A 51,214-nucleotide genomic window follows, 5' to 3' on the forward strand; every position below is an offset into this window, starting at 1 on the left:
CAACTGTGTCATCACCTGTAGTGATCAGTGTAATTGTGAAAGAAGAGCTACCTACTGAAAATCCTAATGAGGTGCTAATTCCAGAAATATTTCTTGTTACTCCTGTAAACAATCAAGAATTCGATAAGGGCCAAAGCATTGAACTAATAGTCATGTTTCAAGGGTCTGACAAATTCGTTAAAAATGTAGAATATTATAGTGGTGACCAACTCATAGGTTTTTCAAATGTTAGTCCATTTAGCTTTAAATGGCAAACACCAACTTCAACTAAACATAATATAACTGCAAAAGCAATTGGAGAAGACACAAGCAATTTTAAAATATCAGAATCTGTTTCAATACTAGTAAAAGAAAAAATTGAGAAAATCTTCGAAATTATAGATCCAATCAAAGACGCTGAATTCAATGCTGGGGAAAGCATCTTAATACAAGTGCAAATTCCAGAAAACGTCAATCCTATTAACAGAGTTGAGTATTACCGGGAGAGAATTTCAATTGGATCTTCAACATCTCCATATAGTGATTTTAAATGGAAAAATGCTCCTTGGGGAAATCACAACTTATCAGCTAAACTGGTTTTTGCAGATGGAACCGAAATCCTATCCGAGACAGTACCTATCAAAGTTTTAAAAAGAAATCAAGCGTCAGTAAAACTACTGTCATCCAGCAATCAAAAGGAAATTACATCAGGAGAAAACTTGGATCTTAATGTAGAACTTAACGAGTTCGAAGCAAAAGTTGAATTTGTAGAATATTTTCTAAATGGTGAAAAATTGGGAAGCTCAGTAATACAGCCCTATAGTTATGAATGGAAGAATATTCCTGACGGAGAACATCAGCTAGTTGCTAGAGCAGTTGACATCAAAGGCTCATCGATCTATTCGGCGCCTATGATTTTAAGTGCTCGGAAAGACATCAACACTCTTCAACTTGAATATGTAATTGGTCCAAATCCAACTACAGATGTTCTGAATGTAATCTTTACAAACTTAGATGGTTTTTATGATTTTGAATTTAAAGTCATATCCATGAATGGTATCGTGAAACGTTCATTCAAGGCAAAACCTGAAGAGTCAACGGTAACAATTAATGTTTCCAATCTAATCAATGGCGTTTATATATTGCAGGTATATGGAAATGGAAATAATATTTCAAGTAAAAAGTTTATAATCAAAAAATAAAAGTAGTGATAAAATAAATGAATTATATAATACATATTCTATACTGTGTTATGAACATAGATAGTATGCAAGTAATACAACTTTAGAGTGAAATTTAACACCTAGAACATTAAGAGCTTCCTTAAGAAAGGAGGCTCTTTTTATTCCAATAAATAGTATGATTTGAAACTAAAATTAAAAGATAAAATCATATATTACAAGGATTGAGGCAATCTAGCCTCGGAATGAGGAAAGAGAAAAAATAGTCAATTTATTTTAGATGATTTAATTTTCTTAGCGACGTTTATTGGTTGATTATCCCAAAGATCTTAATAAAGATGCATTTAGATAAAATACAAATTTATATAGCTGTAATGCGAATTTATATAGCTATAAAGCTAATCAAACATTCTCTTTGCCTATGTAGATGGTGTTCTGAATCCTTACAATTTCCAAAATAAATTTTCAAATTTAGGTTTGGCATAGTTTTAAATGATATTCATGGAACTTACACCAAGAACTAATAGAAATATTGATAGTCTCACAATCTGGGAGAAAAAAGATTGTTTTGAAAACTAAATTTCAATCTTTAAAATTAAAAAATAACTAAAAAGCATAAACTAAAAAAAACCATAGCCACCAAACCTATGGATTTCAATCAGTTAGCTTGCCAACATAGTAAAATCTATAGAAATGTATGATATCGGCGACAAAGCACTACAAAGCAGTTACATCCAAGCGCCCTATTAATTCCGTATTTAACTAAAGCAAATAAACTTACAGTGAATTATACATGACATGTAAGATGTAAATCAAATAATTCGGATTTAAAATTATCAATACATATATATCTAGAATTTAAGAGATTAAATCCTGCAGAAGTTAGTTAAGATCAAAGTTAGTCGTATGTAAAATATGTAACAGTATAAAAATTAAAGCTCAAATTTACAGGATTGATATCCTGCCCTTATCTCCAGCTTTAATGTCAAATTATCCTTTTGAATAAAAAAGTATAAAAAAAATATAATATCATACTAGTAATATTTGAAAATTTCAATTAAAAGATATTTAACAGAAAAAATACATCAAACACATGGCATATTTAAAGTCAAATTGATTTATTATTTTATTTTATATAACGTCACTTTCAACAAATCATATCTATAATCACCACTATATCCACATTTTATGGAAAAAAATAATTTCAAGAGCTTAGAATTACTAATATTACAATTTGGTAAAAATATCAAGTTTGTGATTTTCCCAATGTTAATATTTTCATTAAATTCGTGCATTGATGAAAGAATCACCGAATGTGATCCTTGCTCAAGCCCTATCTCATATGAGGGTTATAGTAATGTATTTACAGAGGAATTTAATTCAGCCAGTTTTGATGAAGATTGGAACTTTATACAAGGAAATGGATGCCCAGAGGCATGTGGATGGGGAAGTGGAGAACTTCAATCGCACAATAAAGATAATGTTGAAATATTAAATGGTAATTTGATAATCACCGCAAAGAAAGAAACAATAGGTGATTCACAGTATACATCTGGAAGAATTAGTACTCTTGATACTTTTTCACTTACTTTTGGAAGAATAGATGTCAGAGCTAAATTACCAAAGGGACAGGGATTATGGGCTGGAGTTTGGTTATTAGGAGATAAAATTAAAGAAGTAAGCTGGCCAACTCCCGGTCACATTAGTCTTTTGGAAATGAGAGGTGGAGAAATTGATGGAAGGAATAATACTCTTGTAGGTAAAATAATTTATGGAACACCTAAAAATGTTCAAACCTTTAGCAATTTTACTTCCTTAGAAAATGGAATTTTCAATGATAAATTTCATGTTTTTTCTATAATTTGGGAGCCTAATAAAATTCAGTGGCTACTGAATGATAAAGTTTACTTTGAAAAAATCATCGATGCTTCTATGATAGACACATTTACAAAGCCATTTCATTTGAATATTAATTTGGCAGTAGGTGGACAATTTCCAGGAAACCCTAATACCAGCACTGTATTTCCACAAGAATTGGTTATAGATTATATTAGGGTATTTCAAAAATAAGTTCTCAAATCTCAATTGTAATCTAAACAAAATTACAAGTTTAGATTACAATAGAGTCTCAAAAAATTATTCACGTCTAATACATAAATTTACTACACACCTAATACAAAAAAAATATATTTTCTTATATTTTAATTACTAATGACAATTATGAAAAAAATATCTTGCAAATGGAAAAAACAAAATTAGACTATTTTTTCGTATTTTTTTTCATATTGATTGCCGCAAAAACATCCTTTGTTTATGAATATGATGTATTTTGGTTTATATTTTCAATATCTTGTTTTAGCTATGGTCTTTATAAAAAAAGAATATATGAAAGTGATCTCTATACATTTGCAATATTTACTGCTATATTTATTTTATTTATAATATTTAGGAATTTATTTTTTAATAAGCTTGGAGTTATGTTTTTAGTAAGTGATGTATTTTTTTTATTAAAATACATCCTAATATCTTATATATTTTGCGTGGTATTTAAAAAAAATGCTACTATATTAATTTCAGAGGTAATTATATTTTTAGCTAAAATATCATTAGCACTTTATGTTTTTCAATTAGTAGGTGGAGGAGGAATTTTGTTTAAAATTGGGGAAACATTTCATAACAGTACTATACCATATTCTGGTATAAGTGCAACCTACTCCAATTTCATATTTTTCACTTATGATAAATTACATCATTTTAGAAACTCAGGATTTGTCTGGGAACCAGGAGCTTATGGTTGCTTTTTAGTTATTGCTCTTTTGTTTCATTTTATGAACAATTACTTTGTGATGGATAGGAATGCAATAATCTTAATTATTGCTACGATTACAACCATATCAACTACAGCTTATTTAGCTCTTGGCATCCTAATGGTGCTCTATTATAGATTCAATGAAGGGATAATAAGTTGGAAAATGATACTTCTATCTATTGTAGGTTTAATATTATTTTTCAACTTACCTTTCTTAGGAGAAAAAATAACAAATATTTATGAAGAAGATATAAAGATTTTACAAAATTATGAAGAAATAACTAACCAATTAGCATTCTACGAAGAATTTGGGGGTGAAGTAAAATTAAATAGATTCTCTAGTATAATTTTTTTATATCAAAATTTTGGTTATCAGTTAATATTTGGTGTTAGTAACGCGTATATTAATCTTAATAGTCCAATATTTGGTGTAGAAATAAGTAAATTCAATATCTCCAATGGAACTATTGATTTTATAGCTAAATTTGGGCTTGTAGGATTTGCCTTTTTACTTTTCCGAATGGGTAAATTTATTTATCTCCATTATCAAAAGTTCGAATATTCTTTATATATGATCTTGATGATTTTGGTGATGAATTTTGGAGAACCTCTTCTCATATTACCGATTACATTAATCTTTCTTTTTCTTCCAAAATTTTCATTAATCGACTATGATTTTGAGGAAGAAAATGACGAAATTCACGAGTTAAGTGAAGTTAATTAATTAAATTAAATAAATTTTAATGTTTAAAATCAAGGGATCAACGAAGTAGATCTAATCTTTATACTTGAATTTTTTAAAAAGCTAAAAAGTAAAATAAATAATCATGAAAATTTTAATGGTAAATGACTACCCCCTGGATCGTTATTATAACCAGTGGCAAGCCGGATTAACTCCAAGTCAACAGCTATGGGGAAAAATTGAGTTGGATAAAGAAGATGGGATTGAAATCATTATTCTACCTCACCAGAAATATAAGTTTCTGGATAAAATTGGAAATAAAATTCGAATAGAACATTTAGACCAGCAAATAAGGGCACTGTTTATTAAAAATGATATCGATATAATTTATGCTCCCTTCGCTGCCGCAACGACTAAATTATTGTTGATATTAAAGCTTTTCGGAATAATCAAGACTCCTATAGTAGCTATGATTCATTACCCCCTTTTAGGAAGTAGCTCTAAAAATAGATTAGTGAAATCTTTAGGTAAAAAACTAATGATGGGTTTCGACAGGATGCTTTTCGTAAGTGAGAATATTAAATCGGAAAATATTAAGTCATTTGAATTATCTCCTAAAGATTATGAAAATAGATTTGTGCATTTAAGTTGGGGAGCAGAAACAAATTTCTATGATAGATCCAATACTTTAACTAATTCTACCAAAGAAGAATATTTTGTGAGTTCCGGACAAACTGATCGGGATTTCGACACATTAATAGAGGCATTTCGCTATTTAGATTTTAAACTTAAAATTTACGCAAAACCTAATTATAAGCCTATATCAACAGATATTCCTGATAATGTTGAGATTAATACTAAGTCAATTAGTTCTAGGGAGATTATTGATTTATATAAAAATTCATTGGCGGTATTAATTTGTTTTAAAATGACTCAATCTTCAACATTGGGCCTGACTGTTCTATTAGATGCAATGGCTATTGGAAAACCTGTCATTATGACCTCAAATCCTTTTATTGACGTTGACATCGAAAAGGAAGGAATTGGTTATTGGATTCAAGAAGGTGATGTTCAGTCCTGGGTTTCTAAACTTAAAAAATTGATTGATAACCCTGAATTAAGTAATGAAATGGGACGAAAAGCTTTTGAGTTACATAAGACTAAATATAACATGGACTATTTTGGAAAGTCGCTTAAGAAGGTATTTCAAAATCTTTCAGAAGAAACAGTAAAATAGTTTTCCTAAATATTTACTGGGTTCAAGTTGCCTCATTCGATTGGACAAAAAGTTTAGCTCTCCTATCTTAGAATGAATTATAGACCATGAAGGGCATTCGGCAACGCATTCTAATTGATGGTAATTGAACAATATAAAAGCGGCAAATCCTGTAATGAGATAGCATGGATAAGGTAATCTCGGTTACTGGGTCAGGCGATAAAGGCGGGAATACCAGTATAGGCCTATTAATTTATTGGGACTGATCTTACATTCTGACCGGGGAGTACAGTTTGCCTGTGAAGAATTCCGAAACCTGCTGGATAGTATGGACAATACTCACCCCAATTCCGATCATATTGATCCAAAATGAGTTTGGTACTTTAATCTGTTAGCCTTTCATTTTTGCATTTTTTTTCTGAGACTTTCTTCTATTAGCTCAATTCTTTAACATGAGTGGACCAACCTGTCAAGAACAGCGTCAGCAACGATTTCTTCGCCAATGATATCGTTCCAACTCGAAACGGGCAGTTGACTGACAATTATCATAGATTTCTTTACGTGCCTGTCCTCTATCATTTCCATGAAATCTATCCTCTCCTCGTCGATAGGTATAGTTACGTATAATAGAGTATGTATAATTAAGGATAAAATAAGTAGTTATAGACTTGCTATATTCTGTTCAACAGGTATCGATTTGCGAGTTCGTTATGGTCCTTGCACAATTCTTTTCTTAATTCCAAAAAACAATTTATTTACTCTATCATGTTACTTATTTTTCATTCTCTAAGCAACCTCTATCTAGAACCTCTATTTTTTAAAACAAAGCACATCTGATTTAGGGTTATTCAAAACATAGTTGTTCTATAAGATCGACATTTTCCCAACTATCAATAATTTTTGAATAATCCTGCAAAAACATTGGATGTACCATTATCTCTATCTTTTTTGCCCTTAACATCTGCTTTCTGGAATTCCAAGAATTTAATGATTCAAAAGAGTCTGAAAATGCTAGTCTATTGGATTTGATGATTTGATTAATACCAACTCTATAATAATATTTGAAATAGCTATTCTCATAATAACTTTGGCAAAGTCTTAATTTTATTTTAAATTTTAAGGCAACTTTTAAGAAAACAGGAAACAAAAATGGAGTAGTATGAATATGATGATGTGAATTAATGTGATTTGGAAATAATATAGAGTCTGCCATCTTTTCTAACTGAAAGACTATTTCCGCTTCAAATTTCTTGGATATTTCTTTTTTCAAGAGATTAGGACTCCAAACTTTATTAGGATCCCAATCTCCATTTTCTTGTAAAAAGCAGTCTGCCTCAAAGGTACTCAATGGTTTCCCTTCAGTTAGATTCACATGAAGACCTATATTCTTATATCCGAAATTATTTATGGAACTTATCGCCTCTTGAAATCCAGGCTCACCCACCATTAGAGATGTACTGTTTATTAGATTATTGTTTAAACAGTAAACAATAGCCTCGTTTATGAGTTTATCTTTGCCAAAATCATCTGCGTTAATTATCAAATTATTATTTTCTATAAAATTTGCATTCAGGTTGTTTGTTTTTATTTCATTCATATGATTTATAGTTATCGTAAAGTGGGGTTTAGATTTAAATAAAATTTGGTTTGAGCGGATATTAAAATGATGTTTAGAAAAATTTTTTAGGGATGAAGCATATATGCTATTATCCTCTAATTACTCCTTTCAGTCAGTATACTCTGATGCTTATATTCCTACTTCCAAATAGGCCTTCCCTCTACGATTTCTGCTTCTATTTATAAGCTAAAAAACTGGGAGTGAATAGAATTTTTAATTGGCAATCCTTCTAGAATAAAATCTTACCTTGATCGCTGTATTTTTACAGGGATCCTTTTCAGATCGTCTTTCAATTAATGTGAATTGTTTAAATAAATTAATACTACGAAACTAGTGGAACAGACAAAAAATCAGACCACCTCTAAAATTGCTCTTATAGAACGCGGACATTCAGCCTTAAAAATGCTCTTGGCAGTTTATCCTTTTATACTTAATACGATATTAGTTATTTACTTATCGGTCGAACCGTACTTTTAATTTACAAATAATTTGAATAAGTAAGGTAATTATTGAAAGTTTCAATGAATACCAGTTGATGATGTCCTTTAAAAATTTTAAGTGGAAAACTTAACTAGATACTCCAGAATTGCTTTCCCTCACTCCTAATCTCTGAGGTCTCATATTGTAAAGAATTTACTACCTCATAATCACTCAATATCTGGACTGAAATGTTTTCTAAGGGAAGCTTGTATAGACTTAGATTTAGTGGGGATAGTTAAATGAAATACATCATACTTTAATCATTACGGATTTATTGATTTCAAGCTGTTCTAACATTAATTCATCTATTAGCCTTCCATCAGGGATTTGTACATCAGAGTAATGCACTACCTCATCCTTTGGAATAAATTTGTTTATCACACATCCTTCTGATATCCCCATTGGCAATAAATTCTCAGTTACTACCTGATCATGGTTTTCACAAAGGCCATATGTCTTGAATCCACCAATACCATCCAATAAATCTCCCGGATGTAAATCTCTTTTGGCAACTGTGATTACATCTACTACAGGCCCATTAATGGGTACTAAAACACCGTCATCAAAATCCATTAGTCTACATATAGAACTTGCAATATCAAAAAACAATAAATGATAAGGTTGATAAAAGCTATACAGAGGGCCATCCCCTAGTTTCCCATACTTCAAGTATTTTTTAGAAAATTCATCATCAGTGGTAGCATAGACAAAAACACCAGGAGATGGCTGAGCTCCTACAATGTAATCAACAATTCCTCCTAATTCCTTGAGTCTTTCTACATCAAATAAATGAGTCAGTTTATCTACATGTTCAGTAGATTCAAATCCCAACATCCCTCTTTGGGCTACCTTCATTCCTGTTCCATTCGCAATACACGACTGCTCAAAGGAAATTTTGGTGCCATCAGCAAAATTTGTCGCCATGACTGGATTCATGCCCCAAGAAGCTGCAAATGCTTTTTGTGTATCCGGAGTTCTATACCGATCCTGCATTCCTTTTATGTTACCGCAAACCAGTGGAGTAAAACCCATTGACTTCACATATCGGTACAAATTCATAGTCACACCAGGCTGATCCCCATCTCCCAAGGCATACTTGACCCCATACTCTTTTGCCTTTTTATACAATATTGGACCCAAAGTTGAATCTAATTCTGCATTGAAGGATAACACATGTTTTCCATTTTTAAATGCTTTTAACAGGGTTTCCGCGCCGAATTCAATAGCTCCAGTAGATTCTACGAGGATTTCAATAGATTGTAAGGCACACATCATGTCAATATCCTCTGTTATAACATAAAGTCCTTGGGCAATAGCTGTCTCAGCAGCCTCCAACTCGTTAGTAAGTAAGTATTGAGTCAAGCCTAAAGAATCGAAAACACTTTTAACTTTATCTGCACTGCGCCCATAAGTACATGCAACTGTCATCCCAGGCGTATGATTAATAATTTGGTTGATCATACCCTTTGCCATTTCTCCAGACCCTATCATACCTACCTTAAGGATATTTCCAGAATCTGCTCTCTGTTTAAGTCTAGTATCTACAAGTATCATATAGTTGGTTGAAATTTAAATGGAGAATCAAAGTTTTCGAGTTCAGGAAGATATTTATCTTTCTTTGAAATAATTGGATTAGTAGTAGGCCACTCTATCCCACAGCTGTCCCAATGAATTCCCCCGTCGTGAGAATTGCTATACATGGTAGAAGTTCGGTTTAAGAAAATCGATTTAGTCGAAAGCGTAAAGAAACCATGCGCACAACCTTCAGGTACATATAGCATATTAGCTTTTTCGGAATTTAATTCGATCATTAAGTGATCTCCGTAAGTTGGAGATCCTATTCTTAAGTCAACAACAACATCTAGAATACGTCCTTCTAGACAAGAAACAAGTTTGATATGATGTTGGCTTGGAACCTGAAAGTGAAGGCCTCTAAGAACATTTTTTTTAGATACAGAATAATAATGTTCAGGAAAGTCTGTCATTAATCCCAATTTTTCAAAAGAGGTCTTATGAAAGTTTTTGACCAATCTTCCTCTTCCGTCTTCACGGATAATTATCTCTATTTCAAAACAACCTTCTATTTTTGTGGGCTTTACTTTCATTCTAAAAACTAATGAATATTATTGATAATACATAAGAGGCGCATCATAATCAGGATAGTTTAGATCCTTTTCTGTAATTATCTGGATAGGTATAGGCCATTGCACATCCTTCAAAATAGTATCATTATATCTTAAGCCCTTTTCTAATTCTGGACTATACATAGCAGATACTAGATAATTTATCTCAGAATCTGCCTCTAAAGTCAAAAATCCATGGGCACATCCAGGTGGAACGTAAATTTCCTTATGATTAAATTCAGACAATTCGTTCAAATCATACTGAAGAAAAGTGACTGAATTTGGCCTCAAATCTATGACTACATCAAAAATAACTCCACGTGTACATCTGACAACCTTTGCCTCTTTACAGTCACTTTGATAATGCAGTCCACGTAATGTGCCTTTTTGTTTACTATATGACATATTGGACTGCACTACAGTAAAGTCTATACCTTGGTCACGAAACTCATTGATACAGAAATTCCGAGCAAAAAAACCCCTTGTATCCACACGCTCTTCTAGGTCGAGTAGATACATACCATCAATACTTGTTTTTCTAAATTTCATTCAAACTTGAATACAATAGGTTTGTCTAAATATCACTTGACCAAGCTATTTTTTTAACCGATGCTTTCTTTTCGTAATCAGAAATCTGTTGCATGGTAAAGGCACGAACATCCTTAGCATTATTGTAATACCTGTAGTACCAGTCTCCCGTATATTGTATCAACTCAGTAATATTAAGTGTGGGTTGCCATTTAAAGTCAAACAAAGCTTTATCACAATTTAGTTTAAGCAAGCCTGCTTCTGAAAACTTAAGTTCACCAGTCTGAGTATAGGTATCTTCTGCTTTTTCAAATCCCCAACTTTTTCCTAATTTTTCAAGTAATTCCATTACTGTAATATTATTTTCAGAGGGCGGTCCAAAATTATAGCTTTCACCATTGAAATCTCCTCCGTTCCACAACTCTGCAGCTATATTCAGGTAGCCACTGAGAGGTTCCAGCACATGCTGCCATGGTCTTGTGGCACCTGGATTTCTAATTTCTACCTTATCATTCTGACTCCAGGATTTCATACAATCTGGAACAATCCTATCCGCTGCCCAATCACCCCCTCCTATTACATTACCAGCTCTTACAGATGCCATTTTAATATGAGGCATTTTCTTGATAAATGAGTGGTAGTAAGAATGAATTATGATTTCTGCTGCTGCTTTGGAACCACTGTATATATCCTTGCCTCCCAGCATATCAGTTTCCTTATAGCCCCAAACCCATTCTACATTCTCATAGCACTTGTCTGAGGTAATGAATATGACCACACATTTTTGATCCAAATCCCTTATTGCTTCCAACACATTGGCTGTACCTATAGCGTTGGTGGTAAAGGTTTCTATAGGATCAGAATACGATAATGAAACAATAGGCTGAGCCGCCATGTGGAAAATAAAATCAGGTGCAATTCTCTTAACCTCTTTTTTAAAAGAAGAAAGATCTCTGATGTCCATTATAATGTGTTCCATCCCTTGCTCCAGTTCCAACGCTTCAAACAAAGATGGTTGAGTTGGAATATCTTTGGAAATCCCGTATAGTTTGGCTCCTTTCTGCTTTAGCCATAATGACAACCACGAACCCTTGAAACCTGTATGACCGGTGATAAGGATTTTTTTACCTGAAAAAACTTGTAACATCTGATGAACTTGCGGTATTAGTTAAAATGTGTAATTGATTACCAAATTTTCCAAGGAGCTTTCCCTGCATCCCAGAGATCTTCCAGTAAATGCTTATCCCTAAGCGTATCCATAGGCTGCCAAAATCCAGTATGCTTATAGGCAGAAAGCTGGTTATTCTTAGCCAATTCTTCTAGTGGTCCTTTTTCCCAAACTGTACTATCATCTGAAATAAAATTTAAAGCAGATGGCTCTACTATAAAAAACCCACCATTTATCCATGCATTACTTCTTCCGTCTCCTAAAGGTTTTTCTCTAAAATTTTCAATTCTAGAATCTTCATCATTCAGTGTAAACGCACCAAATCTTCCAGGCTGTCTAACTGCAGTGAGCGTGACGGTTGCATTTTGAGATTTATGAAATGCGATGGAAGAATTGATATCTATATCACAAACTCCATCGCCGTATGTTAAACAAAATGCCTCATCTTTGATGTACTCAGCCACTCTTTTAATTCTTCCACCCGTCATTACATTTTCGCCTGTGTCTATCAATGTTACTTTCCACGGCTCTGATTTCTTGCGGTGAACTTCCATTGAATTATTAGCCAAATCAAAAGTAACATCTGCCATATGTAAAAAATAATTAGCAAAATACTCTTTAATCATATAACCCTTATAGCCGCAACAAATAACAAAATCATTAATCCCGTGAGAGGAATATATTTTCATGATGTGCCAAAGAATTGGTTTGCCACCAATTTCCACCATTGGCTTTGGTCTGACCCCACTTTCTTCACTAATTCGGGTTCCAAATCCACCCGCCAAAATCACTGCTTTCATATGGTTAAAATTAAAAATTTATAATGCAGAATAGTGTATTCAAAAACACCAAGACCTCAAAGGTAAATAAAAATTTTGGAGTCAAAAATTAAAAGTATAATTTTAAAATAAAGAAACTGAGCATTTCATAAATTAATTTTTTTGACAATATCATTGGATTTTATCCCTCCTATATGTATTAGGACCATCAAAGTCCATAATTGAAATTTTAAGCCCTGCTCATATAATTTTGAACATGTTGACCTAAGAAACTCCTTAAGTTGTACCCAGATTTAGTCTCATTAGGAATTCTTATTGGGCAAGCCCAATTCTTTGGGGTCAAGAAAAACTTTCAATAATCATTTTTAATTGAATGAATTAATTGTCGATTTTTAAAATTAGGATTCTTGATCAATTTTCACTTCCTGTCTCTCAACTTTATATTTATCGTAAATAAATGGAAAAAGAGTTTTTACCCAAAACTTTATAAACATTGATGGAATTTCCCTAGGAAAATGCGTTTTAAGAAAAAACATGTATTCTTTATACTGTAAGCCTTTTGGACTATATAAAAATTCAATTCTTTCTGATAGTTTAGAATCCATAGACTTCCAGTTTCTTACCTGATCATAATTACAATAACCCAATACGCCAGGTGCAACCCATACATCGAATCCAGCTTTTTTTGCCTGTAATGTGTAATCAAAATCAGCTATCCCATGGATATATTCCTCATTCAAAATGCCTATTTTGCTAGTAATTTCATAAGGGACCAGCATAATATTGGCACAACCAAAATCACAATCAAGCTCCTGGGACACACTATTGACTAAGATATGTTTGAGTCTATTTTTAGAGTATAGTTTGAATCCTCCGTAAGTAAATTTGCCATCTGTAAAATCCGTCGTTGTACCAATGGTTATGTTTGAGATTTGATTAGAAAGTTTCATTTTCTGATTACTATTAATCAACTTTTCTAACGTATCCTCAAAAATTTGAGTATCGTCATTTAAAAGTAAAAAATAATCAAAGATAACACCGGTATTAAGAGCTAACCTCCATGAATTACGCATTCCTCCTGCCCAAAAAAGATTTCCGTTTCCATATGACACATAAACCTCAGGATATTTTTCTTTTACGGCTATACCTGTGCCGTCTTTAGAATTATCATCAGTTAAAAAAACTTGCAATTCAAATTTTTCAATAGATTTTTGAGAATACAATTTCTCCAAACATTGTAAAGTTTTCTCCTTCCGATTAAAACACGTTAGCAAAACTGCAATTTTCATTATCAATAATTTTAAAGAACCAAAACAAAATTTTATAGCTTATATCACTTATCCCAAAATCCAATAGCTTTTTTATTAACTATTTTTTGAACTTGTAAATATGTAATCAATCCGAGAAATGTAAAGACAATAATATTAGAATAAACCACACCAGGAAGACCATACAGATTACCTAAATAAATAGAGAAAGGGACATTAATTGATGCTGCTATTACAATGGTTACCACTTGAAGATAAAGTTTTCCAACACCATATATAAAGGTGACATGTATATTGTACCAGAAAAAAGCAATAAAATACACTCCCAATGACCAAGTAACTGCAAATGGAACTGTCAAGGAATCACCAAGCCAAAAGTTAAATACATATGGAGAAATAATAACACAGATCACATTAAGCACAAAAAATAATACGAATATTTTTCGAAGATTTTTTAAACTTTTCTTCATCCATACGTAATCTTTCAATTCATATGCATCTGCAAATGCACTCCAATAAGGATTTAAGATTACAGTGATTATCATGAATAATGCTGTGAAATATTTATATACCACATTATAAACGGAGACATCTTCTAATCCTAAAACTTTAGCAATAATAATATTACTAGTTTGGTAAAGGACCAGACTTCCTAATTGAACTATGAAAAATAACCAACCAACACTAAATAAACCTTTCGATTTTTTAAAATCAATACTCTTGGTATCAGGAGTAAAATCTGAAAGATCATGTGTAAAATAATAAATAGTGTAGATGATTAAAGATGCTACAGGAGAAAATGCTAATACCAGAACCAAATAAATCAAATTCCCTTCCATGAAATAGGTTAAGAAGAGAACTCCCACTAAAGAAATAACCAATGCGATGGTTTGAATAATATTTGATTTATAAGCTAAATGAACAGCTGTTAACAAAACAGAAATGATTTGGAGAACAAACTGGGCGCAAAAGCAAACTAATACAATCACAACAATTAAATCAACTGAATTTGCCAACTCAAGTGGAGTATTGAAAAATTCTGTCCAATCAACAAAAAAATGAATAATTAAAAAAAACACAAAAAATACAACAGCTATAAGAGATAAAACAGCATAAGTTGTACTTACATAAATTTTTCCATCTACATATCTTTTTTGAGCATACTCGGAAGTGATTTTATTACGCAAACCATTTCCCATACCAAAGTCGAACTGATTCATCCAGCCTACAACAGAACTGATGGTGAGCCATATACCATAATTTACTGCTCCCACGAAATTTATAGAGAGTGGTATCAGAATCAAAGAGATTAGTATTCCAACTCCTTTTATTCCAATTGAATTTATGATATTTTTAATAACTAACGAAGATCTATCACCATCCTTGAAAGCCGATGTGAGCCTGTCTACGACCAATTTAATACTAGGAATCCTAGAGAAAAAATTTAAAATTATATTAACCATTTAAACTTAGTAGAAATGTGATTGCATTATGCCCTAGTTGAAACTACATCCGTGTCTTTTCCAGAGTAATATCCATAGCCAAATTTACTTCCGGAATACTCATTTGAATCATTTAAAACAACAAAATTTTGTTTAAAAATATTCTCATCAATTATCTCAGCTAGTGCATGCAAATTATCTACTCTAGTATAATTCATCCTTACTACATAGACTACTAAGTCAACAATTTCGCTTAAGGAATACGCATCTGCAACCAGACCAATGGGCGACGTATCAATTATTATATGGTCATAAGAGCTTTTTAAGGAATTAATAAGTTTAATTATCTTTTGTGAAGTAATTATTTCAGAAGCATTTTCAATAGATTTATTTAAACCAATAATATCCATATTGCTATTGATCCCAGAGGGTGTTATAATTTCCTTGAGGTCCTTTATATCATGATTTAAATAATCAAATAGAGAATGCTTAGACTTAATGTTTAAAGATTTAAATATACTAGGTCTTCTAAGATCCAAATCAACTACTACTACCTTTTTATCAACGATACTAAGTGTGGCTGCCAAATTGAGGCAAAAGAATGTTTTTCCTTCACCTGACATCGATGATGATACCAGTATAACCTTATTATTATCACCAGATTGGAATTTCAAGTTGCTGCGTATCATCCTAAGTTGTTCTGCCGCAGGAGATATACTTTTAGGGCTTATTGCTATAACACCATTTTGATCATTTTTTGCAATCTCCCCCAATATCTGAGCATTCAGTATTTTTTCTATTACCCTTTTCGAAGTTACTTTTGAAGTAACTAAATAATTTACTAAAATTAAACCAAGCGGTAAGCTTAATCCCAGCCCTAAAGCTGCAGCCATAATCATTAATTTATTAGGCTTTACAGGTTTTAAACTTGCTATAGGGGGGTCAACCATTTGTGCACTACTCACCCCTGTGACTTCCAAGGTAAGAACAGCTTCATCTCGCTTCCGTAGCAAATACTGATATTGTTCCTGCTTAAGATCCGTATTCCTACTTATCTCTACTAATTCTCGCTCTATGCCAGGTATGCTTTGGGCCTTATAACTGTTCTCATTTAACGTTGTCTCAAAATTTCTCTTACTGATAAGGAGATTTGATTTAATACTACTAATATTAGCCAAAATATTAGACTTAACATTTACTATTTGATCATTAAGGCTTAGCAACTGTGGGTTATTTGGTTGAACAATTCTTATTATACGTTGTTTGTCCCGTTGCAAAGTATTGTATTGAGTTAATAAACCAGATAGAGAAGGATCAAGATCGGCTAAACCTCCAGGAATGAGATCAAATTGTCCGCTCTGATTATTCATGGTTAATTCGATCGATTCGAGTATATCAATTTTACCGCTAACTTCGGCCACTTGTTTACGCGTCTCAGCTGTGTTTTCAAGATAAATTTTTGAATTCATGCTGATGTCCGTAATATTATTTCGAGTTTTAAAATTTTCACCCGATTTTTCAAATTCTTCTAAATCATTCTTTACAATACCCAATCTTTCATTTATGAAGTTTATGGTTTTTAGTGCTGTTTCATTCTTCTGATTTATTATTCTTTGATTATATCCTTCAATTACCGAAGACATAATTTGTTTGCCCATTTCAGGAGATGTATCGTACAACCTAATGTATAGAGTACTAGATTTGACAGAAGGATTCTGAAACTCTAATACTCTGGAATAATTCTCAGCAGCTACTTGTGGATTTACTAACTCCACCAATACATTTCCCATCTCAGTAGCAAAATCATCACTTGCAGGTTTCTTTTGAATAGAAATTATTCCAAATGAAAATTTAATTTTTTGTCCATATTCAAATTCTTTTTGCTTATCCTCATCAAGTATCAAAAGAAATTTAGTTTCTGAAATAGGTTGAATTTCGAATGATTCGGATGGTGATATAAAACTTTTACTAATCGAATCTACAGTAATATCAATTGAAGATTGAAATGGATCAATTTTCGTCTTAAAAAAATCTTCGGCATTATAATAATTAATGAAACCTTTATTCTTAATAACTGCATCCATTAATAGAGACTTAGACTTGAGCTTTTCGAGCTCATTTTCTACTGTAATAGTAGATTTCATATTCTCAAGATCGCTCACAATGGAATTTTCGGTGACGTTATTATTTCTTTCACCTTCTTTGATAATAATCACACTTGATATCAAATACTCAGGTGTAATTGTCTTAATATAGTAATATGCAACCCCACAGAAAAGTAAAATAAAAATTGGAAAGAGATACCAACTTTTTAATATCGTTCTTAGAATAAGCTTTATATTAATAGGCTCCTCATTTGAGTTAACCTTTTTATTAATTTTTCTCATATTAATTTAACAGAATATATATCAGGGATCTATTTCACTTTGCAAAAATTGCCTGCCAGCTAAATAAAATAGGCACTACCAAAGCGACTGCTAAGGATAAAAAAACCATGCCTCTTTCGTTAGTACTTACTTTTACAGACTTCATTTTATCAGGCTGAACATATATAATATCATTTTGTTTAAGTATATAATACGGTGATTTTAAGAGATCTTTATCATTAAGATCTAAGGTAGTTACGGACCTGATGCCATCTGATTCTCGAATCAAACGAACATCTTCTCTATGACCAAACTCTGTCATATCCCCGGCTAAACCAAGTGCCTCGAAAATATTTAAATTCTCCGATGGCACATAAAACGTTGATGGGTTTTTAACTTCTCCTATGACAGTGATCTTAAAATTAGCAAACTGAATTGTCACCACCGGATCCACGATATATTCCTCAATGCCCTTCTCAATTAACAGAGTCGCCTGCGATTTAGAAAGTCCGTCTAATTTTAACTTCCCTACCACTGGAATATTAATCTGGCCTGTTTCATCTACTAAAAAACCTTCAGCATTAATGCTATTAATAACACTTCTATTGAAGTCAAGGTCGGTTGACGGATCATTAAACATTGCATTCATTTCTGGCTGCAGACTACTCAAACTAATCCTTAATAAGTCCCCTGATTGAATTTTCACTTGTCGATCTTGTTCTATTGCGGTTTGAAAATTTTCATCAATATCCAAATTACTCATGTATGTGAGATTTCTATTGGCGCAGGACGAGAAAATAATTGACAGGAACAGAAAAAACAAAAACTGATTTCCTGAAAAATTGCTATTACTAATCATTTATTATTATAATTAAATTTTTAAATGTTTAAATTGTCTTTATACTATAGCACTTCCTTCTTTTTTCCACAATCTATAAAACCTTACAACAATCCAAAAGGAAGTGAATTATTTTACTTTGTGTTAAAATACCAAAATTATCTATTGAATAATAGTGGATTAAAAGCAAAGCCATGCCTTTTAATAATTATTTGGACGCGACCTTTACTTCTAAAACTGTCCAAATATCCATTTTTATGATGACAAGCCCAAGAAATCTTTATCTACAGATTTCCTTATAATTGAGTTTTTAGGAATTGGGTACAACCAGAAATGGAAACGTCCTTAACTCAACTACTTCCGTGCCGATCAATTTGGGAAAACAACAATAAAAACGGGCATATGAAAATTAATAGCCCAAATACCAGGAGGATTTTAAGTTTTATAGTATTACAATTTTTAAATTTCCGTTGCTTGATTCACCAACTCATAAGAAAAAAAATAATACAACTATCGCATAATCAGTTGTCTAAGTAATCCTGAAAGTTTCATTGGGATGGTCTATGTGTAGGAACAACAACTTTTTCTACAAAGTGAGATAGATTAAATCTGTAGTTCCTCTTTTCACATTTTGCACTACTCTGTGATTCATAGATTTAGTAGAAAGAATTAGTATTGTATGTCAGTAAATTTAATTTTGACTCAACCCTCAATCTCCTTTAATAGATCCGCATACCATTCCGGACCATATTTTCGAGTAAGAGCATCTTTCAAAAATTTGTAGATGGGCACTTTAAGACTATTACCAAGCTGACATGCGGGATCACAGATATGCCAGCGATCATAATTCAAAGCATCAAACTGATCGTATTTGGTCACACGAATCGGGTACATATGACAACTGATAGGTTTTTTCCAAGTGATCTTTCCATCTAGGTATGCCTGCTCTATACCGCATTTTAAAATACCTCGATCATCCTTTAAGGCATAAGCACATTCTCTATTGTCTCCAATGGTAGGTGTACCCTTATCACCATCCTTATCAAACACCCAAGTTCCTTGCTTTGCGATTGCTTGACGGCCTTCTTCTGTGATATAATCTTTCACAATAGGGTAAATATCCTCAATGATGTGAGTCTCATCATCCTCTAATGGAGCACCAGCATCGCCTTCCACACAACACGCGCCCTTACAAGCCTCTAAATCACAGACAAAAAAATTCTCTTTTATATCATCCGAAAGGACAGTATTCCCTACTAGTATCATGGTATTCCTTGTTAGTAAGCAAAGTTAAGCAATCGAATGCTAGGCATTCGGCTTCGCAGGCTCTTTTCTTCGGACATAAATGCCTTTCTGCAATTTTGCAATCACTTTGCCCTCCCCGTCTCTTACTTCGCAGGGAAATTCGAAAACTCCTTTTCCATCCCGATCAACAGCCATTTTTACCTCAGTAATTTGACTAGGTGATACTTTGAATTCCGCATAAACATTCCCTTTTCCAGGTTTCACAAACTCTATATTCGCTGTCTTATCCCAAACAATGTATTCTTCTCCCAACTGAATGAGGAGGATAAACATAAAAAACGGATCACACATGGAGTAGAGAGAACCTCCATAAGCAGTTCCAAGCAGATTACGATTGTACCATGTGAGCTTGAGTCGCGTGCGAAAGCTGGAGAAATCATCGGCATAGTCTATTACTTTGATTCCCGCAAATAGATAAGGCGGATACCAATTAATTAATCGAATAAGCCGGCGAAATTTTTTAGTATTCTTTTTATCCATAGGAAAAAGGTAAGGCAAAAGACACAGAAATAGAACGACTTACAAAATCACTTCTAAAGCTATCTCCTTCCTTCCACATATTTCTAAAACTGAGAGCAAGAAATTGCCGTACTTTGTAGCGTGCAAGTCGTCTTGTCATCTTTCTCTCCTGATAGCTATCGGGATGGAAAGGAGGAAAGTCCGGGCAACATAGAGCGCCATACTTCTTAACGGGAAGGGGACTGACTGGTGACGGTCAGTTTACAGCTAGTGCAACAGAGAATATACCGCTCTAAGACTTCGGGGTTTGCCCTGAGCATGTCTAAGAGTAAGGGTGAAAAGGTGGAGTAAGAGCCCACCGGTCTGGCAGTGATGTCAGGGGCATGGCAAACCTTATGGGTTGAAAGATCAAATAGGTTCCGCGTCGGATTCAGTTCCGAGAAAAGTTGCTCGCTTTTATGCGGAACGGGTAGATCGATGGACCCCGATTGTGAAGTCGGGGCTAGATAAATGACAAGAAACCAATTCTGAAAATAGAAGAGGAAACAGAACCCGGCTTATAGACTTGCACTTTTTTATTTTATATTGAAACTATGTCAAAAATACTGATCATCGATGACGAAAAAGTCATCCGCGCTACATTACGCGAAATTCTAGAATACGAGAAGTACATTGTAAGCGAAGCTCAAGATGGCGTAGAAGGCTTGGCCAAGTTGCAAGAAGATGATTATGATCTTGTGCTCTGCGATGTTAAAATGCCTAAAATGGATGGTATAGAAGTGCTGGAGAAAGCTAAGGAATTAGATAAATCTCCGCAATTTATCATGATCTCTGCACATGGAAGCATTGAAACCGCAGTGGAAGCAACTAAGAAAGGTGCTTTCGACTTCATCCCAAAACCACCGGACCTCAATAGGCTTTTACTTACTGTGAGAAACGCCTTGGACAAAAAGGAGCTTGTGACTGAGACGAAAGTTCTGAAAAAGAAACTGTCAAAGAAACTGGATATGGTGGGTGAATCTGCTCCTATTCAACATGTGAAAGAAACCATTGAAAAAGTAGCTCCTACAGATGCCCGCGTGCTGATCACAGGTCCAAATGGAACTGGCAAGGAGCTGGTAGCCCATTGGGTGCATGCAAAGAGTAATAGAGCGTCTCAGCCTTTTGTCGCAGTAAACTGTGCTGCCATTCCTTCAGAATTAATAGAAAGTGAACTATTTGGGCATGAAAAAGGTGCTTTTACCTCTGCGCATAAACTCCGTCAAGGGAAATTTGAGCAAGCACAGGGTGGCACTTTATTCTTAGATGAGATTGGCGACATGTCGCTTTCTGCACAGTCAAAAGTACTTCGAGCACTTCAGGAAAATCTAATCAACCGAGTTGGTTCTGACAAAGACATTAAAGTGGATGTTCGAGTATTGGCTGCTACGAATAAAGACCTGAAAAAAGAGATAGAAGAAAATAGATTCCGTGAGGATTTGTACCACAGACTAAGTGTGATATTAATTCAAGTGCCAGCGCTGAAAGATAGGAAAGATGATATTCCACTATTGGTCAATAAGTTTTTGGAAGACCTCTCACAGGAAAATGGCGATGCAAAGAAAAGTATCAGCAAAGCTGCGATGGCAAAATTGCAGGAATTCCCATGGACTGGAAACATCCGAGAACTGCGAAATGTAGTAGAAAGATTAGTAATTTTAGGAGAACCTGAAATTAGCTTAGATGACATAAAAAAATACGCTGACTATTAAGTCTTTTACTGGTTTGTCGAGCGTATGAATCAGACTCGCATTTATTCAAGTGCTTCCGTTATTGACATCACAGTAGCATTTATATAAACCAGTTAAATGAAAATTTAATATGTGATTTTCTAGTGCATCCAAGTTTAGCAACTAGACTGAAAAATGGTTCACTAGTAAATGTCTTAAATCATCACCTCAGATAAAGATGTCATCTTAGGCAATTTAGGTAGTCGTTGAAATGCGATTTTTGGATAAATATCTATCCTATTAATTAAAGCTTTTCAAATAATACTTTGGTAATAATTCCACTTTCCTCCGTTTTCAAGAAATCTTAGTAGCGCTCTTCAAATCTAGAGAATCTCAACATCCATAATGACGAAAGCCAGTTCGTCATTAATATTTTCATACATCCAGATGTCCCCATCTTTAGCAAAATATTTTACTGGAAGCTTAGCCAGTTCTGATATTTCAGCTTCAACGATTAGATTGAATTCTTTATCAAAAATACTTAGAAATACATCGGACCCAGTCGATATATAGTGTCCGTAACCATTGAGTTCTTCTCCAAAATGCATTTTTTCTGAAAACCTGAAAAAACGTTCATTTTTTTCATCCCAAAAAAAAGATCTGTAATTAATATCTTCCTCAGTTTTTTTAATAATTTCCTTCAATTGACCAGAGGTTCTTTCAACTTCTTTTGGAGGAACATAACTTTTCTTATCGGCCAATAAATGGGTATTCCAACTTTTAATATGGAGACTGTCTTTTTCCAGATCAAAAATCAACATTTCATTAAAGGCAGTATTACTAATAATAATTTGCCCATTGACATTTATAGCAGAGGCACTTGGCCCATAGCTTCCTGCTGGAGATCCTTCAAACAAAAGCTTAACATTAAAATCCTTTAGTTTTTCTAATTCTGGCAACTCTAACTTTTCAAAAGTTTGATCTTTCAAATCAAAATCGAGTATCATGCGGGATTCACTCTTCTGGTGAAAAATAAATACAATAAGCCTATCTGAATTATTTTCAACTTGAAAAAATGCTCCTGCATAGTATTCATCAGTTCCAAGGAATTCAGGGGCGATTTTATCAAGCGCCAAATCCCTGACTAAATCTCCATTTTGATCAAAAATCCTATATAAAAAATAATCCCAGAAAAGTATATTTCCATCTGACAAAAGAGCGAAGTGTGAAACATAATTAACCACGTTAAGTACGCCATTAGGACCTTCTTTTTCGAATTGAACCTTTTCTAAAAGTCTAAGTTCATCTAAATCAATCTTCTCTGTAGTATAATCTTGTCTATTGAAATTGATCAGATAGCTTTTATCATTTGATAGACCAGAATAATAAAGGTGATCCTGTAAATAAAGAAACTCATCACCTGAATCCACACGTACAGTATCTAAGGAAACCCTGATTTGATCCGAAACAGTATGCTTTTTTTCTGCTTTTGAAGCACAAGCACTAACTGCTAAAAATAAAGCAACAGCCATTAACAATCTCATAAAATGCTATTTTAGAATTCAATTAAACTTATCTCGAATTAAAAGTTAATTAAATCCAATTTGTCTTTGATCTTAGTCGCTTATAAAAAATGTTAAGCTGGAAAAAGTATCTCTACAGAATGCCCTTTTTTGGATGTCTTCCGGTAACAGTTCTTCCGAAGACTTTTAGCTCTTCAATCTGCTCATCCATATTTCCGTTAGGATAAATACATGGCCCGATACCAGCTTCCTTTTTTTTGTAATCCAAATAACCAACTACCACAGGAACATTTGCTCCAAGTGCTATATGATAAAACCCTGATTTCCATTTTTTTACTTGATCTCTAGTTCCTTCAGGCGTCACCATGATGACAAGTTCATCGCGCTCATTGAGCATAGATACCATTGACTCCGTATAGGTCTGTTTCCTCCCTCCAGGAACCCGTTTTCTATCAATAGCAATTGCCCCGAGACCTTTAAGCAACCATCCTAAAGGCCCTACCATCACTTCCTTTTTGATAGTGAAGCGCACAGGGATATCCATGAGAAAAAAGGCTGCTCTCGCGTAAAGAATATCCCAATTAGAAGTATGCGGAATAGCGATAAGAACTGCCTTTTTCAATCCCTCTGGCCATTGATTGTTCAGAGACCAACCTGAAACCCAAAACACAATTCTCGATAAAAACTTCATCATACTTTATTAGATTTATTGCTATCCACAGCCAATTCTAAGATAGTAGGATTATTTTCAATATAATTCATCGTAAAGTCATAACCGACACTGAAAAGTTCGGATGCTTTCTTTATGTCAAACACGCCATATTTCGCCAACTCTGGAGGCTCAATAAAATAGTCACATTTAGACTCACGGCTGTACACATTGTAATTCATAGCCATAATTACCGATCTTTCAATCAGCTTTTTCATGTTACTGATATTTGTTTCTTGAGGTAATTGATTACAATTCACTCCAATTACATAATCGCATATTCCTTCAAGTGGCTCAACGGGGAGATTATTCAATACTCCCCCATCCACCATATAATTTTTCCCGATCACAATGGGGTCAAACATTCCTGGGATACAAGATGAAGCCATTATAGGCCGGATCAATTCACCTTCAGAATAGTATCGTACTTTGGCTTTTTTAATATCAGTAGCAGCTACAGTTAAAGGGATTTTCAGCTTCGCAAAATCATCGTGATCTAAATAAAGCTTAAATAAAGCTCCAACTGAATCCATTTTAAGAAATCCCGTCAAAGAAATGGCGGGACGCATAAACTTGAAATAATTAGTCTTAACAATTATTTTCAAAATGTCATCAGGTGTATACCCTTGACAAAACATTGCTCCTACAATTGCTCCCGCTGAAGTCCCAGAAACCTTCGTGGGATGTATACCTGACTCAGTTAATGCTTTCAATACGCCCAAATGAGAAATACCCCTCACTCCACCGCCTGATAGCGCTATCCCAATTTTCAGCTTAGATTTCATCCAATCTAAATGTTTGATCTAAGCGAACACCTCTGTCCGTCATTTTCACAGTACAGCATTCGTTCTCAGCATCGTGCTCTAGAAAAAGTATATACTTTTCACGGGCTGCTTCTTCTAAAAACTTGGACTTTTCGTCCATCGTGAGAAGAGGCCGCGTGTCGTAGCCCATTACATAAGGCAAAGGGATATGGCCTACTGATGGTAATAAATCAGCTACAAAAACTACCGTTTTTCCTTTATACTGGATTTTAGGAAGCATCTGTTTATCTGTATGCCCGTCAACCGTAATAAAGTCAAAGCCTGGAAAGAATGATTTGTTATCTAAATCCAAATACTCCAATTGCCCCAATTCCTGCATTGGAAGAATATTCTCTTCTAAAAAAGATGCTTTTTCACGAGGGTTAGGAACAGTTGCCCATTGCCAATGCTCTTTATTTGACCAATAAGTCGCTCTAGGGAAAGTCATTTCGTACTGCCCGTGTGAGCCATACCTCACGCCGCCACCACAATGATCGAAATGCAAGTGAGTAAGAAAGTTATCTGTGATCTGATGAGGACTAACTCCAAGTCTCTTGAGACTTTTGTCCAAGCTGTCATCACCATGGAGATAGAAATGAGAGAAGAACTTAGCATCCTGCTTATCTCCTATTCCATTGTCAATTAATACGATCCTGTCGCCATCAACCACAAGTAGGGATCTCATTGCCCAAGTACACAGGTTGTTTTCATCCGCTTGATTTGTTCTGGACCAAAGGGTCTTTGGCACGACTCCAAACATGGCCCCGCCATCCAATTTGAAAAACTCTGTATTGACTACGTGTAACTCCATAATACAAAAGAAAATCCCGGACTTTGGAAGAAGTCCGGGCTTGAAATATTTTACTCAACTACTACACCCATCGAGCAAAACTTGTCGATACGCTGTTCAATCCTTTTCTCAGGTTTGATTTTATCTAATTCCTTCAAAGCATGTAAAATAGCCTCCTTTAAGGTGATCGCCATTTTTTTCATATCTCTATGAGCTCCGCCAAGTGGCTCAGGGATGATACCATCCACCAATCCATTGCCTTTCATGTCAATAGCCGTCAATTTTAATGACTCGGCTGCTTGCTCCTTGTAATCCCAGCTTCTCCAAAGAATCGTAGAGCAGTTTTCAGGGGAAATAACAGAATACCATGAGTTTTCTAACATCATTACCCGATCACCTATCGCGATGCCCAATGCACCACCTGAAGCTCCTTCGCCAATGATGATGCAGATTACAGGAACTTTCAGCATGAACATATCTCTAATGTTGCGAGCAATTGCTTCACCCTGTCCTCTTTCTTCTGCTTCTAATCCTGGGAATGCGCCTGGAGTATCGATCAAAGTGACAATTGGCTTACCAAACTTCTCCGCCATTTTCATAAGGCGTAAGGCTTTTCTATAGCCTTCAGGGTTTGCCATCCCAAAATTACGCATTTGACGCTGCTTGGTGTTTCTTCCTTTTTGCTGCCCTACAAACATGACAGATCGGCCATCTAAGTCTCCCAGTCCACCTATCATAGCCTTATCGTCTGCTACATTTCTATCTCCATGTAATTCGACAAAATCATTTGTCATCTCATAGATATAATCGAGCGCATAAGGTCTTTCTGCATGTCGAGAGAGCTGAACTCGCTGCCAGCGGGTCAGATTTTGAAAAGTTTCTTTCTTCAAAGTGAGGATTTTATCTTCAAGGGATTCAATATCTGAACTTAAATCGATATTTCTGCCGATAGCCAACTCCTTCATTTCCTGAAGTTTTTGTTCTAAATCAGCTATAGGTTTTTCGAATTCTAATACCATTCTGGAGATTTTTGGAATAGCCAAAGATAAGAATATACACTTGGGAATTAAAAATTTTAATTGGTGGCAACAGCTTAGTCGTTGATTTTATTGTTGAAAGAAAATCTACACCGTCAATTAGTAGGATAAATGCATAAAAACCGAAAATACTTCATATCCATGTTGGCTCAAATAAAAATTATCTCTCTGAGAAAGAAGTTTATACGAAAACTATCAGCAATTTTCCCATTCTACTTTTGCAATAACAAATCAAAAACATACCTTTGCATCACTCAAAAACGGGGTTGTTGTCGAGTAATCATCAACAAGTTCGAATCTGAATTAAATGGAGTGGTAGTTCAGCTGGTTAGAATGTCCCGACATATCGGGAAGTTCGCAAGTTGGAAGGCATTTCAAATGGATAAGTAAGTTTATCCTTAAGTGACATAATAATAAACGGAGTGGTAGTTCAGCTGGTTAGAATGCCTGCCTGTCACGCAGGAGGTCGCGGGTTCGAGTCCCGTCCATTCCGCTTTTATTTGATGAAAAAGTTCATCGAAAAGTGACAATTAACTTATTGAATTTTGATAGATCAGCTGCTTAGCTTGTCCCGACTTATAGGGAAGGTGACATCTTGAATGGCTTTTTAAACAAAAAGCATAAGTAAGTTTATCCTTAAGTGACATAATAAATTAACGGAGTGGTAGTTCAGCTGGTTAGAATGCCTGCCTGTCACGCAGGAGGTCGCGGGTTCGAGTCCCGTCCATTCCGCAAAAAGTCCCGAAGAAATTCGGGACTTTTTTTTTGTTTTATTGTTAAAAGAAATTTTTAGATATATGAAAATTGGGGTGTAATTAATAGCTCCTAACTCAAGACCATCCAGCTCCTTCTAAATTATTTTTTATCTAAATCAATTAAAAAATAAATATCCTCACCCAATAATCCGGCAAAGTTTATATGCCTAAAGTTGCAAATAGATGGATTAGAATTCTATCTATCCATCATCTCGAGAACAAGATTAATCTCTGTCACTAAATCCTCATACATTGAATTCATTTTCGCCTCATCAAACCTCTCCATTTTTTCAAACTCTATGGCCATGTTGGCAATAATATTCATTCCTGCAGAGCTTGCTGTTCCATATAGCTTATGCCCCAACTCATTTATCCCAATAATTTCTTTTTTTTCTATTAAGTCGTGTAATACCGTTAAAGATCCCTTCAATTCCGATTTCACAATTGATAAAATCTTCTCTAGCACTTTTGGATCATGGTCTGTATAGTTTTTCAACTTCGCCGGATTATAATGAGAATCCACTGTTGTACTATCTTCACCTTCCTTTGCTAGCATAAAATTAACATTGGAATCAAGCCATTTATTCAGGATCATCACTACTGTTTCTTCCACCACTGGCTTTACAACAAAATCATCCATGCCAGCTGCCAGACATTTTTCTCTCTCTCCTTTCACATTCCCTGCGGTAAATGCAATGATAGGAACATGTGTATCTTTCTCTAATTGTCTAATGTTTCTGGTTGCTTCATAACCATTCATTTCAGGCATCTGAACATCCATGAGTATAATATCAGGAAATTGATTTTGGCAATATTCCAATGCTTCTAATCCATTAATTACTTCTATCATAGTTGCATTAGGCGCAATTTTATTGATTATGGTACGCGCCAAGAGCATATTCACCATATTATCCTCTGCTACTAACACAGTGAAAACTTTGGATGGGCTAATTACTGCTTCTTTCAGCGGCTCATTCAGGTGAGCCTCAGGAGTATTAAGTTTTGAAAGGGCATGATAGAAGTCTTGAATCTTTAGAGGCTTAAGCAAGCGATGCTTCACATGAAGTTCTCTGCAACTATCAATTATTTTCTGATCGTCTGACGAACTATGAAGCAACATAATTGACTGTTCCCCACCTGCCACAGGAAAATTTTCTCTCATCTTCCGAATCGTTTCAAGACCATCCATGAAAGGCATATGATAATCCATTAATACCACATCAAAACTTTCTCCACTAGCTAATAATTGCAGTGCTTCAAACCCATTTTTCGCCTCTGAAGACTGAATATTTTTAAGGAGAAGCATCTGTCTAACTATTAATCTATTGTTCTCATTGTCATCTACAATTAAAACTTTTTTGATTTTATCTAAATCACACGTAGCGATCGCATCTCCTTCCTCCGTCTTCAAACTTAGGTCAAAGTAAAAAACACTTCCCTCTCCCGATACACTATCCAAATTTAGTTGACTGTTCATTAGTCTAAGCAAACTATTGGATATGGTGAGTCCTAGTCCAGTACCTCCATACCTCTTTGTCGTAGAGCTGTCTTCTTGGGAAAACGCCTCGAATATTTTTGACCGTTTATCAGGCTTGATCCCGATACCGGTATCTCTGACAGAAAACCGCATTTTATGCTTATCCCCTTCTTTTGCTAAATTTTCAATTTTCAATTCTATCTCACCCTTTTCGGTAAACTTCGAGGCATTCCCTAAGAGGTTGACTAGAATTTGCTTTAATCGTACTGAATCTGTATAAGCAAAACGGGGAAGTTCGGTCGAAATATTTAGCAACATTTCTAATCCCTTGCTTTGTATTTGATACGTGATAATGTCCGTAGCCTGAGAGCACATCTCATATAGATCGCATTTCTCTACATCTAACTCTAGTTTGCCCGCCTCTATTTTCGAAAAATCCAGTATATCATTAATGATACTTAAAAGTGCATTACCTGACTGATTTACAATTGAAAGGTATTGATGCTGAGTTTCATTTAAGTTTGTTTTTAAAACTAGATCTGTGAATCCTATAACTCCATTTAGAGGCGTACGAATCTCATGGCTCATATTAGCCAAAAACTCAGATTTGGCAATACTTGCTTCCTCAGCAAGATTCTTGGTTCTTTCCAGTTCCAATTGTGCTTTTTTAGATTCATCTATATCCTGGAACGTTCCGAAAACTCTAATGCATACGTCGTTTTTGAATTCTGCATGCCCTAATGCACGAACCCAAATTTCATTTCCTAGATTGGTAATGATTTGAAGCTCTAAATCCCATGATTTACCTTCTGAAATGCAGGAATCCAACGCTTTTAAAATATTTTCTCTACTAGGACCTTCTTTGTAAAAATTGATTCCGGTGGCTAAATCAGGAACGTAATCAAGATCCAGCTCATGGATGAGTTTGGTCATAGGAGTCCAAGTCACTTTTTGATTCTGAAGATCGAAGTTCCATCCTCCCACCCTAGCTACTCGCCCTGTTTCCTCAAGAAGTAACTTGGTCTGTCTTAAGTCTTCCTCAAGCTTCACTCTACTCGTGACATCTACTGCGTTCCCTATAACATAGTACCCATCATCTGAGCTGCTTTTTTCAAGAACATTATTAAACATCCAAATAAACTCCTCGCCATTTTTATGCTTAGTTATTATCTGACTGTTCAGTTTGCCTTCCGATTCTATGGCTTTTAAATATATATCCACTGCCTCGTGACGATAATCTGGGACAATATCGTATAAGCTCATACCGAGAACCTCTTCTTCGGAATAGCCTAACATGGATGCACCTGCTTTATTCACTGAAAGCAGATTTCCTTGCATGTCATGCGTACACATGAAACCTTGGGAATTTTTAAAAAAAATGCGCTGTCGCTTTTCACTTTCAGCAACCTCCAAATCCCTTTTACTAACCTCAGTAATATCTCTCGCTATCGCATATAGTTCGCCTGACTTTTCCTCTGGAGTAGCTACCCATTCCAAAATCTTGTACGTTCCATTCTCATGCTGAAACCTATGAATAAAATTAATAGTAGATTCTCCGCTAGCTAGCTTCTGCAGACACAATTTTGTTTTCTCTAAATCCTCTTTGTGTACTAATTCAAAAAATGACCTAGTCAATAAGACCTCCTCAGTCCAACCTAGTAGTTTAGTAAATGAGGGATTAATCTTTTTGAAAAAGCCATCTGTACCTGCTATACAAATTAGGTCATGGGAAATATTGAACAACTTCTCAAAACTATTAATACCGCGGCCTAATTTCCCCTCTTTTAGCGCAAAAGCTACATCTTCAGCTAGTAATTCTAATACCTCCTTTTTTCCTTCACTAAGACTCTTAGGTTCCTTATCCAAGATCACCAAGAATCCTATCACCTCATTTTCCTCATCTCTAACCTGCAATCCCGCCAAGAACTTGATGTCATTTGAGGAGAAAAAAGATCCAATAGCTTCTGGGAAATTGATTTTGGAGAGATCTGAGAACTCAAAAAAACCTGATGTATTCAGGGCATAACTATGGATAAAATTTAAAAGCAAATTATCCTGAAAATTGTAGCCAAAGCCACCTCTGAACCATTGATTCTCTGAATTCCTAACCCCAATTACTGACATCATTGTCTCGCAAGAAACTGATGCTAACTTGTTAATTCTGATTAATGAATTGTCTTGGTCAGGATCAAAATCTTGAAAACTTACTGATGAATTATCTAAAATTTTACTGTTCAGCAATGGCGAATTACTCATACAAACACTTAAATAAGGCAATGATTAACATGCAAATTAGGTTTCTGAGTTTATAAATAAAATTTTCTGGTATAATTATATTTTTATTCTAAAAGTTGAGTTTTCATCAATTTTTCAACCGAATAAAAAAAGTTAATACATTAACGCATTTTACATAATCTATAATGGCATTGGCATAAACACGTAGAGCGACTTATTTTTAATTCTTAAGAAAAGTAAACTACTACTCGAATTGATTAGGAGTGTTTTGGTGGTATCACCAGCTGAATAAGTGCGGCAAATAACATAACGGCGAGACAGCCTATAGGATTGTACCAAAGAAATCCAATATCCCAAAGATTACCATCAGCCATATCTCCGTTGCTAAAATGAACAAATAACACCAATGCCTGAGACATCAGCGCAGCAATAAATACAGCTTGGCCTTTCACCCACTTCATAAAAAAGGCAACTAAGAAAATTCCGAGTATTGTCCCATAAAATAGTGAGCCCAGAAGGTTTACGGCTTGAATCAAATTTTCAAATAAAGATGCGTAGGTAGCAAAGAGTATGGCTCCTAAGCCCCAAAATGCTGTAAATAACTTCGATGAGTTCAGGTAATGCTTATCGCTAGCTTCTTTTTTGACAGATCTCTTATACAAATCTATTGTAGTCGTCGATCCAAGTGCATTCAGTTCCGAAGCTGTAGATGACATGGCTGCTGAGAAAATCACAGCGAATAGCAATCCTATGATCCCTTTGGGTAAATTATCCATTACAAACCGCATAAATACGTAATCTGTATCTCTGGTCTCTGCTACAGGATCGTTTGTTACAATCAAATCCTTTACCTCATCCCGGATTGCTTTTTGTTCAGATTTTAGAACACCAATTCTCTCACGAATTTCAGTTTCTCTGCCTTCATCCTTCTGGTCAATGGCATCGAGCATTTCTAGATACGAATTTTTACTCTGTTCAAAATTCTCAGCATAATCAGCTTCTAACCCTTCAAATTCTCCAGCATATTCACTCTGTCGAAGTTTGTCAGTTTGAACGGTATTGAATACAACTGGTGGCAAAAAGAATTGGTAAAATACAAATACCATCACTCCAATAAACAGAATAATGAACTGCATTGGGATTTTTAAGAAGCCATTCATGATCAAACCCATTCTACTTTGCGCAAGTGTCTGACCTGATAGGTAACGTTGCACCTGACTCTGATCCGTACCAAAGTAAGAAAGGAAAAGAAAAACCGCTGCAGTCATACCAGACCATACATTGTAGCGATCAGAAATATCAAATTCTAAGTTGATCATGTTCAGCTTATCCATTTTCCCCGCCACATGCATGGCTTCCTGAAAGGAAATAGGAAGCATTTGAATCACAATAATTCCTGCTAAAACCATCCCGCCCATCATCACAGCCATTTGCTGTTTTTGGGTAATAGAAACTGCTTCTGTTCCGCCTGAAACGGTGTAAAGAATCACTACTGAGCCTATCAGAATATTTGTTGCAGTCAAATTCCAACCAAGTAAGGTGGACAGAATAATCGCTGGTGCATAAATTGTAATTCCAGCTGCTAAGCCTCGTTGAATGATAAATAGCAGGGCTGCAAGCGTACGAGTCTTTAGGTCAAAACGATTTTCAAGGAATTCATACGCTGTGTAAACCTTCAGTTTATAATAGATCGGTATGAAAACCACCGAAATGACAATCATCGCTAGCGGCAAACCAAAGTAAAATTGGATGAAGCGCATCCCATCTTCATAAGCCTGGCCAGGCGTGCTCAAGAAAGTTATGGCAGAAGCTTGTGTGGCCATAATGGATAAACCAATCGACCACCAGTTCATCGAATTTTTACCTCGAAGGTAAGAGTCCAGACTCTTAGGACCGTAGGTTTTATAAATCCCGTATGTGACTATCAAAGCCAAGGTGCCAAAAAGCACCACCCAATCTAAGGTGCTCATGCGTATGCCACTTTAAGCCAATAAAAAAGTGCCATGAGGATAAAAAGCGATGCAATTAACCCTGCGTATAAGTATTTCCAACGTATCTGTTTTTCCTCCAAAACTATTGCTCGATCAAATTGATAAATAATTTAGTAGCTCCTGGCACTCCCGCAGGTAACTCACGGAAGAATGAGATTCCAGTGTATATGTACGTTCCCTTGCCGTATTTAGCGTAGATCAGAGAGTTATTAAGTGGATCTTCATTCGGATCTTGGAAAGTAAGTGGCGTGGAGTATTCCGGCGCAAAAGTTGACACGAAATACAAGCCTCTCTCCTGAATCCAATCGTCAAAATCAGCAACATTAATTTCATTTGGGCCAGCCAAAATCGGATGATCCCAGTCTGCGGTAAAAGGGGAATCTTCAACAGTAACTCGATCTCTTCCTATAGAAAATGGATAAGGCCCTAGCTTATCAGTCAGAAGCGGTCTGCTTACATTATATTGTACCACAACAGTTCCTCCATTTTCTACATAAGTCATTAAGTTCTGTTGGTTCGCCGCAAGAGCTGCGTTAGTATTATAAGCTCTTATTCCGACTACGATACTTTTATATTGGGAGAGATTTGCTAGGGAATAATCGGAGATTTCTGACACTTGATATCCCAGAGATGAAAGTACAGCAGGAACATCGTCTCCCGCTCCCATGATGTATCCGATTTTAGCTCCTGACACTTTCCAATCTTCCTGAATCAAATTCATTGATGCTGGTGAAAAGTAGGTCAGATTTGGAATATGTTTATAGGTAATCCGATGGGTAACTTGATCAAATATTTTTGAATCAGCGGTTTTAAATTGAGCGATGACTTCTCTTTTTTCATTTTTATCCAATTTGAATGAAACTCGGTAAAGTCTTTTCTTCTGGTTCAAATTCTCTTCAATACCCATGATTTGAAACTCCGAACTCATCAGGTTTTTAAATGTCAACTCCCCTTCTTTTACTTCTCCATTAAAATTGACCGTAACCGTTACCACGGGATTCAAATCTGAAATCAAAAAGACATTTTCATCAGAGACTTCTAAGTCAATTTCTGGTACTATAGTAAATGGTTGCTTTGTTTCACCGTCTACCTGGTCGTTATACTTATATTCTAAAGGAACCTGAGTTCTAAATTCCTGGCCATTAATCGTAAAACTCAATTCTCCACCAACCTTCATATCATTGAATGGCTTGCCTATCATTTGCTGATCTTTGACATCGTAGATCGCATCTACCACAGGATTTACCAGCCAATAAGGTTGTGATATTAGCAAATCCTCTGCTATTTGAAATTCAACAGGAATGAGAACGGGCTCATTGTTCGATGCAACTTTTTTCTTGGCAGAAAAAGAATTGTTAAAAAGATGAAATGAAATGTCATTGATCAGAACAACAGATGGGTTATTGACAATTAAATTTGCTTTAATATTTTCCCCTGAGTACCCAAGCTCTTGGTTAGTCACAAACTCCATTTTCAACCCTAGCAGCTCGAAAATCACTAGATCTAATTTCTTAATTTTCTCATTTACCCAAGATGAGTTTGAGTTGAGCGAAACAAGCTTAGTTCGAATTTGTGTAAGAGATTTCAGGTTGACAATAGGATCTTTGAAATCAAATTTATCTATGGCACTTTGAATCAAAGATGCTAATTCCATCCCTCCCTCTATCTCCTTCCAGCGATCGGGAATTCCTTCAAAAGCCGACGTTTGAAATGCTTCTCCTTTGATGAATTGAAGATTATCATCAGCAGCACCTATTCTAGCAGTGGCGCCAAATCCCTGAGATTTGTGCATTGTGCGACTGTTCGCAGCAATTTGACTATATGTAGTTCCCAATAAGCTATTGAATTCCCCAACGGGAAACATAGCATATTGCTCGCTCTTATCAGATTTAAATTCTCCGCCGAAATTGTATGAATTCCAAAAAATTCTCTTGGACTGCCATGTGTCCACAAATTTTAATTGCTCAGGAAAACTAGTTGCATCCGCAGCCAGATCAAATGCTTCTTCTGCCAAAATTGCTGAAGTAGTATGATGCCCATGATTTCCTCCCGGTTCAGTGTTGAATCTAGTAATGATGATGTCTGGCCTGAAATTCCTTATCACCCACACGACATCAGAAAGAACCTTTTGCTTATCCCAATTTTGTAGGGTTTCCTCAGGATCTTTGGAATAACCAAAATCCATGGCTCGGGTGAAAAACTGCCTTCCACCATCGGTTGCACGGGCTTGCAATAATTCTTGTGTTCGAATCTGTCCGAGTTCTATTCCCAATTCTTTTCCTATCAAATTTTGACCTCCATCTCCTCTGGTCAAGCTCAAATAAGCGACTTGCACATGCTCTCCATTCCCTAAGGCGGCAATTAACTGGGTATTTTCATCATCTGGATGCGCTGCAACATAAAGAACTCGTTTGGTTTCTTTCAGTTGTAAGAGTTTATGATAAATTACTGAAGATGGAAGGGTTTGAGAAAAACATATCAGACTATTTAGCAAAAGGAAAATAAAGGCTAAACTTTTGAGTAAGAACGGTTTTGTCATAAAGGGATGTAATTTATCTCTACAAGCTAGAACAAGCCTGATTGAAATAAAAACAATTTTTGATTAAAGGAAAAAAATCGGTTAGCGATTTACGGTATATTTCACTTTTCCAGGAATAGTATAACCCAAGGTAAACTCAAAAAAGTCAGCTTTCGCTTTGTGTGCTTTAATTTGCACACCAGCAAAAACATTGTTATTGAACCTATATCGAACGCCAATTCGCTCATAAAAATTAGCTACTTCTTGATTATAATGCGCTTTATTAACATAGATCCCAAGTGCAATTGGCAAATACAGTTTATCGGTAAGTTTCCACTCCCATGATCCTACCACTGCATAGGAGTTTACATCTGTAAAAGAAATAGTGTCATCAGGGTATCGATCTTTTGCGCCAGCTCCATAAAACCAATCTATACCAATTCCACCTCGATATTTGTACGATAACTCCCATAGATAATTCAAACCCAAACCTCCCCTGAAATATGCTCTTTCACCTATTTCATAGCTTTTTAATCCGGTATAAGAAGTAATATTCCAAAAACCACGTTTCTTTAAAGGTGGGAATTCAGTCATCATCCCAGGATTTAATCCCTCTTTGTCCAATTGGAAACGAAGTCCTAGTGCTATAGGAACAAAATTGATTCCTGCGTTAGGCTTTTTGATGGATCCATTAGAATAATGCTTGGTCCCTATGGAAGAGAATACTTCAACAGAACTTGATAGTGAGTAAGCCACTTTAACCCCAAAATGTATGTGTGCATTAACTGCTTATCCTACAAAACCATTGATAGGGTTTGTCATAGGATCATAAGGGTTCATATTAAACCCCACACCTATTTGAGAATAATAGCTAAAATTGACCTTTCTATTAAAATTCACCTTCCCAAAAGGAAACTCCCCAAATGCGTAGATTCCTATAGGTCTTCCAATCTCCGAATAATAATTAACAGCTGAGGTAAATCCTAAACCATAGCTAGGGTATCTATTGATGTAATTGTAGAATGTATTCTTGGTACTTCTCCTACCAAATCTCACATCAACTCCAGAATAATTTAATTTATTGATGAGATCGTTAGCCCAAACTTTATTATTTCCAATCATGGGACCACGATCGTAAGAAACATCTACAAAATTTCTTGACTGTGCTTCAACCTGGGAAGAAATTAATCCAAAAAATACACTAGTTATAATTATCCCTAATTGAAGTCGCATCAGTACTTTAAAATTCAAGAGCCAAATATAAAACTATTGTAAACCCTGTCAACCAATTTTTGCACTCTGTTTCAGCGAGTGCAATTTCTTTTTTCTCAGCATTAGACAAAAATAAAAGCCTCTGAATGAGAATTCAGAGGCTTTTACTTATTATAAAGCTACTTATTAATTGCCATCCATCCAGTTAGGACCCTTTAGCTCGATAAGCATTTTGTTGTATTTTTCTGCTTCAGCATCATTCTTCAATCTAGTTTGTACTTGGTACAAGATTGCCATAATATCTGTGTTGTCAGGTCTAATTTCAATTGCTTTCTCGAAATATGGGATAGCTTGCTTATAGTAAAGATTCGCCTCATCTGTCATTGGCTTTGCCTTAACTTCCCAATCAGCATCTGATAATCCACCTATTGCAACAATGATTTCTCTTGATTTCTCTAGGAGAAGTGCACCTGCATAATAGTTACCATCATAAAACTCAGGATCAGCCTCTACTGACTTTTTATAATCTACAAGGGCACCATCAATATCTCCAGCTTGCTCCTTTAAGTATCCAGATCTCAATAGAATACCTGGATTATTGGGATCATTTTTTAACGCTTCTTGAATAGATGCCATAGCCTCATCCATTTTATTCAATTGAAGTAACAATTGAATCTCATATTCGGCAAGAACTTTATCTTCAGGATAATCCTCTCTACCAGCCATAATTACATCATATGCAGCTTCTGGTTCTGCATCTTCACCACTTAATATTTGAACCATTAAATAGTATACAGTTAACTTGTTATACTCTTCTACATCAAGTAAATATCCATAATGCTTCTTAGCCTCATCAAATTTCCCAATTTCTTGAGCAATGTAGCCTGCATTATAATGGACTGTAGTATCTGTATGATCTACCTCTCCAGCCAAATTAAAGAACTCATAGGCCATTTCAAGGTCATCTGCATTGAATCTCTCACCACCTTTGTCAAAGGCCACATTCTTAAGTGTATAAATAGAGTAAGGGCGAAGATTATCAGGAACTCCTGGCATATCATCTCCATAGACATCTTTTCCTACTCCGGTGTTTTTATCACTTCCAGCCATTTCAAAAGCTTTGTGATAAGTTGCCAAAGCTGCCTTACCCAATTTCAAAGTGGTGGCAGAGTTTGAGGAATCTGAACCAAACTTTTTGGTTTCAATTTGGGCTTTCAACAGATATGTACCTGGATCTGAACCTGTTTCAGGGTCAGAGCTAGCAGCGGTAATATCTGTCATTGCAGCAGTAAGATCTCCAGATTTAAAATTTTTCTCTGCAGAACGAACCACTTTTTTTTGAGCAAAAGCCAGAGTCGTTGCACCGATCAAGGCCATTGATAGAATTAGCTTCTTCATTTTAGCGTATTTTCTTGTTTGGTTGGTTATTCGTTAATTTCATTAGACTCATCAGCAGAATCCTCAGCCTCGTCAGTTGATGAATCCTCAGTCGTGTTCTCAGTATTTTCATCTGTGACAACTGTAGCATCTTCTATCTCTTCGGCCTCTTCTTCTTTTGATATTTTTTCTACGGAAGAAATCTCGTCATTCTCTCCGATTTTAATCAATCTTACTCCTTGAGTAGCTCTTCCCATTACACGAAGACCATCTACAGAAATACGAATGGTTATTCCTGATTTATTGATGATCATCAAATCATCGGTTTCTACTACTTCTTTGATTGCGACTAGTGCTCCTGTTTTCTCTGTCACACTCATCGCCTTTACTCCTTTTCCTCCACGATTGGTGATTCTATATTCGTCAAGGTTAGAGCGCTTACCATATCCTTTTTCAGAAACTACTAATAAGGTCGCATTTTCTTCAGATGCACATACCATGCCAATCACATAATCGCTATCATCGTTTAACCTAATAGCCCTCACTCCAGTGGCAGTACGTCCCATAGGCCTTACCGCTGTTTCATTGAAATGTATTGCTCTACCAGATTTAGCTGCGATCACAATATGTTGACTACCATTAGTCATCTCTACCTTCACCAATTGATCATCCTCGCGGATATTCAAGGCAATAATCCCATTCGTTCTAGGGCGGCTATATTGCTCAAGTGTGGTTTTCTTGATGATTCCTCGTTTAGTCACCATGACTAGGAAGTGATTGTTCAAATAATCTTTATCATTCAGATCTACAACCTGAATGATGGAACGAATCCTATCATTCTGCTCGATGCTAATCAAATTCTGAATTGGTCTTCCTTTGGAAGTCTTGGATCCTTCTGGAATAGCGTAGGTCTTTAACCAGAATAGCTTTGCTTTATCTGTAAAGATCAACAGGTAATTATGTGTAGACGCAGTAAATAAATACTCGGTGAAATCATCCTGCTTAGTACTCACACCACGCGATCCTACTCCACCTCTACCTTGTGTTCTATATTCTGAAAGCGCAGTACGCTTCACATATCCTTCGTGAGAAACAGTGATAATCACTTCCTCATTTGGAATCATATCTTCATAGCTGAAATCTTCCGCATTGTGCTCGATCTCAGTTCTTCTATCATCAGCGTAACGAGTTTTCATTTCTGCTAGCTCGTCCTTGATAATTTGCATTCTCCTATCCTCATTAGCAAGAATCTCTTTGAGCTCTTCGATTAAGGCCATGATCTCATTGTACTCATTGATGATCTTGTCTCGCTCCATTCCTGTCAATCGCTGTAATCTCATATCGAGTATAGCTCTTGCCTGAATCTCACTCAAATCAAATCTCTCAATCAAACCATTTCTGGCAGTCTCAGGATCTGCAGAACTTCTAATCAAAGAAATCACTTCATCCAAATGATCTAAAGCGATAAGATATCCTTGGAGTATGTGTGCTCTTTTCTCCGCTTCTCTCAACTCATATTCAGTACGGCGAATCACAACCTCATGACGGTGATTGACATAGTGAACAATCATATCTTTCAGGTTCAGTGTATAAGGCCTGCCTTTTACTAAGGCCACATTATTCACTGAAAAGGAAGTTTGCAGTTGGGTATGCTTGTAAAGGTTATTAAGAACTACACTAGAAATTGCGTCTCTCTTCAATTCATAAACGATTCGCATTCCAGAACGATCTGACTCATCTCGAATAGCGGAAATTCCATCTATTTTCTTTTCGTTGATCAAGGCGGCAGTTTTTTCTACCATACTCGCCTTGTTCACCATGTATGGAATCTCAGTGATGATAATCATCTCCTTACTTCCACCATCTTTTAGTTCTACGTTGGCTTTGCCACGCATCACCACTCTACCACGGCCAGTTTCAAATGCAGCTTTCACTCCATTGTAACCATATATTATTCCACCTGTGGGGAAATCTGGAGCAATGATGTGGACCATCAACTCTTCGATGGTGATCTCATTATTGTCTATATAGGCGACAATTCCATCTATAACTTCTCCCAAATTGTGAGGTGCCATATTCGTAGCCATACCTACAGCGATACCTGATGCTCCATTCAATAGAAGGGCAGGCACTTTTGCAGGCAATACGATCGGCTCCTTCAGGGAGTCATCAAAATTGAATTGAAAGTCAACCGTTTCTTTATTTATGTCTACCAAAAGCTCCTCAGCGATTCGCTTTAGCCTAGCTTCGGTATAACGCATCGCTGCTGGATTATCTCCATCTACAGAACCAAAGTTACCCTGACCATCCACCAAAGGATATCTCAGAGACCAAGGTTGCGCCATACGAACCATCGTCTCGTACACAGCAGAATCACCATGTGGGTGATATTTACCGAGTACCTCACCGACAATTCTGGCAGATTTCTTATGAGGTTTATTATGTAATACTCCCAGCTCTTGCATCCCAAAAAGGATTCTGCGGTGTACTGGTTTCAGTCCATCACGGACATCAGGAAGCGCTCTTGAAACAATAACCGACATCGAATAATCGATGTAGGCACCACGCATTTCCTCTTCAATATTAATGGGTATGATGTTCTCGTTTTCTCCTTGAGCCATATAATGCTATTCACGGGGTCGATTAAGCTTGCAAGATAGTAAATACCCATCGATTTAGAAAAGAGAATGCAAAGACCAAAGACGATAATCAAGACTTTAATACCACTGACCTACTTTCCTGTCTTGAAAATTAAAAATACCACTTCCTCTGTACTCGATTCCATTGTGCATATGCTTCATCACTACTCCGCAGCCTACAATTTTGCATTTCTTAGTTCCTGGAAATCGAACAGCTAGCCCAACTTGCATTGCATAGACCTGTTGATCAAGGTTTTGAACTTCTGTAAAATCAGATGCCGCATAGGTAAACTTGCGAAAATCTGCTCCACCTTTAACAAACACCTTGGTATAATCGGAGAAATCCCGCTCAATTCTCAGACCCAATCCGTAATAATTCTTGTCTGAAACTGCAAGTCTTGACACATAGGGTTCTGGCCCTACATCAAGAATTGGATCATATGCCTTTTTTAAATTCAGCTTTCCAAATTCCGCTTCAAAAATAAATCTCCAAGGATAGTTTTGTCGAGCTCGCTGTCTTAGTTCAGACATCATATAAAGATTGGAAGAAGAATAATTTCTATACCTCCAATTTAAAAAAGCTCGTCTTCTGCTCGCATCGTAAAGCACTAACCCAACTGTACCATAGAGTTTATTAGCTTGATAAGTCGCTCCTTCGAAATCAAATTGATAATCTCCACCCTGCATGGGAGCTAGATTGCCCCATTCCTGCCCAAAACCTCCACCAATGGTTAACAGATTGAAAAGGTTGATCCTCACTCCCCCATTCCAATTTGGAAACACCCAGTCTCCACCTTTCATTTCTAGTGGATTTTCTTCAGAAATATCCAAGGGATCACCATCAAAATTCTGATAGCGTGCAAAAGGATAAAGGTTCGTATTCGCAGAATAAAAGCTTGTTCCAAATTGCTGATACCCTCCACCTCCAGATATTTCTGCACTAAACATCTCCAATACATTTCGGGCAACATTTCCTAATCCTGATTCGCTTTTTTGGTTTTTGGCTTTCGAAGAGATTCCAAAAATATCATCTTCTTGGGCAAATACTAATGTCACTCCAAAGCAAAGGATAAAAAGGATAGTTAGCTTTTTGAAATTCATATTTTCTAAACGAAGGGTTAATGTTATTGGTGCAAAATTAAAAAAAAATGCCTCCCGATTGGGAGGCATCTACATAATAACTTTAATAAAATCTTATTTCCCGTCCGTAGGCTCAGGAATATCTTTTTCCTCTGCTTCCTGCTTTGCTTTCATTTCAGCAATCATTCCATCTAGTTTCTCTTTCACAGCCGGATCATCTTTGGTAGCTGCCAGTACTTTATTGTAAGTACCAGCTCCCAAAATCTCCTCATCCATTATCAAACCTGTCTTGTATTCTTTCAAAACACTTTGAAGAGACTCCTGAAAATCTTTTACTTCAGTGAATGCAGCTTTTTCTTCATCTGTAATTTTTGCCTCAGTCATTTTAGCTTCATCACCCCAAGCCGCTTTGATTTCATTATATCTGCCTCCACCTTGGAAAATCTCATTCTCCAAAATCATTGCTTTCAATTCATCCGTTTTTGCATTTACGTAATTATCGAATGTCACTTCAACATTGGCATATTTAGTCAAATCTTCATCTGTGACTTTCTCCTCATCTTGTGCGTAAGCAGCAAGCCCTAGGAACGCGAATAACGCTCCAAACAACAATACTTTTTTCATAAACTTTGTGATTTTAATTTCTTTATAATTCTCAATAAAAACCCATATGCCCAAAAAATCAAGAATAAAGGCCCGTTTTTAAGGTTTTTTATGATAAATGGTATGTCTATAACTTAATTTGATGAAATCTCCTTAAGGTCTCGAATAGTCTGCACTGGAGCTGAAGAATTGAATACAAAACTCCCTGCTACTAATACATCTGCTCCAGCAGCAATCAATTTTGGTGCATTTTGCAGAGTTACGCCTCCATCAATTTCAATTTTGGTTTTAGCCCCTTTTGCCAGAATTAAATCTTTCAAACGGGTAACTTTTGAATAGGTGTTTTCGATAAATTTCTGACCTCCAAAACCTGGATTCACTGACATTATACACACCATATCGATATCTTCTATCACCTCAGCCAACAACTCTATTGGCGTATGAGGATTTATGGCAACCCCAGCTTTGGCTCCAAGAGCTGTGATAGCTTGAAGGGTCCGATGCAAATGAGTGCAAGCTTCATAATGTACGGAGATAACTTCTGCGCCGGCATTTCGAAAAGCTTCCAGATAATTATCAGGGTTTACGATCATCAAATGTACATCCAATGGCCTTTTCGCATAGCGATGAATAGCCTCCATCACTGGAATACCAAAGGAAATATTGGGTACGAAAACGCCATCCATAATATCCACATGGATATAATCTGCCACTGAAGAATTAAGCATTTCAACTTCTTTTTGAAGATTTGCGAAATCGGCGGCTAAAATAGAAGGTGCTATAAGTGGTGACATGGATTATTTATTGATTATGTAAACAAACTAAATTAATTCCCAGCCCACAAATCCTATTGTCTAATCAATTTTCTTTGCTTGATCGATGAGCTATCCTGCATCTGAAGGATATAAAAACCTGGATTTACTCCTTCTATGAGAACCCTAAATGGTTCTTTAGAACTTCCGCGGTTCAGTGTCTCTCTTTTTAATGTGCGTCCATTGAGATCTATCAAGGAAAATTCTGCACTTAAACTATTTCCAAAATCTATAATCAGCTCATTTCCAAGAATCGGGTTTGGATAAACTCCCCAAGCAGGTAATTCCTCATTCTCTTCTACCCCAAGTATTTCGCCATATAGGGCACCGTAGAAATTAGGAATGCCATGTCCCAACAAATTATCAGGAGCATCAGCTTGGTTCCCACTATTCAATAAACTTTCCAACAGTTTATCTTTTGTCCATTCTGGCTTTGCTTCCCAAAGTCCAGCAGCCAAAGCAGCTATTTGTGGAGCAGAAAACGACGTCCCATTGGAATACCCAACCGCTCCATTTTCTCGAATCAGTGCAGTGCCGTTGCCAAAAGAAGCCAAATCAGGTTTGATGCGCCCATCTCCTGTGGGTCCACGAGAACTGAAACTTGAAACGCTCAAATCCTTATTGACTGATCCAATTGCCAATATATCTTGCGCATCAGCAGGAGAAGCTAAGGTCGATGGCAAAGGACCGTAATTTCCCGCACTATTAACTACCAGTATCCCTTTGCTAGAAGCAATACTTGCTCCACGGGCAATTATTGTAGTTTTTCCATCCAAATCAGCAAGCGTATAGGTCATGGCAGGATCATCAAAATCCAAATATCCGAGTGAACTACTTATAATATCTGCCCCTAAGCTGTCTGCATATTCTGCCGCCCGTACCCAATTGTACTCCTCAACCCAATATTCAGTAGCCACTTCTTCAGTCATAGCTAGGATATAACTTGCATCAGGAGCTCCAGCAATCATTTTCCCCGGTTCATTTGAAGCGATCAGGGAAAGCACATTAGTGCCGTGTTGATTATCTGAATATACATTCGTATTCCAAGGTCTTACAAAATCTTTTGTGCCAACTATTTTCCCACCATTTTGCAAGTGAATCAAAGGACTTGCAGTATTTGCTCCTGGAAATCCTGCATCAAACACTGCAATAGTTACTCCTTTTCCTGTGAAACCTTCCTTATGCATTTTATCTATTCCCAGCAAAGAATTCTGGAAATCGTAGGTTTCTTCGTTTGTAATTAAAGCACGCGAAGTTTCACTAGTGGGAGTGCGTAGCTTATTAGACTCAGAAGAATAGGCCGTCCGATCAACTCTAGCATTTGGGCGTGGAATAAAACTTCTTCCTACCAGCTCTACACGATCCACGAATGGCATCCCTTCCAATTCTTTGACTCTTTCAGCGTCTGTGACCAAAAGAGTTGCATTAAACCATTTACTTGAATAGAGAATGTATAAAGACTTATCTACTACAGCATCTATATACTTCTGAGAAACAGGAAGATCCAAACTATCTGGGGATACTCCTTCTTTAATTCTTCGATTTAATGCCTTTTGACTTAAGAATTCACCTGGAGCAGCAAGTGAAAGCAATTGCTGCGGCTTATACTTATAGAAAACGGCATAGCGATCTTGTGCACTAAGATTAGCAGTGAAAGCCATTCCAATTAAAAAACAAGCTAAGAGCTTAATCCTTCCCATTATCAGTCATTAACATTTGCACTTTAAAACCTGAATCTATTAACATATCACCCAAACAATCATTTCTTGAACAGTAAGTGAGCACTTCATCGTACTTTTCCACCAAGCCAGTGCTCTTCTCGTAAACTTCATATCGAATATCTCTGTAAGTCACTTTATCATCGCTATCCTCTTGATTTACACGAATAGAATTTCCAGAATTGATCAACTCAAAATTATCCATTAAGGCATCTCTATAGACATTCCCATCCCATGTAGTTCCATTTTTAGGCGGAAAAATCAGGGTAACTAAAGCTTGATTATCGATGGTTCTTATCAAAGAGGCTCCGCGTTGAATAAGCGTATACTCTTTCACTGTATTCCAATTAACCTCATTGGTTGATTTCTGCCGATTTACAATGAAAACCTGCTCCCCTTCTGCATTAGTGTAAAAGCTTCTTATTCGATCTTTCAAATAATACTGCTCTCGTTCGGAATCATTTTCACCAAAATAGGTAATCTGGTCAATCGTATAGATCCAAAAGAGGCCAATCTCCAAGGGCTGAAAGTCATATCCAAAATCAGCCTGTGCTTCTTCTATTTCCCTTTCACATGAAAATAAAGCAAGAGCAAGGAAAAAGATGATCGGTAGCCGTATCTTCATAGTGCGTTTCAAAGACTAAAAATAATAGTAATTTCCTAAATATAGGGTAAGCATACGTTCATACAGTTTCGAAATACTTTTTTCTAGCCAATCATCCTGTTTATCTTAGCAAATTCAAAATTTGAACCATGGCTTTAAGCACTTTTGTAAAGGTAAGCGGCATCACTAATCTCACAGATGCCAGATATTGCGCTGGAATGTATGTGGATTTATTAGGTTTTTCTCTCGAAGAAGGAACCGACAAGTTCATCACTCCCTCCCAGTTTAATGAAATCACAGGATGGGTTTCAGGACTTGAATTTGTAGGAGAATTTTTAACAAGTACCTCATATGAGGTTGAAGAAACTCTCGCCAACTTCCCTTCTATTCAATGGATAGAACATGACAGAATAGAGCCTTTAGTAGAGATGGAAGGCAAAGGAAAAGGCTTGATTTATAAAATGGATTTGAAGGAAGTTCGACGCATAGAACTTGAAGTTGCTGAGAAACTAAATTCTTCCGGGATTATTTTTCACATTACCGCTGACCATGAGAAATTGGATGAGGAGGATATGGAGGCTATCAAAATTCTGAGCGATAACTGCAAAGTTATCTTAGGCGCCGGAATTACAGCAGAGAATGTTAAAGGGCTAATTACTGATCTTAATTTATATGGAATTTCTCTCACTGGTGGCGTTGAAATTAAGCCGGGTTTAAAAGACTTCGATGAACTGGCAGACATTCTTGAAGCGTTGGAAGTCGAAGATTAATATCCAACATAGAAAACCAAGCCCTGAATCAAACTTTGATTGAGACATGGCTAGCGTTAATGTTAAGCTGGAAGAATTAATACTTTCAGCTTTTTTTTATTCTAAGCGTTCTAAAACAAGCAATCTCAAATCAATAAAATCCTGACCTTTAATTTGTGATGCCATCATTGTAAGCGGATGACGACCTTTCTCCAACTGAATCACGCCCAATTCCATGGGTATGAAATCTTTTTCGTAAGATTCATCACGAACGACTCGATCGTATTCAATACCTACAAAACCTGAGTCATGTGCCTTACTAATGATGGCTTTAAGTTCGTTTCCCCGATGTTTTAATAGAAGTGCTGAACCCACCGCTGACTCTTTACAGGTATAATAGATAGTAGCCTTGTATTTGCCAGCAGTTAGTATATCAGTTCCCCAAGTGACACTATCTGTGGTGGCTGTCCAGTTGGTGAAAAAGGATGAATTGGGATGTCTGCTGGATCTTTTGATATTCCCATGGGGCAAACCATCTCTAGCTGGAAGCAAGGTGTATTTACTTTCTTTATATCCTACAGGAAATATTTCCTCCCTATTTCTATCCAACTCTGAAAGCACCGATTTTATCCATTCTTCTTTAGCATTAACCAATTCTAACTTCACCTTTTGCGATGGTTCTGCTATAGGGTTCTTCTGCTCTGGGTCTATGCTTAGGTCAAAGAGTTGATTATCCTTATCAAGAAGATGCTGCTGATTGCGTACACTTACATTTCCATTCCACTGACTATAGACTAACCTATCTTTCCATTCCGCATCAGCACCCACAAGTAGTGGCTTTAAGCTTCTACCATCTAATTGCTTATCAAAAGGGTTTGTTATTCCAGCCAAGTCCATCAGCGAAGGCAGAATATCAATTGCACTTGCAATTTGAGAGATAATTTTTGGTTGCAATTGATCTTTCCAAAAAACGATAAAAGGAGAACGAACGCCACCTTCGTCAGTACTTCCCTTGATACCCTTCAGTCCATCATTCCATCGCCAGCCGTTTGGCCCGTTGTCAGACATGTAGATTACTATCGTGTTATCCAACTTCCCTAATCTTTCTAAGTTGCCCATTACCTTGCCCACATTCCAGTCTATATTTTCACACAAAGCATAAGCTGCTCTTGTCTTGTCTGTTATTTCTTCATCTGCATATCGGTGCGTGGAATCAATGGGAGCATCTTTGTATTTGTCCCACCACACATCTGGTACTTGCATCGGGCTATGTGGTGTATTGAACGCCAAGAAGACGAAAAACGGTTGATCAGAACTTTTTTCAATGAAGTCCATTGCATGATCGGTTAGGTCATCGACGATGAACCCCTTCCCTTTAGTTACTTCGCCATTTTTCTCTAGCATAGGGCTGAAATAATTCCCCCAATGACCCGAGGTGAAGCCATAGAATTCTTCAAAACCTCTATTAGTAGGATGGTACGGAGGCTGAGAACCATTATGCCATTTGCCAAAAGCAGCAGTTTTGTACCCATTAGATTGAAAGATGTCCGCTATAGTTTTTTCGTCAAGATCTAGGCGTTCCCCTCCTTCTGAAGTAGAATAGATCCCTCCACGAGGATGATATCTCCCTGTCAAAATCTCAGCTCTAGTAGGAGAACAAACTGGACTGACATAAAAACGGATAAAATGAACACCCCTTTTCGCCAACTGATCGATGTTCGGAGTATAGACATGAGGGTTTCCATTGACCCCCAAGTCTCCCCATCCTTGGTCATCGGTTAAGATGACGATTACGTTAGGCTTGGGTTTCTCTATTGAATCTGTGGTGCAGGATTGGAGAAAAAGTATACCTATTCCTAAAAAAACTATCAATTGAAAAAAACGAGTGATCTTAAAAGTCATTTTGTAAAGAGAGTTTATTTAGGTTTCAACAGGTTAATCTGAGATACATTAAATAGCAGATCCTCTGCTGCTATCGCTTTCCAAATCAAATGACTTGAGAAAGTTTAGTTTGAGGAATCACAATTTATGCTTTCTTTCTTTCTATTTCAAGTTTATAGAAGTTCTCCAAGTATTGCCGCTTAAGCTTGAAAAATGATTTCATTTTAGTATTGTTATAATTCCCAATAGAACTGTGTTTTGGGGATATAATTAGACCTAGCTATATGCAACACTTGAAACCATTCCTTGCTGCGTTGTTGATTCTTTTTAGTTTCAACATATCGAAAGCCCAAATCCTCCACACCGAAAGCTTCACAGTAATCCTTGACTCTACAAAGCGAGTTCAAGGAAGTATTGTACCCGACTTGAAGTTTAAAAACCTAAAAGAGAATCTCTTTGAGTTTGAGAACACCGCCGATCTATCTATCAAATTTAAAAAGAATGCAGTCACCTTTGCCAACAAAATTGAACTCTCCAGATTTGGTAATCAAACACTTTTAAGCGGAGGATATGTCTATGCGGAGTATAGAAAAATCACCGAAACCAAAATAGCCATAGAGGTGTATAACCAGGTCCACTGGGCTGAAGCACGAGGTATGGAGTGGAAATATGCCGGAGGAGTGAACCTGAGGTTAAGAATGGTAACCAAACCGAATATTGGTTTCTATCTTGGTATAGGCCCATTTTATGAAAATGAACGATGGAATTACAAAGGTGTGTCGGATGACGTTTCCATACCTGTAGGTCCCGTGCCTATTATAAATGAAAACATAAAACTGGGATCCTATGCAAGTTTAAAATATGCCCCATTTGAAAAGATATTTGTTGATATCAGTTTGTATCATCAGGCTCGATTCGATGAGCTTTTCTCCTCGCCAAGACTAGCAAGTAGCTCCCGAGTGACTTACAAGTTCACAGAAGTGTTAGGCTTGTCCTTTATCTATCAAAATATCTACGATCCAAATCCAGTTGTTCCAATCGACAAACTTTTCAACAATGTCACCTTGGGACTAACTATTTCATTTTAATTTAAACACTGCGTTCCTTCTAAGGGACGCAGTGATTAAATCATTCTTACTGGACACTAACAATTCTCTTCTCTAGCTGCGTAGCTCCGAACACCATTTCTGCTAAATGCTTTTTGGCAATTTCTTCGATTTCTTTAACGATCTCCGGATGCTGGTCTGCCAGATCAAAGCGCTCTGAAGGATCATGTCCTAGGTTGTAAAGAGTTAGCTTTTCCAGCTTGGCAAGCTTTTCCGGATACCCAGCAGGATTGTTACTGTAGAAATAAAGTTTGAAATCACCCTTTCTCACTGCGAAAAGTCTATCTCCGTGGTAATAGAACATTTCATCTCTCGGAGTAGCATTTTCCCCACTAAAAACCGGACTTAAATCAAAGCCATCATAGACACGATCTTGAGGCATTTTTGCGCCAGCAAGTGTGGTAATCGTAGGCAATAAGTCAAGTGTACTTCCCATTTTTGAGATCACGCCTGGTTTTACATTTCCTGGTCCCCAGATTACCGTAGGAACACGAACTCCACCTTCATAGCTAGTTCCTTTTCCGCCGTAAAGAGAGCCAGAACTACCACCCTGCTCATTGTAAACCAACCAAGGGCCATTATCAGAAGTAAAAATCACATAGGTATTCTTATCCAGCCCATTATCCTTCAAAGCTCCAAGAATCTCTCCCACAGACCAATCTATCTCCTCGATTACATCCCCGTACAATCCTCGTTCGCTTTTCCCCAAGAAATCTCCAGAAGCAAAAAGCGGTACATGAGGAAGAGAATGAGCTAAATACAGAAAGAATGGCTTGTCTTTATTGGAGGAAATAAATTCTACAGCCTCGGCAGCATATCTTTTGGTGATGGTGTTTTGATCTGCAGGCCGCTCTATGACTTCGGTATTTCTCATCAGAGGCACGTTGAAATACTCAAATTTAGACTCAAGAAAAGCTTGCTGGTGAGTCACGTCATTCACGCGATCCATGTCATTGCTATAAGGAATTCCAAAGTAGGAATCGAATCCATGACTAGTAGGTAAGTATTGCGGCAGGTGCCCTAAATGCCATTTTCCAATTGCGGCAGTGGAGTAGCCAGCTCCTTTGAGAAGCTTTGCAATTGTATTCTCATAGGCAGGTAAACCTCCATCAGAATCCGGAAATAAAACCCTTCGCTTATTGCTGTACATCCCTGTACGTACCGGAAGTCTGCCTGTTAAAATCGCTGATCTACTCGGCGTACATACATTCGCTGCCACGTAGAAACTCGTCCATTTCTGTCCTTCCGTAGCCATTTGATCGATATACGGAGTCTTGATCGTAGGATGACCAAATGTACCCAAGTCTCCATAGCCCTGATCATCTGTAAAAATGATGATGAAGTTGGGTTTGGTTTCTTTTGTGTTTTGGGCAAAAAGTTGTGTGAATGAAAAGAATAAAACTAGCACTAGTGGGAAGCAAAAAATGGATTTTTTCATAAAATGAGATAGGGTTAATAGTTAGTATCGATAAGAAATTTAATTTATGTGATTATCCGCAATGATGCCAGTTGCCTTAGATTCTTTGTTTATCTGGTCGGAAGACCGATGACCGAAGACCGAAGTGACCTCAATTATAAATTTGAACAAATTCTAGATTGCTTTTCCCTCTTTACTGGTAGAAAAGCGGATATACATATTAATTTA

39 protein-coding genes, 2 tRNA genes and 1 other RNA gene are annotated in these 51,214 nt (G+C 36.3%); 10 read left to right on the top strand and 32 right to left on the bottom strand.

The genetic code is table 11. The annotated features are described in order from the left end of the window. Positions 1-35 precede the first annotated feature (35 nt). The 4 genes from BVH02_RS18215 to BVH02_RS18230 all read left to right on the top strand — a co-directional run bounded on the left by BVH02_RS18215 (position 36) and on the right by BVH02_RS18230 (position 5,888). Positions 36-1,181 (top strand): Ig-like domain-containing protein, encoded by a 1,146-nt coding sequence (locus BVH02_RS18215; protein ID WP_143244247.1) that lies wholly within the window; start codon positions 36-38, stop codon positions 1,179-1,181. A gap of 1,167 nt (positions 1,182-2,348) precedes the next feature. Further along, positions 2,349-3,230: a glycoside hydrolase family 16 protein gene (locus BVH02_RS18220; protein ID WP_086502907.1), complete on the top strand. Its 882-nt coding sequence runs from the start codon at positions 2,349-2,351 to the stop codon at positions 3,228-3,230. A 170-nt stretch (positions 3,231-3,400) separates the two neighbouring features. Then, positions 3,401-4,693: a hypothetical protein gene (locus BVH02_RS18225; RefSeq protein ID WP_111357191.1), complete on the top strand. Its 1,293-nt coding sequence runs from the start codon at positions 3,401-3,403 to the stop codon at positions 4,691-4,693. A gap of 103 nt (positions 4,694-4,796) precedes the next feature. After that, positions 4,797-5,888 carry a glycosyltransferase gene (locus tag BVH02_RS18230; protein ID WP_086502909.1) on the top strand — a complete coding sequence of 364 codons (1,092 nt, stop codon included), beginning with the start codon at positions 4,797-4,799 and terminating at the stop codon, positions 5,886-5,888. A 426-nt stretch (positions 5,889-6,314) separates the two neighbouring features. On the opposite strand, the gene BVH02_RS18235 is transcribed toward BVH02_RS18230, so the two are convergent. The 13 genes from BVH02_RS18235 to BVH02_RS18295 form a co-directional block, all read right to left on the bottom strand. Next, positions 6,315-6,509 carry an ATP-binding protein gene (locus tag BVH02_RS18235; protein WP_223271916.1) on the bottom strand — a complete coding sequence of 65 codons (195 nt, stop codon included), beginning with the start codon at positions 6,507-6,509 and terminating at the stop codon, positions 6,315-6,317. A gap of 202 nt (positions 6,510-6,711) precedes the next feature. Then, positions 6,712-7,464: a ChbG/HpnK family deacetylase gene (locus BVH02_RS18240; RefSeq protein WP_086502910.1), complete on the bottom strand. Its 753-nt coding sequence runs from the start codon at positions 7,462-7,464 to the stop codon at positions 6,712-6,714. A 750-nt stretch (positions 7,465-8,214) separates the two neighbouring features. Continuing rightward, positions 8,215-9,519, bottom strand: coding sequence for an NAD(P)H-dependent oxidoreductase (locus BVH02_RS18245; protein ID WP_086502911.1), 1,305 nt, complete (start codon positions 9,517-9,519; stop codon positions 8,215-8,217). Beyond that, positions 9,516-10,070 carry a dTDP-4-dehydrorhamnose 3,5-epimerase family protein gene (locus tag BVH02_RS18250; protein ID WP_086502912.1) on the bottom strand — a complete coding sequence of 185 codons (555 nt, stop codon included), beginning with the start codon at positions 10,068-10,070 and terminating at the stop codon, positions 9,516-9,518. The genes BVH02_RS18245 and BVH02_RS18250 overlap by 4 nt, the downstream gene beginning before the upstream one ends. Before the next feature lie 18 nt (positions 10,071-10,088). Further along, entirely contained in the window at positions 10,089-10,637 is a 549-nt protein-coding gene (gene rfbC, locus BVH02_RS18255) for a dTDP-4-dehydrorhamnose 3,5-epimerase (protein WP_086502913.1), read from the bottom strand. 25 nt (positions 10,638-10,662) lie between these two features. Beyond that, complete coding sequence (gene rfbG, locus BVH02_RS18260) at positions 10,663-11,763, bottom strand: CDP-glucose 4,6-dehydratase (RefSeq protein WP_086502914.1); 1,101 nt, start codon at positions 11,761-11,763, stop codon at positions 10,663-10,665. A gap of 38 nt (positions 11,764-11,801) precedes the next feature. Next, positions 11,802-12,584, bottom strand: coding sequence for a glucose-1-phosphate cytidylyltransferase (rfbF, locus tag BVH02_RS18265; RefSeq protein ID WP_086502915.1), 783 nt, complete (start codon positions 12,582-12,584; stop codon positions 11,802-11,804). A gap of 377 nt (positions 12,585-12,961) precedes the next feature. Continuing rightward, positions 12,962-13,852, bottom strand: a complete 891-nt coding sequence (locus BVH02_RS18270) for a glycosyltransferase family 2 protein (protein WP_086502916.1) — start codon at positions 13,850-13,852, stop codon at positions 12,962-12,964. Positions 13,853-13,896: 44 nt separating this feature from the next. Next, positions 13,897-15,294 carry a lipopolysaccharide biosynthesis protein gene (locus BVH02_RS18275; RefSeq protein WP_086502917.1) on the bottom strand — a complete coding sequence of 466 codons (1,398 nt, stop codon included), beginning with the start codon at positions 15,292-15,294 and terminating at the stop codon, positions 13,897-13,899. 26 nt (positions 15,295-15,320) lie between these two features. Continuing rightward, on the bottom strand, positions 15,321-17,660 hold the full coding sequence (locus tag BVH02_RS18280) for a GumC family protein (protein WP_086502918.1): 2,340 nt from the start codon (positions 17,658-17,660) through the stop codon (positions 15,321-15,323). A 34-nt stretch (positions 17,661-17,694) separates the two neighbouring features. Beyond that, positions 17,695-18,402 (bottom strand): polysaccharide biosynthesis/export family protein, encoded by a 708-nt coding sequence (locus tag BVH02_RS18285; protein ID WP_158093912.1) that lies wholly within the window; start codon positions 18,400-18,402, stop codon positions 17,695-17,697. Positions 18,403-19,179: 777 nt separating this feature from the next. Beyond that, positions 19,180-19,743 carry a DUF3109 family protein gene (locus BVH02_RS18290; RefSeq protein ID WP_086502920.1) on the bottom strand — a complete coding sequence of 188 codons (564 nt, stop codon included), beginning with the start codon at positions 19,741-19,743 and terminating at the stop codon, positions 19,180-19,182. A 39-nt stretch (positions 19,744-19,782) separates the two neighbouring features. After that, positions 19,783-20,262 carry a DUF4442 domain-containing protein gene (locus BVH02_RS18295; protein WP_086502921.1) on the bottom strand — a complete coding sequence of 160 codons (480 nt, stop codon included), beginning with the start codon at positions 20,260-20,262 and terminating at the stop codon, positions 19,783-19,785. 119 nt (positions 20,263-20,381) lie between these two features. Between BVH02_RS18295 and rnpB the strand changes: the two genes are divergently transcribed. Continuing rightward, positions 20,382-20,817: RNase P RNA component class A (gene rnpB, locus BVH02_RS18300), an RNA gene on the top strand. Positions 20,818-20,834: 17 nt separating this feature from the next. After that, positions 20,835-21,992: a sigma-54-dependent transcriptional regulator gene (locus tag BVH02_RS18305; protein ID WP_086502922.1), complete on the top strand. Its 1,158-nt coding sequence runs from the start codon at positions 20,835-20,837 to the stop codon at positions 21,990-21,992. A 341-nt stretch (positions 21,993-22,333) separates the two neighbouring features. On the opposite strand, the gene BVH02_RS18310 is transcribed toward BVH02_RS18305, so the two are convergent. The 5 genes from BVH02_RS18310 to BVH02_RS18330 form a co-directional block, all read right to left on the bottom strand. After that, positions 22,334-23,494: a DUF4221 family protein gene (locus BVH02_RS18310; RefSeq protein ID WP_086502923.1), complete on the bottom strand. Its 1,161-nt coding sequence runs from the start codon at positions 23,492-23,494 to the stop codon at positions 22,334-22,336. A gap of 112 nt (positions 23,495-23,606) precedes the next feature. After that, positions 23,607-24,167, bottom strand: a complete 561-nt coding sequence (locus BVH02_RS18315) for a 1-acyl-sn-glycerol-3-phosphate acyltransferase (protein ID WP_086502924.1) — start codon at positions 24,165-24,167, stop codon at positions 23,607-23,609. After that, on the bottom strand, positions 24,164-24,967 hold the full coding sequence (locus BVH02_RS18320) for a patatin-like phospholipase family protein (protein ID WP_086502925.1): 804 nt from the start codon (positions 24,965-24,967) through the stop codon (positions 24,164-24,166). Before BVH02_RS18320 ends, BVH02_RS18315 begins: the two co-directional genes overlap by 4 nt. Further along, the gene (locus BVH02_RS18325; RefSeq protein WP_086502926.1) at positions 24,957-25,796 is read right to left on the bottom strand and encodes an MBL fold metallo-hydrolase; all 840 of its coding nucleotides are present in this window, start codon (positions 25,794-25,796) and stop codon (positions 24,957-24,959) included. Before BVH02_RS18325 ends, BVH02_RS18320 begins: the two co-directional genes overlap by 11 nt. A 50-nt stretch (positions 25,797-25,846) precedes the next feature. Beyond that, complete coding sequence (locus tag BVH02_RS18330; RefSeq protein ID WP_086502942.1) at positions 25,847-26,794, bottom strand: acetyl-CoA carboxylase carboxyltransferase subunit alpha; 948 nt, start codon at positions 26,792-26,794, stop codon at positions 25,847-25,849. Positions 26,795-27,231: 437 nt separating this feature from the next. On the opposite strand from BVH02_RS18330, the gene BVH02_RS18335 reads away from it, so the two are divergent. Beyond that, a tRNA-Asp gene (locus BVH02_RS18335) sits at positions 27,232-27,305 on the top strand. Positions 27,306-27,470: 165 nt separating this feature from the next. Next, positions 27,471-27,544: transfer RNA gene (locus BVH02_RS18340), tRNA-Asp, on the top strand. Positions 27,545-27,763: 219 nt separating this feature from the next. Here the strand turns inward: BVH02_RS18340 and BVH02_RS18345 are convergent. The 12 genes from BVH02_RS18345 to BVH02_RS18400 all read right to left on the bottom strand — a co-directional run bounded on the left by BVH02_RS18345 (position 27,764) and on the right by BVH02_RS18400 (position 45,854). Then, positions 27,764-31,300 carry a PAS domain-containing hybrid sensor histidine kinase/response regulator gene (locus BVH02_RS18345; protein ID WP_086502927.1) on the bottom strand — a complete coding sequence of 1,179 codons (3,537 nt, stop codon included), beginning with the start codon at positions 31,298-31,300 and terminating at the stop codon, positions 27,764-27,766. Positions 31,301-31,536: 236 nt separating this feature from the next. Beyond that, positions 31,537-33,249 (bottom strand): sodium:solute symporter, encoded by a 1,713-nt coding sequence (locus BVH02_RS18350; protein WP_086502928.1) that lies wholly within the window; start codon positions 33,247-33,249, stop codon positions 31,537-31,539. A 103-nt stretch (positions 33,250-33,352) separates the two neighbouring features. Continuing rightward, a complete protein-coding gene (locus tag BVH02_RS18355) occupies positions 33,353-35,809 on the bottom strand; it encodes a PIG-L family deacetylase (protein ID WP_086502929.1) in 2,457 nt (818 codons plus the stop codon). 81 nt (positions 35,810-35,890) lie between these two features. Next, positions 35,891-36,544: an acyloxyacyl hydrolase gene (locus tag BVH02_RS18360; protein ID WP_158093913.1), complete on the bottom strand. Its 654-nt coding sequence runs from the start codon at positions 36,542-36,544 to the stop codon at positions 35,891-35,893. 33 nt (positions 36,545-36,577) lie between these two features. Beyond that, complete coding sequence (locus tag BVH02_RS18365; protein ID WP_143244248.1) at positions 36,578-37,039, bottom strand: hypothetical protein; 462 nt, start codon at positions 37,037-37,039, stop codon at positions 36,578-36,580. Positions 37,040-37,186: 147 nt separating this feature from the next. Continuing rightward, positions 37,187-38,398 (bottom strand): tetratricopeptide repeat protein, encoded by a 1,212-nt coding sequence (locus tag BVH02_RS18370; protein WP_086502932.1) that lies wholly within the window; start codon positions 38,396-38,398, stop codon positions 37,187-37,189. A 26-nt stretch (positions 38,399-38,424) separates the two neighbouring features. Then, positions 38,425-40,998 carry a DNA gyrase subunit A gene (gene gyrA, locus BVH02_RS18375; RefSeq protein WP_086502933.1) on the bottom strand — a complete coding sequence of 858 codons (2,574 nt, stop codon included), beginning with the start codon at positions 40,996-40,998 and terminating at the stop codon, positions 38,425-38,427. A 96-nt stretch (positions 40,999-41,094) separates the two neighbouring features. Further along, complete coding sequence (locus BVH02_RS18380) at positions 41,095-42,117, bottom strand: hypothetical protein (protein WP_086502943.1); 1,023 nt, start codon at positions 42,115-42,117, stop codon at positions 41,095-41,097. A gap of 93 nt (positions 42,118-42,210) precedes the next feature. Continuing rightward, positions 42,211-42,720: a hypothetical protein gene (locus tag BVH02_RS18385; RefSeq protein ID WP_086502934.1), complete on the bottom strand. Its 510-nt coding sequence runs from the start codon at positions 42,718-42,720 to the stop codon at positions 42,211-42,213. A gap of 113 nt (positions 42,721-42,833) precedes the next feature. Further along, positions 42,834-43,493, bottom strand: a complete 660-nt coding sequence (gene rpe, locus BVH02_RS18390; protein WP_086502935.1) for a ribulose-phosphate 3-epimerase — start codon at positions 43,491-43,493, stop codon at positions 42,834-42,836. 53 nt (positions 43,494-43,546) lie between these two features. Next, on the bottom strand, positions 43,547-45,172 hold the full coding sequence (locus BVH02_RS18395) for a S8 family serine peptidase (protein ID WP_223271914.1): 1,626 nt from the start codon (positions 45,170-45,172) through the stop codon (positions 43,547-43,549). 25 nt (positions 45,173-45,197) lie between these two features. Then, positions 45,198-45,854 carry a hypothetical protein gene (locus tag BVH02_RS18400; protein ID WP_086502937.1) on the bottom strand — a complete coding sequence of 219 codons (657 nt, stop codon included), beginning with the start codon at positions 45,852-45,854 and terminating at the stop codon, positions 45,198-45,200. 128 nt (positions 45,855-45,982) lie between these two features. Between BVH02_RS18400 and trpF the strand changes: the two genes are divergently transcribed. Continuing rightward, positions 45,983-46,603, top strand: coding sequence for a phosphoribosylanthranilate isomerase (gene trpF, locus BVH02_RS18405; RefSeq protein WP_086502938.1), 621 nt, complete (start codon positions 45,983-45,985; stop codon positions 46,601-46,603). Between the two features lie 96 nt (positions 46,604-46,699). Here trpF and BVH02_RS18410 read toward each other — a convergent pair whose 3' ends face one another. Beyond that, positions 46,700-48,484 carry an arylsulfatase gene (locus BVH02_RS18410; protein ID WP_086502939.1) on the bottom strand — a complete coding sequence of 595 codons (1,785 nt, stop codon included), beginning with the start codon at positions 48,482-48,484 and terminating at the stop codon, positions 46,700-46,702. A gap of 263 nt (positions 48,485-48,747) precedes the next feature. Here BVH02_RS18410 and BVH02_RS18415 point away from each other — a divergent pair, with 263 nt between their 5' ends. Next, positions 48,748-49,551 carry a hypothetical protein gene (locus tag BVH02_RS18415; RefSeq protein ID WP_086502940.1) on the top strand — a complete coding sequence of 268 codons (804 nt, stop codon included), beginning with the start codon at positions 48,748-48,750 and terminating at the stop codon, positions 49,549-49,551. 46 nt (positions 49,552-49,597) lie between these two features. Here BVH02_RS18415 and BVH02_RS18420 read toward each other — a convergent pair whose 3' ends face one another. Further along, a complete protein-coding gene (locus BVH02_RS18420) occupies positions 49,598-51,007 on the bottom strand; it encodes a sulfatase family protein (protein WP_086502941.1) in 1,410 nt (469 codons plus the stop codon). Positions 51,008-51,214 lie beyond the last annotated feature (207 nt).

Source organism: Algoriphagus ratkowskyi (assembly GCF_002150505.1).
In the GTDB taxonomy this organism is placed as follows: Bacteria; Bacteroidota; Bacteroidia; order Cytophagales; family Cyclobacteriaceae; genus Algoriphagus; species Algoriphagus ratkowskyi.

What these genes read in the sequence shown, in the direction of transcription:
- trpF (WP_086502938.1), top strand. Translation starts at nt 45,983, where the DNA reads ATGGCTTTAAGCACTTTTGTAAAGGTAAGCGGCATCACTAATCTCACA.
- BVH02_RS18345 (WP_086502927.1), bottom strand. Translation starts at nt 31,300, where the DNA reads ATGAGTAATTCGCCATTGCTGAACAGTAAAATTTTAGATAATTCATCA.
- BVH02_RS18385 (WP_086502934.1), bottom strand. Translation starts at nt 42,720, where the DNA reads ATGAAAAAAGTATTGTTGTTTGGAGCGTTATTCGCGTTCCTAGGGCTT.
- BVH02_RS18230 (WP_086502909.1), top strand. Translation starts at nt 4,797, where the DNA reads ATGAAAATTTTAATGGTAAATGACTACCCCCTGGATCGTTATTATAAC.
- BVH02_RS18250 (WP_086502912.1), bottom strand. Translation starts at nt 10,070, where the DNA reads ATGAAAGTAAAGCCCACAAAAATAGAAGGTTGTTTTGAAATAGAGATA.
- gyrA (WP_086502933.1), bottom strand. Translation starts at nt 40,998, where the DNA reads ATGGCTCAAGGAGAAAACGAGAACATCATACCCATTAATATTGAAGAG.
- rfbF (WP_086502915.1), bottom strand. Translation starts at nt 12,584, where the DNA reads ATGAAAGCAGTGATTTTGGCGGGTGGATTTGGAACCCGAATTAGTGAA.
- BVH02_RS18225 (WP_111357191.1), top strand. Translation starts at nt 3,401, where the DNA reads ATGGAAAAAACAAAATTAGACTATTTTTTCGTATTTTTTTTCATATTG.
- BVH02_RS18420 (WP_086502941.1), bottom strand. Translation starts at nt 51,007, where the DNA reads ATGAAAAAATCCATTTTTTGCTTCCCACTAGTGCTAGTTTTATTCTTT.
- BVH02_RS18410 (WP_086502939.1), bottom strand. Translation starts at nt 48,484, where the DNA reads ATGACTTTTAAGATCACTCGTTTTTTTCAATTGATAGTTTTTTTAGGA.
- BVH02_RS18290 (WP_086502920.1), bottom strand. Translation starts at nt 19,743, where the DNA reads ATGATACTAGTAGGGAATACTGTCCTTTCGGATGATATAAAAGAGAAT.
- rfbG (WP_086502914.1), bottom strand. Translation starts at nt 11,763, where the DNA reads ATGTTACAAGTTTTTTCAGGTAAAAAAATCCTTATCACCGGTCATACA.
- BVH02_RS18285 (WP_158093912.1), bottom strand. Translation starts at nt 18,402, where the DNA reads ATGAGTAATTTGGATATTGATGAAAATTTTCAAACCGCAATAGAACAA.
- rfbC (WP_086502913.1), bottom strand. Translation starts at nt 10,637, where the DNA reads ATGAAATTTAGAAAAACAAGTATTGATGGTATGTATCTACTCGACCTA.
- BVH02_RS18350 (WP_086502928.1), bottom strand. Translation starts at nt 33,249, where the DNA reads ATGAGCACCTTAGATTGGGTGGTGCTTTTTGGCACCTTGGCTTTGATA.
- BVH02_RS18330 (WP_086502942.1), bottom strand. Translation starts at nt 26,794, where the DNA reads ATGGTATTAGAATTCGAAAAACCTATAGCTGATTTAGAACAAAAACTT.
- rpe (WP_086502935.1), bottom strand. Translation starts at nt 43,493, where the DNA reads ATGTCACCACTTATAGCACCTTCTATTTTAGCCGCCGATTTCGCAAAT.
- BVH02_RS18325 (WP_086502926.1), bottom strand. Translation starts at nt 25,796, where the DNA reads ATGGAGTTACACGTAGTCAATACAGAGTTTTTCAAATTGGATGGCGGG.
- BVH02_RS18275 (WP_086502917.1), bottom strand. Translation starts at nt 15,294, where the DNA reads ATGGTTAATATAATTTTAAATTTTTTCTCTAGGATTCCTAGTATTAAA.
- BVH02_RS18395 (WP_223271914.1), bottom strand. Translation starts at nt 45,172, where the DNA reads ATGGCTTTCACTGCTAATCTTAGTGCACAAGATCGCTATGCCGTTTTC.
- BVH02_RS18415 (WP_086502940.1), top strand. Translation starts at nt 48,748, where the DNA reads ATGCAACACTTGAAACCATTCCTTGCTGCGTTGTTGATTCTTTTTAGT.
- BVH02_RS18400 (WP_086502937.1), bottom strand. Translation starts at nt 45,854, where the DNA reads ATGAAGATACGGCTACCGATCATCTTTTTCCTTGCTCTTGCTTTATTT.
- BVH02_RS18305 (WP_086502922.1), top strand. Translation starts at nt 20,835, where the DNA reads ATGTCAAAAATACTGATCATCGATGACGAAAAAGTCATCCGCGCTACA.
- BVH02_RS18245 (WP_086502911.1), bottom strand. Translation starts at nt 9,519, where the DNA reads ATGATACTTGTAGATACTAGACTTAAACAGAGAGCAGATTCTGGAAAT.
- BVH02_RS18295 (WP_086502921.1), bottom strand. Translation starts at nt 20,262, where the DNA reads ATGGATAAAAAGAATACTAAAAAATTTCGCCGGCTTATTCGATTAATT.
- BVH02_RS18270 (WP_086502916.1), bottom strand. Translation starts at nt 13,852, where the DNA reads ATGAAAATTGCAGTTTTGCTAACGTGTTTTAATCGGAAGGAGAAAACT.
- BVH02_RS18240 (WP_086502910.1), bottom strand. Translation starts at nt 7,464, where the DNA reads ATGAATGAAATAAAAACAAACAACCTGAATGCAAATTTTATAGAAAAT.
- BVH02_RS18310 (WP_086502923.1), bottom strand. Translation starts at nt 23,494, where the DNA reads ATGAGATTGTTAATGGCTGTTGCTTTATTTTTAGCAGTTAGTGCTTGT.
- BVH02_RS18380 (WP_086502943.1), bottom strand. Translation starts at nt 42,117, where the DNA reads ATGAATTTCAAAAAGCTAACTATCCTTTTTATCCTTTGCTTTGGAGTG.
- BVH02_RS18320 (WP_086502925.1), bottom strand. Translation starts at nt 24,967, where the DNA reads ATGAAATCTAAGCTGAAAATTGGGATAGCGCTATCAGGCGGTGGAGTG.
- BVH02_RS18355 (WP_086502929.1), bottom strand. Translation starts at nt 35,809, where the DNA reads ATGACAAAACCGTTCTTACTCAAAAGTTTAGCCTTTATTTTCCTTTTG.
- BVH02_RS18280 (WP_086502918.1), bottom strand. Translation starts at nt 17,660, where the DNA reads ATGAGAAAAATTAATAAAAAGGTTAACTCAAATGAGGAGCCTATTAAT.
- BVH02_RS18370 (WP_086502932.1), bottom strand. Translation starts at nt 38,398, where the DNA reads ATGAAGAAGCTAATTCTATCAATGGCCTTGATCGGTGCAACGACTCTG.
- BVH02_RS18220 (WP_086502907.1), top strand. Translation starts at nt 2,349, where the DNA reads ATGGAAAAAAATAATTTCAAGAGCTTAGAATTACTAATATTACAATTT.
- BVH02_RS18315 (WP_086502924.1), bottom strand. Translation starts at nt 24,167, where the DNA reads ATGATGAAGTTTTTATCGAGAATTGTGTTTTGGGTTTCAGGTTGGTCT.